Source organism: Paenibacillus aurantius, assembly GCF_032268605.1.
GTDB lineage: Bacteria > Bacillota > Bacilli > Paenibacillales > NBRC-103111 > Paenibacillus_AO > Paenibacillus_AO aurantius.
Genome location: NZ_CP130318.1, coordinates 1,943,014 through 2,000,684, shown reverse-complemented (window position 1 = coordinate 2,000,684; position 57,671 = coordinate 1,943,014). Strand labels below are relative to the sequence as shown.

At 55.1% G+C, this 57,671-nt stretch carries 36 protein-coding genes (1 of these 36 running past the window's edge); 9 read left to right on the top strand and 27 right to left on the bottom strand.

Annotation, left to right across the window (positions count from 1 at the left end):
• Positions 1-57 precede the first annotated feature (57 nt).
• Both MJA45_RS09220 and MJA45_RS09215 read right to left on the bottom strand, forming a co-directional pair.
• Positions 58-1,527, bottom strand: a complete 1,470-nt coding sequence (locus MJA45_RS09220; protein WP_315606965.1) for a glycosyl hydrolase family 28-related protein — start codon at positions 1,525-1,527, stop codon at positions 58-60.
• 378 nt (positions 1,528-1,905) lie between these two features.
• Entirely contained in the window at positions 1,906-4,398 is a 2,493-nt protein-coding gene (locus MJA45_RS09215) for a hypothetical protein (protein ID WP_315606964.1), read from the bottom strand.
• 350 nt (positions 4,399-4,748) lie between these two features.
• Between MJA45_RS09215 and MJA45_RS09210 the strand changes: the two genes are divergently transcribed.
• On the top strand, positions 4,749-6,137 hold the full coding sequence (locus tag MJA45_RS09210) for an extracellular solute-binding protein (protein ID WP_315606963.1): 1,389 nt from the start codon (positions 4,749-4,751) through the stop codon (positions 6,135-6,137).
• Between the two features lie 52 nt (positions 6,138-6,189).
• On the opposite strand, the gene MJA45_RS09205 is transcribed toward MJA45_RS09210, so the two are convergent.
• The 10 genes from MJA45_RS09205 to MJA45_RS09160 all read right to left on the bottom strand — a co-directional run bounded on the left by MJA45_RS09205 (position 6,190) and on the right by MJA45_RS09160 (position 23,770).
• Positions 6,190-11,991, bottom strand: a complete 5,802-nt coding sequence (locus tag MJA45_RS09205) for a polysaccharide lyase 8 family protein (protein WP_315606962.1) — start codon at positions 11,989-11,991, stop codon at positions 6,190-6,192.
• A gap of 116 nt (positions 11,992-12,107) precedes the next feature.
• The gene (locus MJA45_RS09200) at positions 12,108-13,325 is read right to left on the bottom strand and encodes a glycoside hydrolase family 130 protein (RefSeq protein ID WP_315606961.1); all 1,218 of its coding nucleotides are present in this window, start codon (positions 13,323-13,325) and stop codon (positions 12,108-12,110) included.
• Positions 13,326-13,360: 35 nt separating this feature from the next.
• Positions 13,361-14,455, bottom strand: coding sequence for an SGNH/GDSL hydrolase family protein (locus MJA45_RS09195; RefSeq protein WP_315606960.1), 1,095 nt, complete (start codon positions 14,453-14,455; stop codon positions 13,361-13,363).
• 205 nt (positions 14,456-14,660) lie between these two features.
• Positions 14,661-15,716, bottom strand: coding sequence for a glycoside hydrolase family 88 protein (locus MJA45_RS09190; protein ID WP_315607974.1), 1,056 nt, complete (start codon positions 15,714-15,716; stop codon positions 14,661-14,663).
• A 120-nt stretch (positions 15,717-15,836) separates the two neighbouring features.
• Positions 15,837-17,399: an extracellular solute-binding protein gene (locus tag MJA45_RS09185; protein WP_315606959.1), complete on the bottom strand. Its 1,563-nt coding sequence runs from the start codon at positions 17,397-17,399 to the stop codon at positions 15,837-15,839.
• Positions 17,400-17,477: 78 nt separating this feature from the next.
• Positions 17,478-18,395, bottom strand: coding sequence for a carbohydrate ABC transporter permease (locus tag MJA45_RS09180; protein WP_315606958.1), 918 nt, complete (start codon positions 18,393-18,395; stop codon positions 17,478-17,480).
• Positions 18,396-18,507: 112 nt separating this feature from the next.
• Positions 18,508-19,473 (bottom strand): ABC transporter permease, encoded by a 966-nt coding sequence (locus MJA45_RS09175; protein ID WP_315606957.1) that lies wholly within the window; start codon positions 19,471-19,473, stop codon positions 18,508-18,510.
• 156 nt (positions 19,474-19,629) lie between these two features.
• Positions 19,630-20,718, bottom strand: coding sequence for a response regulator (locus MJA45_RS09170; RefSeq protein ID WP_315606956.1), 1,089 nt, complete (start codon positions 20,716-20,718; stop codon positions 19,630-19,632).
• Positions 20,715-22,514, bottom strand: coding sequence for a sensor histidine kinase (locus MJA45_RS09165; RefSeq protein WP_315606955.1), 1,800 nt, complete (start codon positions 22,512-22,514; stop codon positions 20,715-20,717). The genes MJA45_RS09170 and MJA45_RS09165 overlap by 4 nt, the downstream gene beginning before the upstream one ends.
• A gap of 173 nt (positions 22,515-22,687) precedes the next feature.
• Entirely contained in the window at positions 22,688-23,770 is a 1,083-nt protein-coding gene (locus tag MJA45_RS09160) for a LacI family DNA-binding transcriptional regulator (protein WP_315606954.1), read from the bottom strand.
• A 296-nt stretch (positions 23,771-24,066) separates the two neighbouring features.
• Between MJA45_RS09160 and MJA45_RS09155 the strand changes: the two genes are divergently transcribed.
• The 6 genes from MJA45_RS09155 (at position 24,067) to MJA45_RS09130 (ending at position 33,506) form a co-directional block, all read left to right on the top strand.
• Positions 24,067-25,680, top strand: coding sequence for a type 2 periplasmic-binding domain-containing protein (locus MJA45_RS09155; RefSeq protein ID WP_315606953.1), 1,614 nt, complete (start codon positions 24,067-24,069; stop codon positions 25,678-25,680).
• A 79-nt stretch (positions 25,681-25,759) separates the two neighbouring features.
• Positions 25,760-26,710, top strand: a complete 951-nt coding sequence (locus MJA45_RS09150; protein ID WP_315606952.1) for an ABC transporter permease — start codon at positions 25,760-25,762, stop codon at positions 26,708-26,710.
• Positions 26,711-26,723: 13 nt separating this feature from the next.
• Positions 26,724-27,602, top strand: a complete 879-nt coding sequence (locus MJA45_RS09145; protein WP_315606951.1) for a carbohydrate ABC transporter permease — start codon at positions 26,724-26,726, stop codon at positions 27,600-27,602.
• Positions 27,603-27,647: 45 nt separating this feature from the next.
• Complete coding sequence (locus MJA45_RS09140; RefSeq protein WP_315606950.1) at positions 27,648-30,248, top strand: beta-mannosidase; 2,601 nt, start codon at positions 27,648-27,650, stop codon at positions 30,246-30,248.
• Positions 30,241-32,376 (top strand): beta-galactosidase, encoded by a 2,136-nt coding sequence (locus MJA45_RS09135; RefSeq protein ID WP_315606949.1) that lies wholly within the window; start codon positions 30,241-30,243, stop codon positions 32,374-32,376. Before MJA45_RS09140 ends, MJA45_RS09135 begins: the two co-directional genes overlap by 8 nt.
• Positions 32,373-33,506: a class I mannose-6-phosphate isomerase gene (locus MJA45_RS09130; protein WP_315606948.1), complete on the top strand. Its 1,134-nt coding sequence runs from the start codon at positions 32,373-32,375 to the stop codon at positions 33,504-33,506. The genes MJA45_RS09135 and MJA45_RS09130 overlap by 4 nt, the downstream gene beginning before the upstream one ends.
• Before the next feature lie 134 nt (positions 33,507-33,640).
• On the opposite strand, the gene MJA45_RS09125 is transcribed toward MJA45_RS09130, so the two are convergent.
• The 6 genes from MJA45_RS09125 to MJA45_RS09100 are packed head-to-tail and all read right to left on the bottom strand — an operon-like array spanning position 33,641 to position 40,102.
• Positions 33,641-35,044, bottom strand: a complete 1,404-nt coding sequence (locus MJA45_RS09125; RefSeq protein WP_315606947.1) for an NAD-dependent malic enzyme — start codon at positions 35,042-35,044, stop codon at positions 33,641-33,643.
• An 18-nt stretch (positions 35,045-35,062) separates the two neighbouring features.
• A complete protein-coding gene (locus MJA45_RS09120; RefSeq protein ID WP_407083150.1) occupies positions 35,063-36,199 on the bottom strand; it encodes a M20 family metallopeptidase in 1,137 nt (378 codons plus the stop codon).
• A gap of 20 nt (positions 36,200-36,219) precedes the next feature.
• The gene (locus MJA45_RS09115; RefSeq protein WP_315606945.1) at positions 36,220-37,023 is read right to left on the bottom strand and encodes an ABC transporter permease; all 804 of its coding nucleotides are present in this window, start codon (positions 37,021-37,023) and stop codon (positions 36,220-36,222) included.
• Positions 37,020-37,877 carry an ABC transporter permease gene (locus MJA45_RS09110; protein ID WP_315606944.1) on the bottom strand — a complete coding sequence of 286 codons (858 nt, stop codon included), beginning with the start codon at positions 37,875-37,877 and terminating at the stop codon, positions 37,020-37,022. Before MJA45_RS09110 ends, MJA45_RS09115 begins: the two co-directional genes overlap by 4 nt.
• Positions 37,874-38,977, bottom strand: coding sequence for an ABC transporter ATP-binding protein (locus tag MJA45_RS09105; protein ID WP_315607973.1), 1,104 nt, complete (start codon positions 38,975-38,977; stop codon positions 37,874-37,876). The genes MJA45_RS09110 and MJA45_RS09105 overlap by 4 nt, the downstream gene beginning before the upstream one ends.
• A gap of 9 nt (positions 38,978-38,986) precedes the next feature.
• On the bottom strand, positions 38,987-40,102 hold the full coding sequence (locus MJA45_RS09100) for an ABC transporter substrate-binding protein (RefSeq protein WP_315606943.1): 1,116 nt from the start codon (positions 40,100-40,102) through the stop codon (positions 38,987-38,989).
• Positions 40,103-40,287: 185 nt separating this feature from the next.
• Between MJA45_RS09100 and MJA45_RS09095 the strand changes: the two genes are divergently transcribed.
• The gene (locus tag MJA45_RS09095; protein ID WP_315607972.1) at positions 40,288-41,043 is read left to right on the top strand and encodes an IclR family transcriptional regulator; all 756 of its coding nucleotides are present in this window, start codon (positions 40,288-40,290) and stop codon (positions 41,041-41,043) included.
• Between the two features lie 93 nt (positions 41,044-41,136).
• On the opposite strand, the gene MJA45_RS09090 is transcribed toward MJA45_RS09095, so the two are convergent.
• The 6 genes from MJA45_RS09090 to MJA45_RS09065 all read right to left on the bottom strand — a co-directional run bounded on the left by MJA45_RS09090 (position 41,137) and on the right by MJA45_RS09065 (position 49,544).
• Complete coding sequence (locus tag MJA45_RS09090) at positions 41,137-47,052, bottom strand: OmpL47-type beta-barrel domain-containing protein (RefSeq protein WP_315606942.1); 5,916 nt, start codon at positions 47,050-47,052, stop codon at positions 41,137-41,139.
• Between the two features lie 90 nt (positions 47,053-47,142).
• Entirely contained in the window at positions 47,143-47,667 is a 525-nt protein-coding gene (locus MJA45_RS09085; protein WP_315606941.1) for a phage tail protein, read from the bottom strand.
• 11 nt (positions 47,668-47,678) lie between these two features.
• Positions 47,679-48,176 (bottom strand): phage tail protein, encoded by a 498-nt coding sequence (locus tag MJA45_RS09080; RefSeq protein ID WP_315606940.1) that lies wholly within the window; start codon positions 48,174-48,176, stop codon positions 47,679-47,681.
• A 37-nt stretch (positions 48,177-48,213) separates the two neighbouring features.
• On the bottom strand, positions 48,214-48,735 hold the full coding sequence (locus tag MJA45_RS09075; RefSeq protein ID WP_315606939.1) for a phage tail protein: 522 nt from the start codon (positions 48,733-48,735) through the stop codon (positions 48,214-48,216).
• Complete coding sequence (locus MJA45_RS09070; RefSeq protein WP_315606938.1) at positions 48,728-49,045, bottom strand: DUF6916 family protein; 318 nt, start codon at positions 49,043-49,045, stop codon at positions 48,728-48,730. The genes MJA45_RS09075 and MJA45_RS09070 overlap by 8 nt, the downstream gene beginning before the upstream one ends.
• A gap of 1 nt (position 49,046) precedes the next feature.
• On the bottom strand, positions 49,047-49,544 hold the full coding sequence (locus MJA45_RS09065) for a GNAT family N-acetyltransferase (protein ID WP_315606937.1): 498 nt from the start codon (positions 49,542-49,544) through the stop codon (positions 49,047-49,049).
• Between the two features lie 156 nt (positions 49,545-49,700).
• Between MJA45_RS09065 and MJA45_RS09060 the strand changes: the two genes are divergently transcribed.
• A complete protein-coding gene (locus MJA45_RS09060) occupies positions 49,701-51,356 on the top strand; it encodes a PhoX family protein (protein ID WP_315606936.1) in 1,656 nt (551 codons plus the stop codon).
• Positions 51,357-51,460: 104 nt separating this feature from the next.
• On the opposite strand, the gene MJA45_RS09055 is transcribed toward MJA45_RS09060, so the two are convergent.
• The 3 genes from MJA45_RS09055 to MJA45_RS09045 all read right to left on the bottom strand — a co-directional run.
• Complete coding sequence (locus MJA45_RS09055; RefSeq protein ID WP_315606935.1) at positions 51,461-52,522, bottom strand: Gfo/Idh/MocA family protein; 1,062 nt, start codon at positions 52,520-52,522, stop codon at positions 51,461-51,463.
• A gap of 41 nt (positions 52,523-52,563) precedes the next feature.
• The gene (locus MJA45_RS09050; protein ID WP_315606934.1) at positions 52,564-53,808 is read right to left on the bottom strand and encodes an FAD-dependent oxidoreductase; all 1,245 of its coding nucleotides are present in this window, start codon (positions 53,806-53,808) and stop codon (positions 52,564-52,566) included.
• Positions 53,809-53,954: 146 nt separating this feature from the next.
• Positions 53,955-57,671 carry the 3' portion of a COG1470 family protein gene (locus tag MJA45_RS09045; protein ID WP_315606933.1) on the bottom strand. Its footprint extends 330 nt past the window's final position, so the window shows 3,717 of its 4,047 coding nt (coding positions 331-4,047); the start codon falls outside the window, past its right edge — the gene reads right to left on this strand; its stop codon occupies positions 53,955-53,957.

Sequence of the window (57,671 nt, the reverse complement as noted above, 5' to 3'; positions counted from 1 at the left end):
CCTGGGAGCAGTCTGATTGGATAGCATCCTAACCTATAAAACAGCTGACTTGGTTGGTTAACTTGTATCACAAACCTGCCTGTAAGGACTGCCTGTTCCGGCTCCGGGATATCGCAAGTGGGATTCTTCCAGTCTTCCGTTCAGGAAGTTGCCCGCTTTATACATCTTGTCTTGAAGCCATGGCTCCGTCCAATCCTTCAAAGCACTGGCGGCTGACAAATCCGGCACCGTATAATGGTTGTTTGTCATCGTGACGGATTCCAGACACTCCTCGCTAAGTGCGATGATCCCCTCACGTTTTGCGCTCTGCTCAATAGTAATCTGATTGCCGTGAATGTTGAGTTGGCTGCACATGGGCAGATTAAAACAATACCCGGTGGCCTGCCGGATGAAGGCCTGATTGCCGGAGATGTCTAATTGGACTTCCCTTCGCTCCGTACCCGATGAATTGTGCAGATGGATCAAATGAGTAATCCTCCCCGCCGCCATCTTATTGTTCTTGATCTGAATCATTCCGCGTTTGAAATTAAAATAACAACGAATCGGATAGGCCGATCCGTGATTTAAACCAAAATCGATAATTTCGTTGCCTTCTATCAGGTAATTGTGATACTCCTCGGGAAGCAAGGCAGCGGAATACGGGCCAAAATCGATGCCGCTGATCCAGGTGTACGGGTCCGGTATGTCCAGTCGGTCCACCTTCATGCCGGATATTAGATTGCCCCGGATAATGACGTTGCCGGTCTTCGTCCCCTCCGTGTAGATTCCATAGAGGCGATTTCCATGGCATATATTCCCTTCGATGATCGCCCCGATTCCTGCATGCAGATCAATGCCTTTTCGGTAATTGAAGCAAGCCCGGTTGCCCATTATCTGAATATCGCGAGGGAGCTCCGAGCTGAATCCTGCACAGCCGTACCCCGTTCCGCCATCAGGCTGAGAGCCCTGATACTCCAAATCACAGTCCATGATGCTGATCCGCTCCACATTCCCAAATAACACCCCGGCGACCCGATTGTGGTGGAGATAGCATTTATATACTTTGAACCGCTTGGCGTACTGGGAAGCGTCTCCCGTAGTCACGGTAATGGCGCTGGCATTAAAGCCCGACGCCTCGATATTCTCGATGCTTACATCAAAGCATTGCCGGAATCGTAAGCCGTCCACCTTGCCGAGATAGCTTTGTCCATATTCGGGGTAGAAGGACCCTGTATATTCCAGCCGGAGATCTCGTATGGTTACGTAACGGATCCCTGCCCGGAAAACAAATAAGCTTGCCGTAAGAGGAGTATCGCTTTCCTGCTGTTCATAGGTGTATAGGAGGTGGGAGCCGCTGCCCTGACCACAGAGGCATACCTTGTCCGAAAGGATTTCGATGGATCGGGTAATCCGATAGGTACCAGGCGGAAAATAGACCGTGCCTCCGTCCGGAATAGAGGCCAAGGCTAGTTGTACCGACTCCGTATCGTCACCGGCACCGTCGCCCGCCGCACCGAACTGCTTCACATCGGCGAAGCTCGAATTCACATGCTGGTATGAGACCATATCGCTTCCCCTTTTCTGGAATACATAGTGGATTCAAGAAAGTAAGCGCTTTAATTTGTGTGGGTTTTGAGAGCTTGGAAGTAGACTGGACAGAGGGGGCCTTCGAAAGAAGTTGATTCTTAAGATCGTTGGAGATAAAAATGAGGTTATGTACTTTCACCTGTTCTACTGCTGTATCTTACCTATACCGACATTATAGGGGGAGGATTAATAATTGACAATCTTTTTTTAAAAATATTTTGGGTTCGCCTCCAACCAAAAGAAACGGCCCCATTATTGGAGATCAGATGGCGGCCTCTGCTCGTTTGCCTTGGTCTAATGCAAAGGGCCTGCCGGAAAGGCAAGCCCTTAACAACCAGATCAAAAGGAATATCTCCACAATTGAGTATCGTTATGTTTAAAATACAGGTTGCCGATCGGGTCGGCCGCCAGCATATCCGCACCGTCGGACCGCAGAATCGTTATCGCTTTGTCCGCTTTATTAATTTTAAATAAATACTTGCTGCCAATCGTTCCATATAGGGAGTTCGGGTCCTTCTCAACGGCAACGAGGTCGGCATCCCGATAATTCCCTTCCGGGAGCAACACATCCGGAAACTTCTCAGCGAAGTACTCGAACGCACGGGATTCCGGATCGAACACAAACAGGTAGCCTTCCGCGAAGCCCCACAATTTCCCGTCTATGGCCTTCAGTTCCGTAATCGCGGTCAGCTTCCTCCCGCCTTCTATGGCCGGCAGGCTGTATTCGGCCGTCTTCGTCTGGGTTACCGGATCATACACGAACAGCTTGGCTTCGGTCTGTGACGGCGTGCTTGAGTAGCCGCCCCGGATCGTGGATCCGCCGTACAAAAGACCTTTATAATAGGCAAGGGATATAATGCTCTGATCCTTTACGATATCCTTATGGACGGCAGCGGTGCCTGTCGTGTAATCATAGACCGACAAGGCTCCCGGTCTGGATCCGGTGGTACCGGCCGTCCCCATGAATACCCGATTGTGCCCGTAAGCGATCGCTTTCGGCCTGTCCTGCTGGTAGGTGCCCGAGTTGATCAAGAGCTTGGGATTGACCCCCGGACTCCAAGGCTGCTTAGGATCGTACTCATACAGCCCTCCTCCGGGGTAGGTGCCAAGATATAGCTTGCCGCCCGCGGATTCCATTTTATCAATTTGGCTGATCGGTGCATAAATGTGCTCCGGCTGGTTGTCGTTGGAATCCCCGCCGAACGGATGGTAGACGCCTAACCCCCCGTACAAGTAAGCGCTGGTATAGATCTGGCCGTCAGGCCCAGCCCCGATCATATTAATCGCCCCGGCTATACGCGGGGAACCTTCAACGCGCGAAACATGGAACGCCCCGTTTTGCGGGTTGTATTTGATGAGGTTCGTCTCATAGTTTCCGTCCGACAGAGCGACAAGCGTTTTTCCCGGATAATTCGCCTGATCCTGTAACGTTACCCAGCCGTAACGCTGAATCCGCCCCGGAATGGAAAGCCCCAGATCCGTTACTTGCTTCGACGCAATGTCGTAACGGGTCAATTGGTTCCCCTTGGTGAAGTACACCCTTCCGTTATTCTCCGGCGATACACGAGGAGCGGTGCCCGTCGTCGACATCTCCTCCGTCGAAGTGACCGTTCCATCCGGGCCGACATCCACCCGCAAAGCCATCATATACCCGCCGATCGCCACAAAGACACGGTCGCCTGTAAAATCCACCGTACCGGCCAGCGTAATGGATTTGTATTTAGCAGGTAAAATATCGTCCATTTGGCCGGTGGCATGGTCGTATCGAATGACGGAGGCGTTAGGTCCCATAGCCAAATAAGAAACGTTGCGCTCCTTGTCATGGGCCAAGGCCCGGAGATACTTATACGTTTGTCCCGGGGGCTGGTAGAAGGGAAAGCCCCCAATCTGTTTGGCCCCTGCAGCCGGATCATACTCAAAGAAGCCCGCTCTTCCGTAAGAACCGCCATAGACCTTACCGTTATTACCCGCCGCGAGATCGAAGACGTAAGATTCCCCTGGCAAAGGCTGGCCCAGATCCGTGATGCACGACTCTCCCTCCACGTACTTGTACAATCTGCCGTTGGGATAGGTACCTAGGTAAATCGTTCCGTCCGTAGCCGTCGTTGCTGCCCAGGCACCGGTAGGATTCACGCTCGCACCCGGTAAGGCTTCGCTTGCCGTCACCTTTTCGGTATTCGCATCGATCACTTGCATGATGGGACGATCGTTTGCATTGCCCGTAATAACCGAATAAATCAGGTTCTCATGGGCTCCCGCTCCAAAGGTGGCCCCCAGGGGTGCCGCGCTCCCCACCTGTACGCCCAGATTGGTGTAATCCTTCGCAAACCGGACATGGTCCCAATAAGCTGTTCCCTCATTAGATTTGCTGGAATGCAGCAGGATTTTCGCATAAGATACTCCTGCAGGGGCTGTCCCATTGGCCTGAATGGTTTTCCACGATTCCGAAGGAGAGGCGGTCATAGACGATTCTACAAGCATCCGGTCGCTGCCGTCATAAAACCGGACCGACAATTCGGCATCTCCGCTCTCGACCCGAACATCGGCAAAGACCACATAAGCCGTGCCCGCTTCCGCTTCCAGCTTCCCGCTCTCCAATCCGATCGCCCGGGATTTTTTGGCGTCGTAAATTCGAACGCTGTGCTCCCCCTCGCTCGCTTGACGATCTGTCACTTCGATCCTGCTGCCCTGCTCGTCCAGGTCGTTTCCATTGTCCTTGTCCACAAACTTGGTCCAGTCAGCAAGAGCTTGCTCAAAGCCGAAATTGCTGACAGGGGTATCCGATGCGGAAGCCCTGTACCCCATGCCGGAGAACGCCAATAGAACCGACATTATCGGGACGGCCCATTTTCGGAAGATCCTGTTTTCCTTTGCGCTATTTCCGTTCACCTAAACTCCTCCTTCTCTCCATAAAGAAATCACTTGCCTTTATAAGAGTAAAATCTGGATGCTTAATGGGACGGGCTGCTTACAACGGGCGCGGATGAAATCGTTAGCGTTTGCAAGATGTTGAATCTTTAGATAATTTGAGGTATAAAAGAGGTATGTATCTCGACCTATTCTTTAGCTGTATCTAACCTATACCATCATTATAGATGGAGGTTAGGTGCTTGACAATCCTTTTATCCTACCTTTCATTTAATTTGTCCGTCTTATCACATTAATCAGGGGAGTAAGCAAGGATGAAAAGAGAGAATGAGTTCGTTTATTTAAAGTTTTATAACAACCTGAAAGAGCAAATCCTGTCCGGCTTGATCGAACCCGGTTCTTTTTTGATGTCGGAATCCGACCTGTGCCGGCATTACGAGTTAAGCCGCAATTCGGTACGCAAGGCGTTGGAGCAATTGGTTAACGACAACCTGGTCATTAAGAAGAACGGTCAAGGAACGATCGTCAATCCCGAGCTTGTCATCGACCGCTCCCCGTCCCAAACGCTGCATATCTTTGCGCCTACTCCGGCCACGTTCGTGGACACCATCCTCCCTTCGCTTATCCAGGAATATAAGGTCCGTTATCCGAATGTGGAGGTCAAGGTATACAGCTTGCCTTATAATGTAAGCTTCTTGCAATCCATCAAGAAGTATATGGAGATGGGGATTATCCCCGACCTTATCTTGCTGTCGGATATGCATTTCCCCGAAATCTCCAATAATTCGGCTTATGAGGATCTTGACCTTACCTTATCGTCTTCCTTGGAGCGGCTCTATCCGAAATTAGTCGATCGCTTCACCGTCGATGGGCACATTAAGGCGGCCCCCATTATGTTTACTACCGTTCATCTGGTCTACAACCGGCCATTGTTCGAGCGCTCCGGGGTTCCCCTTCCGGGAAAGGACTGGTCTCTGGAGGTTTTCCTGGATGCCGCCCAAAGGCTAACCCTCGCGGATGATAAAGGGATCATTCGTCAATACGGGTTCGCCATTATGCCGAAAACGCTGCGCTGGCCGGTCGTTGCCCTCCAGAACGGATTAAAGCAAGTCCGGAACGAGGAGGAGCTGTCCCGGACCATTTCGTCCTCGCTGGAGTTTCTTCAGGACTTGATTCACCGGAAGCGCTGGGGTCTGCTCTACCGTCTCGCCCACGAACGAAATCCGTTCTTCTACGGCAAAGCCGCCATGGTTCTGGCAACCGGCTATGAGGTGTCCCACTGGACCCAGGATAAAATGGCCTTCGACATCGGGTATGCGCCCCTTCCGTTCGGTCCCATCAACGCGACCATCCTGCGCTCCAACGGGTTCATGATTCCCGAGGCCGCACGGAAAAAGGAGCTGGCCAGGTCCTTTATCCTAACCGCCCTGTCACCGGCCGTTCAAGCTAAAATAGCGGAAGGAACCCCTTACCTGTCGGTCATCCGGCCGGTTAACGAAGCCATTCACTCCTCTGACTACTTGTCGCAGGTGAATGCTTTGGAGCATCAGATGGAGGAAAATTATTTCGAAACGGAGCTTTTTTCCGATCTCCACCAAGCGTTTGATCTGGATGCCGACATGGATCTTTTCTGGCTCGGTCTGGAGGAGCCGGCCGAGCTGGACTCCTTGTTCCGCCAGATCTATAGGGAGGGGAAAAGCTGATTCATGAGAAAAGCCGTCCTAACGACTCAGTCGTCAGGACGGCTTTAGTATTTTAGCGCTCAATATCGGTTATAGGAATATCCATCCTATCCACCTGGATTGTCACAGGGGCGGCAGCGTGGAAACGAACCGGCTCCGCGGTCTCGAACCATCCCGTTACTTCCAGGCTTTGCAGGCCCGCCGGGAGAGTTAGGGATTCGCGTCTGATTTTTAAGGTGAGCTCCAGATGATCCGCATCCTCCTTAACCTTAACGGATTCGGGAATCACGGAACCATTCACCCGTATGCTGTCCGTCTTCACACCGGTCCCCTTATAATCGTCCGGGAGATCGACCCGGATCGTAAAGACGCCGTTGTTGATGGTGATGGTTTCCGGCGTTGCCGAAGCCGTTCCCAGCACCCATACTTCAAAAGATTTCGTTTGGGTTATCGTATGACCGGCCGCGTCGGCCGCCGTGATTCTGATTTCGTTTAGGCCAGGCTTCGTCAGCAGGACAGGTGTATCCTGCATGATGTCTCTGCCGTTCAGCTGCACGAGAACCGACTGTAAACCGGAAGTTGCATCATAGGCGGCATGGGTTACGGTTAAGGACTCTCCCTCATTGTAGCTGTCCTTTACCGAGGCAAGATCGATCACGGGAGCGGTTCTATCCATCCGAAACGCTTCCTGCCGCTCGGCTTCGACATTCCCCGCTTTGTCTATGCTGCGGTAATCGAGCGTATGTGCGCCGTCGGCTTCGATCGTCACCGCATCCTCATATCGCGTCCATTCCGATCCATCCAGGCGGTATTCCGTATAGTCCACACCCGAAGCCTCATCCTCTGCCGTGAGGCCAACCGTAATCGGAGTAACATACCAGTTGTCCGCCCCCCGCTTCCCCGTCATCTGTACCGTCGTAACCGGGGGCACCGAATCGGAGTCGAGGATAACTTGAACCGTCCAGTTGACCGAGGTTTTGTCGGCTGCCGTCACTTTGTAGATCACCGGCTTCGTAAAGTCCTGAACCGAGCCGCTGGCGGGAACAGCTGTCGTTTTCTCCGACGTGGTGAGGGCCGGGGCAAGCGACCGCACGTCCGTTCCGGCCTTGACGTGAACCGTCACGGTGCGGCTGCTGAGGTCGATCCGGGCTTCTCCGTTCTGAGCCTCTCCGAGCGAGAATCCGGTAATCCGCTTGGAAATGGCTCCGTCGCTCATGAGCTGGACCTCGGCCAGCTGCGGAGCATACACCCGAGAATCGTGATCCAGCTCGATTTTGACGTACTGGGTGCCGACCGGCAGATCGTCCTTGGGCTTTACGTTTATTTGTTTCCAGCAGGAGGTGCCGACAGGCTCCGTGGCCGTGTAGGCAACCGGTGCCCACGCCTTGCCGTCAGTAGAGATGAACAGGGCTGCCTGTTTGTCTAGCTCAAGAGGATGGGCCGGCGGCTCGACGCAAGGATAAACGGTCGCCTGGAAGTCGACCAGATTGGGAGCGCGGTAGATAACCGATTGCGCCGTATCGGAGCTTCGCTTCAGTCTTCCCGTATCGCCTCCGAATAAGGGCGCATTCGAGCTGTCGAACTGCCAGCCTGTCGTATGCGAATCGCTCTTGCTCCAGTCGTCAAGCGGATCGACGATCACGGCCGGTCCCACAACCGGGTCCGGAAGCGGACCGTCGGGATCCAGGGTCCGGTACAGCGTCAGCCGGGAGATCATCGGCGAGTAGACACGGGCGTCATTGCTGAGAACAAGCTTCAGATACGCATTCCCCGGATCAAGCTTCTGACCCCCTCGAAACGTCGTCTTGTTCCAGCCGGATGACGTCGTGGTGATCGGATCGTTCGTCAGCGCGACGGCTTTCCACTGCTTGCCATCACGCGAGGCATAGACACTCACCTTGCCGGCAAAGCCGTCTCTTGCATACGCTTGAACCGCAAAATCGCTGATGTTCGGATAGTAGTAAACCAGCTCGCCCGGAACGTCCGTCCCGCTGCGCTTCAGCAGCGACAAGTCTCCCTCGAAGGCGGAGGAGTTTCTCTCGAACATAAGATTCGCTCCGTGAGACAGCATATTATCGAACGTGTCCAGCGGATCGGTGAACGCTCCAAATTCAAGGGCGAGGGAGCCGAGCTCCACGGTTCGGGCAGCGTCGCTCTTCGCAAGCCGGACTCGAAGGAAGAGGGAGCCCTCCGGCAGCGTCCCGTCGGAAAGGACGGTGAACTTGTTCATCCCGTCCCCTGTCGGAACCGGCCCGTCAACGTTCAGGTGAACCGGTGTCCAGCTCTGTTCATCCGCTGAGACCTCCACGCTCATTAGGCCATCCAGTGAGGACGCATTGGCGAATAGCCTTGCCTTGAATCCGATAATCCCTTCCGCCTTGTACTCGAGGAACTGCCCCTCACTTGAAGCACGGAGCCTAGAAAAGTCTCCTTCAAATGAGGTTTCCGCTAGAGCCGAATCGAAATCCCAGCTGAGCGAGTGCTTGTAGGCTTTGCTCCAATCGTTCAACTCGTCCGTCAGCACATACGAAATCGGCGATTTCGTAAAGGTGACCGCGCCAAGCTGAGGCGAATACACGAGCGGATCGTTACCCAGCTCGATTTTTATATACCGGGTACCCTTCGGCAGGGGTCCCGTTGGCGAGAAATTGGCGCGGTACCAGTCGTTGTCCGTATTCTTGATGGGCGTATCCGGAGTCAGGGCGACCGCTGTCCACGTACGGTTATCCGGCGAGGCATAGGCCTTGATCTTATCGGCGAATCCGTTCCGGTAATGCAGACGGGCGGAGAACGTAACGGGATCGTTCACTTGGTAGACAAGCGATTGCGGCACGTCTGTGCCGAAACGCTTCACACGCGAGCTGTCATTGGCAAAAAACGCCGGGTTCCCGGTATCGAACAGCAGAGAGGCTTTATCGGACAGCGAGAATACCCGGGAGAAATCGTTCAGTTCGTCCGTAAAGCTCGCCGGTTCCTTCGGCGGCTCGGGAGCCGGAGGCTGCTGCGGCCATACGTCGCTGCCGAGATTGAACTTGGCCTTGAACGTCTGCCCTTTCGCTCCGTTCACGTTCACCTGGAACCGGATCGTCGGAGACGTTTGATACACGGAAATGGCCGGATCCGAGAGCCAGCCGCTGTTCGGGTTCGCGGCCTTCGCAATCTCCACGTCAATCGTCCCGCTGTTGGCCTGGGTCGGATCGGAGATCGAAACATCCAGGGTCTGATCGCCGTTTTCCTTCACCATGACGGAAGCTTTGCGGTTAACTTTCACCGTACCGACCTGCTTGATCTGGTCTTTCCAGAAGTTAATGCCCAGCAGGTTCAGGGTAGTCTCCCGGACAGCCTGCGCGTCTGCCGTATTTTCCACCACCTCGATATCGGGGGCATCCGCATAGGCTTCGACCTCGCCCGCCGTACGATTCGGCAGAATCGTATAGGCATAGCTGCCGGCGGGGCTGCCTTCTGCCCCCGGACTGCGGCCGTGGTCATACCAGAACGCGGCATAGTTACGCGTATAGGCTGTCGTATCGTCACTGCCCGAGTGGGAGATTTCAGCCGGTGAACCGGTCCGGGCTTCGCGGAGGGCTTTCAAGTCCGCCCCTCCGGGGAAGTAGTAGCCTACATCCGAGCCGCTCCCATTTCCGGCAAGGTAGATCCAGTGGGTGCCAGGCAGCGATTCCGACCAGCCGAGGGAAGCCGGCTTGACGGTGCCGTTTACGGTCAGCGCATTGTCGCCGGCCGCATTCAGCTTACGGTTCTCGACGATGGACTCGACCGTGTTGCCGTCGCCGCCCGTAATATCGGAGCCGAGCGAGACAATTTCATCGTCAAACAGAAACCAGGATTTCTTCGCCTTCAGCGTCTCGTCAACTGGATGAAGCTGCATGCCACTGATCCCATATAGGTCATCCATCTCGGTGCCGCCGACCCAGTTCTCCCCGGTGAGCCGGCTCTCGGGGCTTTCCGTGGAGGGGAACTCCAGCTTAATGAAGTTCGTGCCGGCGGGAAGCGGAGAAGCCGGACGGACGGAGACCCGGCTCCAACGGGAACCTTCTATAGGAGACGGGGAGCCGAGCACGACCGCCGCTCCTTTCCAATCCTGATTGTCGGACGAGTAAAACAGCTTGATCCCGCCGTCCAGCGGCCGGTTGTTCAGCGTGTAGACGACGGCTTCAAACGCCGAAATGTTCGGCTTGTTGTACATGACATACTCCAGCGTGTCATCCTTGCGTTTCAGCCGGTTCGTATCGCCGCCCAGCGGGTCGTTCACAAACTGCCAATTGTTCGTGTAGCGATAGAGATTATCGGCGTTTGCCAGATCGTCCGTCAGCACGCTTCCATTCGTGTTTATCGTAACCTGGCCGATTTGCGGCGAGTCGACATCATCCGGATGGACGGCCTCCACCGTAATGCCCGGCAGCCGATATTTGTCGACCGTGGCCCAGTAGTAGTCGCCGAATTGATTCGGATCGCCGGTATACAGGCTGGTGCGGCCGTCATTCACGTGCCAGCCCATCAAATTCTCGTAATTGATCGCTTCGTAGTTGTCGATCCGGGAGGAGCTCATTCCGACGCTGAACGCCGCGTTCGGCCGCAGCCAGCTGAACCGGTCCATCCGTGGAAACGGCTTATACAGCGACAGCTCCGGACGAACCGGCACGCTCGGGTCGTTCACCAATGCTTTGATCTTCGTGTTGAAGAAGAGGTCCCGCTTCGAGAAATCAAACTTGGCATCCGACGTTACCAGATACTTGATAAAGCTCTTAAGCCTTATCTCGTCGGGGGTCCCCTTCAGCATATCGGCTACCTTGTAGGCCGGGACCATAATCGAGCTGACGCCATCCGCCCCGTCGTAGCGGCTTAAATAACGGCCGGCCAGATTGTCGAACAGCCGGTTGCGGAAAATAAGCGGCTCATAGGAGCGGTAAATCCATTCCTTGATAATGGTGCTCTTCGAGCTGTCGATCGCCCACTGCGTGTTGCCGAGCAGATAGATCAAGTCCACCGACGAGCTCAAATTGGATAACCCATAGCCGGAAGTATACGGATGAGCGCCGTGCTGGATGAACGAGCCGTCCTCATAGAAGCCGTCGCCCGAAGCCACGAAGGTAAAAAGAGGTCCAAGCGCATCCCGCCCTTGGCCGATAACCGCCCCATCCTTTGTCAGAATACCGAGCTGGGACCAGATGAGCGATTTCCACGCCAGGTTGGCTCCACTGTTGCCCCAGCGCTGTCCCATGCTCGTGCCGGTATCCTTCGGGGTCACGACCCAATGCCGGATGGCGCTTGTATAGCGGCTAAGCTGATCAGGCGAGAGCCTGTCGTACAGGAGAGCCATCGTGTCTTCCAGAGCCCAAGGGGCGCCGATCTCCCAGACGAACCAGTTGTTGTCGGTGGATTGCGTCCCATACGGCGTCTTGTCGTTATACCAATTGGTATTCATCCATTCGAGCGCGCTCATCATATCGGCCAGCAGCGCCTTATTATGATAAAGCTCCGAGCCTTCCGTGGCATAAGCGACCGCCATCGAGCGAATGCGCGAGTAGGAGTCCGTGATGTGCTGGTTCGGGTACTGGGTGGCCAAATCGGAGAACAAATACGTGCGATCCGCCGCTTTGTTCATCTCGTCCCAGATCCGCTGGGCCGTGCTGGTGGTCTTGACGATGTTAGCGGCCACATCCGGATCGGCCGTGTCGATACCGGCTCCTCCCGTGAAATTGGCGGACCATTTGGCGATCAGACCGCCGAACTCGTCCTCTGCGGCGGAAACTTTCGAAGAAGGGCCGATCGGTACGTAAGAGGCAGCTACTACGAGAACGAGCATCAGATGAAGAATCATTCGCAAGCGGGGGCCTAGGCTTATGCGGCTGATCATGGACAAAATCCTCCCTTTTTGGACGGATATGATGGAATAAAGTAAAAAAGAAATGCTGCAACCCGGCTTTGTCAGAATGGCAGCATCTCTTTCTTGTTGTTACCTTAGGTGTCGGGTTATCCCGCGACTCCCTCGGCATTAAACTTACGCACGTGCTGAACCAGATCGTCAAACGATACCCAGGAGATGCCGACCTTCTGGTCCGCCGCTCCGTAAGCCATAATCAACTCGCCGCCGACAACGATTCCCGCGGTAGTAAACAGGCATGGGGTCGGGTAATCCGACGGCATTTCCCATTCCTGCTTGGCATACATAAGCCGGTCCGGGCAGCGGTGAACGACCTCCGGAAAATCGTTTTCCCGTTCTTCGACGATCATAAAGGATTGGGTATAGCCGAAATGAACATCCTTTTTGCCGTGATAGGAGACCAGCCACTGCTTATCCGACACGCGGAGCGGCGGCCAGCTGGCCCCGACCCGATTGGCTTCCCAATCGAATATTCCGGTTGCCAGAAGCTTATGTACAGCCTTAGGAGACGCGAAGTCCTCCATCCGCTCGGCGGCGGCGATATAGATGGAAGGCACCATCACCTGGTCTCCGCCCGGGAATGGGACCGGATTCATCGGGCGGTGCAGCATCACATACTGCAGCTTGCCGTCAATAAGCATCTTCTCGGGAAACAGGAACACATCCCGGTTGTCGCTGACATGGCCTTCGTTCAACGGGCATACGTAGGTGAACGCTTCTTCGTAATGGCCTTCCTTCAGCTTCTCGAGGTCCAGCTTATAAAGAACGGTGACCGTGTCGTTGGTGCGGGCCGTTACCGTAAACGGATCATCTCCATCCTGCACCCAGTCCGGCACATATTCATATTTGGTGATGACGGGCGGTTCCTGATCGGCGAGCCAGTAAGGTCCCGGCGGGAACATCCGGCAGGCTACGCTGACGTACAGCTCTCCCTCCACCGGAAAAATCCTCGGATCTTCGATGCAGCCGTTGGAATAGTCCCTCACCCGGTTGCCCTGCACATCGGTAATGTAAATATCCTCCTTCTCTAAATTCAGAGCCGGGGCCAGAGCCGGGCGGGTAAAATCCGGTGTCCAGGTTTCCCCCCGGTCGTCGCTGTGAGCATAGCCGAGAAAAATGGGGAACGGGTCGTGACGGCCTTCCAGCCGCTTCTGCGGCCACGGACCCGTGGCCCGGAACAGCATGTGCAGGCGATCCGAGTCCGGATCCTTCACAATCGCTGGATTGAGCACCATTTTGCTCGCCCAGTCGCAGCCGGCTTGCGGCTCGATGGCCGGTTTAGTTGAATAACGAAAATTCGGTTGCATGTTAATTCCTCCCATAGGTCCATCCGCTTGTTGTTTTATTCAATTACTCCTATTAAGGCCAGCGCCAGGTGCGTCCCCCGGCAATCCGGCCTGTTTCCGTGAATCACCTCGAGCTCGAACCGATGTCCGCCGGGCGGGAGGTCGTCCGCTATCGGACTCACCCGGTACCAACCCTGGTCGCCGCACCAATCCGGACGCTCTCTTTCGGATAACTCCCACGGTCCGCCGTCCAGCCGGTAACGGAACTCCGCCGACGCTTTTCCGAAATCGAAGCCGAGCAGTAGCCCCCGTCCCTGAAAGGAGAAGGCCAGCCTAGCTCCAACAGCCGACGTATGCAGCACCTGATCCATCCAGACAAGATGCGGCCACCGCCGGATTGTCCAGGGACCCTCCAGCTCGACCTGCGCGAAATCAAGCGCATAAGCGGATGCCCAGTTAGCCGGATGGTAAGCTTCCGGCAGCAAGGGCTGCTGGGGCTCGTCGCCGAGAGAAGCGTGCGCCCCCTCCAACTCCCGCTCGAGAAAGGCTATGACACTTTGAGCGTAGCTTAGACTGCCCCGATGCGTCGGATGCAGGCCGTCGGGAAGCCACTCCTCCCAGCTCATCCGGCCTTTGCAGACCTCATTCCAGGCGTGAAGCCCCATCCAAACGGAGCCCAGCCGGTAATGATCGGCCAGCTTCTCGAAGTCCGCTATGGAGGGCGGAACTCTTCCTTCCTGCATATCGGCATACATGGCCTGCGAATACGTGTACGTCAGGACGATGTCCCGCTTCCCGTCTGCGAGCAGCTTGCGCAGCAAGCCTTCCCGGGACCGCATGCGCGCGTCCGGCTTCATGTCCTGGTCGTTCACCGCGAATTCCACGAAGACCAGATCACAGTCCCGCCGGATCAAGTCCCTTTCCGCCCGGAAAACGCCCAGCTCACTGCCTGTCGCTCCGATGGCCGCGTTCTCCACGAACAACCGGACATCCGGATAACATTCCGCAAACCAGGCAATGACCGGCTCCGGCCAATTGTGACGCGGCCGGGCATCCGTAATGGAGCCACCGATGAAGCCGATCGTTAGCTGTTTTCGTTCGATTGCCCGCTTAAGCGAATACAGCTGCGAACGATGCCTGCATTCTTCCATAGGGCGGTTCCCCCTTCCACTCGTCGTGCCCTCATTCTAATGCATCCGTTCGGCTCTCTCTACATGAGCAACGTTCGATCTTACCCGGTGATGTTCACGGATTCCGCGAGGATAAACGGACGAATAACGAGCGCTCCGGCCAAAAATCCATAGCGTTCACCTAAAACGGCGGATCGTGGCCCCTTAGTGGGGAGCGTTCCTTCGCCTAATAAACTTTGCGCGCCCAGCCGCAGAGCTTAGCTACGGCTTCGGCATAGAAATAATCGCCGTAAATCAGAGAAACGTCGATGCCCCAGCCGGCCGGCTTGTTGGCGGTGCCGCCGGTCAGAATCGCTTCGTGCTCCGGATGATTCCAAGTGGCATACCGATCGGTCAACGCCCGAAGCATGCGTTCCGCTCCGCTCCGGTACAGCCCGGCCTCCTCCGCCGGCACGAGCTCCGCCAGCTCAAGCAGACCGGAAGCGGCTATGGCCGCGGCCGATGTATCGCGAGGTTCCTGCTCATGGGAAGGAAGCCGGAAATCCCAGTAGGGTACCCCATCCTCCGGAAGATTGGCCAGGAAGTAATGGGCGATTCGCTTGGACGCCTGCAAGTACCGGTCGTCCCCCGTAAACCGGTAGACATTAGCCAGCCCGTACAGCCCCCAGGCCTGGCCCCGGCTCCAGGACGAATTCGGACCGAAGCCCTGGCCGCCGATCGCCCGGTCGAACGCCCCCGTCTCCGGGTCAAACTGAACGATGTGTCTTACGGAGCCGTCCTCTCGGACGAAATGCTCAAGCACCGTGTCTGCATGCGCCCTTGCGATATGCTTGTAGCGCGGATCTCCGGTGGCGTCCGACGCCCAGAACAGAAGGGATAAGTTCATGGTGCAGTCGATGATGGCCCAGCCTTCATCTCCGTTCCACTTCCAGGCACGGATGAACCGGCCGGCCAGGTTGAACCGGCCGCACAGAAAATTCGCCATCGAAACGGCACGGCGTTTCGCTTCCGAATCTCCGGTCATCATATGTTTCATGACCGCTGTGTTCAGGAATTGAAAGCCTACATCATGAATAAGATCGTGGTCGCGGGTCATCCAGCTTTCGATTTCCTCGTCCCATCGCCAGGCCGCTCCCTTGTATTTTTCATCACCCGTTCGGTCATACAGCAGCCACAGGATGCCGGCCCAGAAGCCCGACACCCAGTTGTCGGTCCGAATGTCCTGATAAACGCCGTCTTCGCCTGCCAAGTGCGGACACCGGTCCCCCAGCTGCTCCATCATCCGGTCCGCCTTCCGTTCGACCTTCCGCCAGACCGCCTGCCAATCCAACCTCTCCACGCCATTAGCCTCCTAGGAAAAAATAGAGAGGAAGGACCTTCCCCTTCCTCTCCTTGTCCCCGCTTATTTTTTCTGCTTGTTGTTGTAGTACTCGGTGGCTTCCTTGATCATCTCGTTTCCGCCTTGAGCCTTCCAGCTTTTGACGAATTCATCGTAGGAGTCGAGCGGCTTCTTGCCTAGAATAATTTGAGCGGCCGCTTCGCGCCACAGGTTGCCCTCCTTCGTCAAATCGGGGAATTGCTTGGCCGACGGGAATACCGGGGCCCCCACCAGGTAATTTGGAATGCCTTCCTGGCGGGCCGTGTTCCAGGACAGGTCCAGCTTCTCAACAGCCGCATCGTTGCCTAGCTGCACCTTAAGCAGATCCTTGTTGTAGCTCACGATGGAGAACAGCGTTTGACGCCACAGGCTGGTTTTGTCATCGGCGTCCTTCTTAGCATCGTACGTAAGCTTGCCACCGTCCTTGTTCTGCGTAATGCCCGGCACGCCGAGGAAGACGAATTCCTGGCCTTCCTGGGAAGCCAGCCAGTCGAACATTTTGACGATCGCTTCGGGGTTTTTGGCTTTTTTGCTAATGGTAAAGACCTTCACGATCGGGTTCTGGACGTCGCCGACCGCGGAGGCCCCGGGATCCTTCGGAGTGGGGATCGCAATGACATTGGCTTTGCCGCCTGGAATCGACTTGTTCAGCTTATCCTGCCAATCCCAAGCAAGCTCGGTGACATGGTTCCAGGAGCCGGCCAGGTCGTTCTGGATTTTCTGCTCCCACACGTTGCGCTTGTTCGTCATGAATTCGCTGTCGATGAGCCCCTCGTCGACCATCGTCTTTACATAGCCCAGCGCTTTCTTGAAATTAGGGGTGATGTAGCCCGGCTGCAGTTCGTTGTTAACCAGGTTGTACGTATGCAGATTGGCCCCGAACATTCCGAACAGATTCTCGCTCCAAGAGAAGTTTTCGCGGGCGGTGAACGGAATTTCATCCTTCTTGCCGTTGCCGTTCGGGTCTTTGTCGCGGAAAGCGCGGAGCATGGTCAAGAATTCGTCCGGCGTCTTCGGAATGTCCTTGATCCCGACCTTATCCATCCAGTCCTTTCGCACATAAATGACGCGTCCGGAAGGAGCATTGCCGTTTGCGGTTTGCGGAATCCCCATGATCTTGCCGTTAAACGTTACCGCATCCCAGGCTTCCTTGTTGATGGATTTCTTCAGGTTCGGTCCGTATTTGTCGATCAGGTCGTTCAATGGAATCGCCTGATTGTTCTGCATCAGATCGGCATCCACGCCCCAATCCTGCACAACGTCCGGAATATCTCCGGCCGCATATTTGATTTTCTTCTGCGCGGCATAATCGCCGTGCGGCAGGAACGTAATGTCCAGGTTGACGTTCGCCTTCTGAGCCATGTACTTGATCGTCGGATTATCCATCACATTGCCTGTCGGGACGGGCTGGCTGTGATCGGAGATCATCAGGCGGACCTTCGCCGGTTCGGCCGGCGCATTGCTTGCTTGCGGACTTCCGGCAGCCGGGCTGGACGAGCTCTCTTTGTTGTCCGCGGACCCGCAGGCCGTAAGCGTCGCCATCGTGCCGGCCAGAAGGATGCTGACCCACTTTTTGGTGCTTTTCATACAATTTCCTCCCCTTTGGTGGTGGTAAACAAGTTCATCTATATGAGGGCCATGCCTTCATATCATAATGGATAACGCTTACTCCTTCACAGAGCCTAGGGTAGCCCCCTTGATAAAATGCTTCTGCAGAAACGGATACAGCAGCACGATCGGCGCCGTGGCCAGGACGATGGTCGCCATCTCAAGCGCTTCCGGGAGCAGCTTGATGGCCGATTCGGCGGCGGCCGCTCCGGCGATATCGTTGCTGTTTCCTTTGGCTATCAGAAAATAGATGTACAGCTGCAGCGTCTGCATCGAGCGGTCGTTGATGTACAGCAGGGGTCCCATATAATTGTTCCAGTGGCCAACCGCGTAGAAGAGCAGCAGCGTGACGATGATCGGTTTGGACAGAGGCACGACGATGCGCCAGACGATGGCATATTCGCTCATCCCGTCCACCCGGGCGGCATCGAATAAATCCTCCGGGACGGAGCGGAAGAACGTGATGCACAGCATCATATTGAAGGCGCTGATCGCGCCGGGAATGATGATCGCCCACATCGTGTTCAAGAGCCCGAAGCTTTTGACCACCAAATACATCGGAATCAGGGGAGCCTGAAAAATGATCGTAAAGATAATCCCGAGCAGGATCACCCGGCGCCCGCGCAGGTAAGATTTGGACAACGGGTAGGAGCTGAGAATCGTTAGCACCATATTGACCGCGGTCCCGATGACGACGACCTTCACGGTCATCCAGCCGGCGCTCCAGAAAGCCGGGGTTTCGGCCACATACCGGATATTTTCAAGCGTAAAGCCGACCGGCCATACCCAAACCTGGTGCTTGACGAGCGCCTCCGTTTGGCTGAAGGCGCCCGCTACCACATGCAGGATAGGAAGCATAGCGGTCAGGCTGATCAGAATCAGCAGAGTGACGTTAAGATAATCGAAGATCGTTTCGCCGGCCGATTGCCGGATCCGGGTGCGGGGCGAAGCGTTCTTGGCGGCGGCTGTTGACATAGTCCTTCCCCCTTTTAGAGCCTTATCCGTTAGTATTGTTCTATTCTGCTTTCCTATTGATTTTCGTGCGCATCCGAAGGTTTTCTTGCCAACCAAGTTACCGGATAAGGCACTAGTACAAGCTTTCGCCGGTGGTCGATCGGCTTACCCGGTTGGCGAAGACCAGCAAAGCGAAGCCAATGAAGGATTTAAAGAGACCGATCGCCGTCGTCAGGCTGAATTGCCCGCTGATGATCCCCTGCCGGTACGAGTAAGTATCGAGCACATCGCCCACCGAGAACGTAATGGGGCTGAGGAACACGTAGATTTGCTCGAAGCCTACATCCATGACATTGCCGATTTTCAGCAGCAGCAGAATCGTAATGGTCGGCAGCAGGCCGGGCATCGTGATGTAGAGAAACTGCTTCCAGCGGCCGGCCCCATCGATCTTGGCCGCTTCATAGAGGGAAGGACTGATCCCCGCAAGGCCCGCGAGAAAGATAATCGTGCTCCAGCCCATCTCTTTCCATATCCCCGCCCCTACCACCAGGGAGCGGAAATATTCCGGAGCCTGCAGCAAATTGACGGCCTTTCCTCCAAGCTCCTGCAGAAATTGATTGAACATTCCGCTCTGCGTCGAGAACATCATATAGGAAAGACCGTATACGATCGTCCAGGATAGAAAGTGCGGAAGGTAAATGACGGTCTGCACGGTGCGCTTGAACGCCATCAGCCGAAGCTCGTTCAACAGGCAGGCGAGAATGATCGGCGCCGGGAAGGCGAACACAATCGAGTAAGCGCTGATAATAAGCGTATTCTTCATCAGACGGTAAAATTGAGGATAGGTGAACAGCTGCTCAAACCACTTGAGCCCTACCCACTCGCTTTGGAGGAAACCTTCGAAAATGTTGTAATCCTTAAACGCGATAACACTGCCCAGCAGCGGGACGTATCGAAACGCCAGGAAATAGACGAGGCAAGGAATCAACATGATATACAGCGGACGATGCTTCCATACGAAGGTTAGGAAGGAATCCTTTCTTCTGCTCCCGGAGCGGAAGCGGTCGGGCTGCTGGAGGGCCGCCTCTGCTTTGGTCATTGGTGCATGCTCCTTTCTGGTTCGTATCTTTATTGTAGCGCCTTCGACCCTGCTTTCGGAACGACCCAATCTTTCGATTGTACCGGGGGATCTTTCGGAGTTCACAAAAAAAGCACGCGGTCCGGGTACGGCCGCGTGCCTCTCTATCGGTAAAGCTTAAGCCTCCAGTCTCTTCCGGTAATCCTGGGGACTTAGGCCAAACACCTTCTTGAACAGCTGGGTAAAATGGTCGACATCCTCGTACCCGACCCGGTTCGCGATCTCGTAAATCTTGAGCGAATCGCTCATGAGAAGGTCCCGGGCCTGACGCATGCGCTCCGAGATGATATAGTTCCAAATCGTCATTTGTGTTTCCTGCTTGAACAGCGTACACATGTAAGCCTTGCTGAGAGAGACCGTTTGAGCGAGCTCGGTCAGGTTAATTTTGTCGGCATAATGCTCCCCGATATAGCGCTTAATGCTGTCGACCAGCTTCCCCATGTGTTGGTCGCGTCCGCCGGCCCTGGCCTCGAACAACCGGTGGGAGCCCTCCTCCAGCCGCCGCACGGCACAGAGCCGGTAATAGAAGCGCACCGAGTCCCGGCGCAGTTCGTTCTCGCCGAGTCCGGCATCGTCCCCTTCCTCCATCGTCAGCTTCAGCTTCTCCTTCCTCAGCTCCTCCAGCACGGCGTGCGTCCAGTGATTGGCGAGCGCCGAAAGCAGATCGTGCCGGGCACCTGTCCATTCCTGGAGGGCCTCCAGCGTGTCCACAATAAGGACGGGCATCGTCTCCACGCGGCCCGTCTGGACATGATGGACCCAGCGGTCCAGCAGCACCCGGCTTTCCGGCAGCCGGCGGATAAGAAGCTGAGCGGCCTCCGCCTCCCGGTCATGGAGCAGCTTCCGTTCCGCCCTCCCAAGAGCGGACTCGAGAAGCGGCGGATCGATCGGCTTCAGAATATAATCAAGCGCTTCAAGCTGCATACTCTTCTTCGCATATTCGAATTCGTCGTAGCTCGAGATGACAAGCGTCGCCATCCAAGGATACCGTTCCTTGATGCGCTCGATCAAGACGAGACCGTCCATCGCGGGCATTTTGATATCGGTAATGCACAGATCGGCGTAGTACTCCTCTAGCCACTCAAGCGCCTTTACCCCGTTCGCTGCCGTACCGGACACGATCGAGGAATTTCCGTACCGCTCAATGGACTTCACCAGACTGTTTCGAATAAGCGGTGCGTCGTCCACAATAAGAATGCGAATCATGCGGCCCCCCCCTGCTGCAGCGGTAAAATCAATCCGATAATGGTTCCGCCCTCCTCCGAGCGCTCCACCGTAACCCCGGTATGCGCCTGCGGATAGAACATGCGGATGCGATAATGAACATTCAGGATGCCGATGCGGGACAAGCGTTTATAATCCCGGTCCGTGACCTCCTGGGCAAGCATTTGCTGAAGCTCTTCAAGCTTCGACTCCGGAATCCCCTCCCCGTTGTCCTGGATGGCAATGCGGAGGTAACGTTCGTTCCAGACGGCTGCGGTTAACCGGATGGTCATCTTCTCTCCCGTCACCTCGTACCCATGCTTGATGCTGTTCTCGACAAAAGGCTGGATGAGTGCTTTCAGACAGGTCACCCGGCGTAGTTCATCGGTCATCTCTACGTCAAGAGAAATCTCATCCCCGTACAGGATATTCAGAATGTACATATAATCCTTCAAATGGGAGAGCTCTTCCTCCAGCGTGACGACGGTATCCTGATAGTTGGACGTGTACCGGAGCATGTTGGAGAGCGCCACCGCGGTTCGCCCGATATCCTCCTGGTCATTCAAGTTAGCCATCGAGTTGATGGATTCCAGTGCATTATACAGAAAATGGGAATTGATTTGAGCCTGCAGAGCGGAGAGCACCGCCTCCTGCTGAAAGACGCGGCTTTCGGTCATTTCGCGGATCGAGCTTTCAATACGGTCCAGCAGCCGGTTATAGGTACCGGCGAGCTCCGCCACCTCGTCCGTCCCCTTCACCTCCACGCGCACGTCAAACCGGCCGGCGTCCGTTACCTTGATCGTCTTGCGAAGCTCTTTGAGCCGCTTCGTAATGGAGCCGGAGACCAGGAAGATGAGCAGAGTCGAGACGACAAGGCCGGCTATCGCGATCAGAATCGTCATGTTCTTCACCCGGTAGATGCTTTGGGCTACCTCTTCGTAGGGAACGATCACGAGCATGTGCCAATCGGTATCCGGCACTCTCTGGTCCACGACCATCTGGTTCTCGTAGAAGAAAGAGGAGGACTCGGCTCGCGACATTTCCTCCATCAGCCCGGAAGGAATCTGCTCGCCGATGCGGCCTACATTCTGGTGCACGATGATTTTGCCGTTCTGATCCACGATGACCCCTTCGCTCTCCTGACCAAGGCCGATCTCCTGCAAAATTTCCTGAGTCGGCATGAGTGATATGTCGACGGCCAAATACCCGTCTCGGTTCCCGTATTGGAACTTCTGGACGAAGGTAAGCACCGGCGTCTTAACCGGCCGGCCGATCCCATCCGTATAGTGGCTGCTCTGGTTCGTCAGACGGACCATCCGTCCGGACAGAGTAAGCTCCTTGAGCCAGCTTTCCTGGGCCATGGAATAGTCGGTGCGCAGAATCAGGTTGTATTTGACACCGGGCGATCGATAGATGCTTTCGTTCCCGTTCTCGTTGTACATCCGGACGGACAGCACTTCCGGGTGAAAGCGGACGAACGGATCGATATATTTCTGCTCCATCGCCCGGTAGCTGCGGAACAATTCGTACCGGTCTCCGACATCCGCCTTCAACCAGTCAGCAAATTCGGTGCTGCCGCCGATCGAAACGAAAAACTGCTCGTTGTCCCGGTTGTACCGGCTGAAGTTCAAATTGGCTTGCTTCATGATCTGGCTGCTGAAGCGCTCCACATCGCTCTGAATGGTGCGTGAGGTATCGACAAAGCTGAATACTCCGACCGCCGCCAGTACCAAAATAAGAATAGAAACAATAACGGTAAGGAGCTTCCAGCGCAGCGAGCTGCGGATGAGGCGGAGCATGGCGTTTCCTCGCTTTCTCTGTGACTTTCTTCTTCGCTCCGATACCTTCTATTGTAATAGGGTTGCTCCCGTCTCTCTACCCGAGAATCGTTCGAAAGTACCCGATAATCGTATACATGAATCATAAAGAGAACCCATCCGATAGAAGGAGGGTTCTTCGGCTTGACCTCATTTTATTCTCCCGCGCATGGCCCCGTCGAATCGCCCGGAATGATGCGCGAAGCAACCCGAACCGTTTCGAACGGGCGGTCGAGATGCTGGAATCGCCAAAGGAGCTGCTCGAACGCACGGGACCCGATCTCCATCCCGCTCACTTCCGCTGTTGCAAGCTGGAGAGGAATAGGGGCCATGTCCGGCTGCTGCTGCATATAGTCAAAGCCGGTGACGGAGATATCCTGAGGAACGCGAAGCCCCTTCCCTTCCAGATAGGCGATTAAATGATAGGCAATCAAGTCATTCGCGCAAACGAACGCGGACGGAAGCTCCGGCATCGAATCCAGTCTTGACGCAATCTCGGGCAGCTTGAAATAATTGTCCGGACTCGGCTCCACAAGGCAGTAATCCCGCCGAACGGCGAAACCCGCATCGGTCACCGCCCGCTTAAATCCGATCCATCTTTCCATGAACGATTTGCAGTTGGAGACATCTCCGATAAACCCAATCTCCCGGTGATTCTGTTCAATTAGGCAGGAAGTCAGCTCGAACGTGCTTTGCTCGCTCTCCATTAGCACGGAGTCGCACAGCATCTCATTGGTCCGCTCTTCATAATAGCCGTCAATCAGAACGAACGGAATCTCGAGCCGTGACAGAGCCCGGGCAAATTCCTTCCGTGTAATCCCGGCCAAGACAACCCCCTCGGGCTTAAGCGCGGTGATCGTCTCCGGGACCCGGCCCTGCTCCAAATCCTCGTCGCTTAAATAGTTAAAGAGCATCTGATAGCCGTGATGGCGCGACGCTTCCTCCACCCCGCGCAGAATATCCCCCCAGAAGCCCCTCTGAAAGATATTAATCGTCGACTTGATAAGAAAGGCGATTGTTCTCGTATCCTGCTTGTGTCTTACCATGGAGACCCGCACATTGATGTCCTTCGGCTGGGCGTTCAGAAACTTCTTGTATCCAAGATTAAGCGCCGTTTCCGTGACGAGCTTCTTGGTATGCTCAGGGATATCGGGATGATTATTGAGGGCCTTGGAGACCGTGGTTCTTGAGACGTTCAGCATATGGGCAATGTCCATAGTCGTGTACTTTTTCTTCATGAGCTTCCCCCGAATAAGAAGTGGAATCCTTCAATCGCTATTTCCCTGATCTTACTATAACACAATCTTTACATAGGTTAAAAACATTAATTCTTTTGTTCAAATCAATTCTGATGAATTTGAAGAAAGGACCAAAAATCATCCCCTTTTTCCCTGATTATAAAATAATATTCGTAAAATTTGTTCAGTTGACTTTACAATCTTAACATTTATCTGTTTTAACAGTATTTACGAATGTAAATCCTCCACCTTATAATGTGGTTAAAGAAAACGCATACAAACAAGGGAGGATTCCAGTGAAAAAGAAACCGTTGGCAGCATTGGCAATCGGACTCACTTTAACCTCAGTCGTTACCGCATGCTCCGGTACAAAATCGGCTCCATCCAAAGAAGGGCAAACAACTCCGGACAATGGGGAGAACGGCAGCCCTCTCAAAATGAGCCTAGGGGTAATGGGCGGACCGAAAACACCCAATTCCTGGGTTGAAAAACAACTGGAGGACACCCTCACCCAGAAGCTGAAGCGTCCGGTCGACATCGTCCCGGTCTTCTACCCGGATTGGTCCCAGATGAACACCAAGATCAATCTCCTCATGAGCGACGAGAAGCAGCGTCCGAATATCGTCTGGACCGGCGACACGAAGGAATACCCCAAATGGGTGCAAGCCGGGCTCGTTCAGGACCTGACCCCGTCCCTGCAGAAGTACGGCAAAGAAATCATCAACTATTATACGAAGAGCACCATGTTCTACCACTGGAGTCCGGATGGGGGCGGCAAAATTTACCGGCTCCCCGGTGACGTGCCGGAAGCCGGGACCATGACGACGCTTCTCCGCAAGGACTGGCTCGACAAGCTCGGCCTTAAACCGCCGAAGACGCTCGAGGAGTATATCACCGTCATGAAGGCGTTTACTCACAATGATCCGGACGGCAACGGAAAGAATGATACTTACGGCCTTGCCGGAGACAATTACTACCGCAGTCTCGTTCCCTTCTTCTATGCCTACGGAGTGGACCCTGACAACTTTATGAAAATGCCGGACGGTTCCGTCAAATTCGGCTCTGCGCTGCCTCAAGTGAAGACGGTGCTGGGCATTCTGCGCGATCTGTACAAGGACGGGGTGATGGATCCGCGGATGACGACGATCGCGAACAGCGACAACACGAAGGTCGACCAAATCATCGTCTCGGGCAAGGTTGGCTCGATTTACCGGTTCGTCAGCTACTTGAACCCTTCCTATCCGGCCACCCAATCCTTTAAGGCCAACAATCCTACCGGCGAGTGGATGGCCATCGATCCGGTGACCGGTCCGGACGGCTTCGGTGCCGATCAGCCCGATCCGCAGATCGGCTGGTGCTACCTGCTTGTCACCAATACCGGCAAGGTGGACGATGCCGTGAAGGTCCTGAACGAGATGGCGACACCGGATACCTTCGCATTGATCAATTACGGCAAGAAGGAGGAGCATTACAAGATCGAGAATGGCCAATTCAAGACGCTTGTCAATCCCGAAGAAGCCAATAAGCTCGGGTTTGCCAACTTCGACTGGTACATTAAACGCAAGGATGCGGCCAACCTCACGAACACCCCGGAAGTGACGAAGCTCTATGAGCATAACATCCAGACCACGAAGGCGATGCGGGACAAAATTTATTTTGCCAAAGCGATTGACCGCCCGGCTTGGGATAAGTACAGCGCGGACGTGAAGAAGCTTCGCGAAGAGACGTTCTGGGGCATCATTACGGGCAACAAGCCCCTCTCCGCCTTCGACGAATTCTTGTCGAAATACGAGCAGATCGGCGGCAAGCAAATAGACGAGGAAGCCAACAAGCTCTTCAAATCCGAAGAAGCCGAGCGCAAGGAATTCGATGCCTGGTACGACAAAAATATAGTGCCTTACAAGAAATAAAGGATCAGGCTCGAAGGAAGAGCAGCTCCGGCGGGGCTTGCTCTTCCCTCCCATTCTCATGGAAACGGAGGATTGAATCATGGCGATCAAGACCGAGACCCTTGCCCCTGCAAGCGTCCCGAACAAGCGAACCATCGTCAAGGAGCTGATAAGGGACAAATACTTGTACCTGCTGCTGTTCCCCGGAATGCTGCTCCTGCTTGTGTTCCGTTATGTTCCGATGTACGGGGTGGTCATTGCCTTTAAAGACTACAACATCTTCGCCGGGATTCAGAAGAGCCCGTGGGTCGGCTTCGATAACTTCAGCCGGCTGTTCCACTCGCCTGACTTCTTTGAGATTTTACGCAATACGATCGTGATCAGCGTCTATAAGCTCGCCGCCGATTTTATCGTGCCGGTCATCCTCTCTCTCTTGCTGAATGAGTTACGCAACCAACGGTTCAAACGAGTCACCCAGTCGATCGTCTATCTGCCCCACTTCGTGTCCTGGGTTATTTTCGCCGGGATCATCGCGACGTTCCTGAATCCCGTGGACGGGCTGGTCAATTACATCCTTCAGGCGTTTGGCGGCAAAGCGATCGATTTTCTCGGAACTCCTTCCTATTTCCGGTCCATTCTCGTGGTTTCGCATGTATACAAGGAAGTCGGCTGGAGCACCATCATCTACCTGGCTGCGATGTCCGGTGTATCGCCTGAGCTGTATGAGGCGGCCCGAATCGACGGGGCGAACCGGTTCCGCCAGGTATGGCACGTCACGCTCCCGGCCATCCGGCCGGTTATGATCATTCTCTTCATTCTGAGTCTCGCCAACATATTGGAAGCCGGCTTTCAGCAGGTGTTTCTGCTTTACAGCCCGCTTGTCTACGATGTGGCGGATATTATCGACACGTATGTTTATCGCGTCGGCCTGGTCGATGCGGATTACAGCTATGCCACGGCAACCGGGATCTTCAAATCGGTCGTTTCCATGGTGCTGATCATTTCCGCAAATGCAATCGTCAAAAAATTCGGCCAAGAAGGGCTATGGTAAAGGAGGGAGCGGCATGGTCGGGACATCAGCAGGCGAGAAAATGTTTCACTTATTTAACTACGTGTTCATGTGTCTCTTGATGGTCGTCATGATCTACCCGTTCTGGTATATGATCATGGGTTCACTGAGCGATTCGATCCAGGCGACCGGAGGAGGTTTTTTTCTTATCCCCAAAGGGTTTTCCCTGGAATCGTACAAGGCCGTGCTCACGAATGTCTCTTTGCTTTCCGGCTTCCGGGTCACCGTCTTGTCCACGATTGGCGGCGTAGCCGTCGGCACCTTCTTTACGGCAACGACAGCCTATGCCGTATCGAAGAAGAGGCTGCGCGGTCGCCTGCTTTTCTCTTTTCTCATCCTTTTTACGATGCTGTTTAGCGGCGGATTGATCCCCACTTACCTATTGATCAAAAATCTGCACATGATGGACACCTATTGGGCACTCATTCTCCCCAATGCGATCGGAGCCTGGAACATCTTCGTTATGGTCAGCTTCTTCCGAGGCATCCCGGAGGAGCTGGAGGAGGCGGCCAAAATCGATGGAGCGAACGATCTGACGGTTTTCTTCCGGATCGTGCTTCCCCTGTCGAACGCCGTTATCGCCACCATCTCCTTATTCATTGCCGTTTCCTATTGGAACGATTTCTTCTCCTCGGTCCTCTACATCAACACCAAAGAAATGTGGCAGCTGCAGATGGTGCTCCGCGATCTGATCAATAACACGAACGCCGCGCTGGAGTCTTCCGGTGTCAATGTCAGCTACCAACGAAACATCTCCGTCTTCACCGTAAAGATGGCGGCGATTATCGTCGCCTCGATCCCGATCCTGATCGTCTATCCTTTCCTGCAGAAACACTTTGTCAAAGGGGCCATGATCGGCTCGATCAAGGGCTGATGGAAGGGATGGCCCTCCCATCCCACATTCGATAAGGAGCAAGTCATGACAATTCTTAAACCATTGCTGAACGATTGGAATTTCAAAGCCGCCGGGGAGAACGAGTGGCTCCCGGCTGCCGTACCGGGCTGCGTGCATAGGGATTTGGTAAGAAACGGCGTTATTTCCGATCCGTTCTTCGGAACCAATGAATATGACCTTCAATGGATTGACAAGAAGGACTGGGAGTATGAAACATACTTTGATGTTTCCCCTGAACTGCTGAAAAGCGACCGGGTGGAGCTCGTCTTTGAAGGATTGGACACTTATGCGGAGATTACCCTCAACGGCCGGCCCCTCCTTCGAACCAACAATATGTTCCGAACCTGGAGAGCGGATGGGAAGCCGCTGCTCCAGCCAGCCGAAAATCACCTTCATCTCCTATTCCGCTCGCCTGTTCATGAAGGTCTAGCCATTCTGGAGACCAAGCCTTACGGTCTTCCCGCGATCAACGATCATTCCGAGGATGGCGGACTTGGCGAGCGTAAGGTCAGCGTATATGCCCGTAAGGCGCCTTATCACTACGGCTGGGATTGGGGGCCCCGGTTCGTAACAAGCGGCATTTGGCGGGAGCTTTACCTCGAGGCCTGGTCGGATGCCCGCATGGCGGACTTGTTTATCCGCCAGGACGGCGTCACGGCGGACCAGGCACGCCTGACCGCGTTGGTCGAGGTGGAGACGAGCCGCGGCTGGGAAGGAGAGCTGGTGCTGTCGAGCGACCGTGGCCACTCTTGGACCAGGCCGGTTTCGCTTACACCCGGACATCACCGGATCGAGCTCGAGGTGGAGATCGAGCGGCCTGATCTCTGGTGGTGCAGGGGGCTCGGTGCCCCAGCGTTATACTCCTTCACAGCGGAGCTGAAGCATTCGGAGGGGAGTACGGCAGTGCGGACGGTCCGTACCGGTCTTCGCTCCGTTCGGCTTGTCCGGGAGCCGGACGATTCCGGCACTTCCTTCTATATCGAGCTGAACGGAATTCCCGTCTTTGCAAAAGGGGCAAATCATATCCCGAACGACAGCTTCGTCACGGAAGTGACGGCTGAGCGTTACCGTCATGAAATAGCGACGGCAGCGGAGTCCCATATGAATATGCTGCGGGTCTGGGGCGGAGGAATCTATGAGCAGGACGTGTTCTATGATCTATGTGACGAATACGGACTGCTCGTCTGGCAGGATTACATGTTCGCCTGCAGCATGTATCCCGGAGACCCTGCGTTTATCGAGAACGTGCGTGCCGAAGCCCAGGACAATCTCGTCCGGCTGCGTAACCATCCCTGCCTTGCGTTATGGTGCGGCAATAATGAAATCGATGCAGCCTGGTCCCATTATTTGGAGGACGCCGGTTGGGGCTGGAAGGAGCAGTATCCTGCGGATGCCCGCCGTGAAATATGGCAGGACTACCTAGAGCTGTTTCATAAGGTACTCCCTGAAGTTACCGAGGCCTATGCACCGGGGGCCTCCTATTGGCCGTCGTCTCCTATGGCGGGTCTTAGCGAGGACGGGACCCGGCATTCCGGCTATACATCGCAGAGCGGCGACATCCACTATTGGGGCGTATGGCATGCCGAGGAGCCCTTCGAAAACTACAACGTGTATGTCGGGCGCTTCATGAGCGAATACGGCTTCCAATCGTTTCCCGAGCTGCGGACGGTCCTCTCGTACGCCCTTGAGCATGATCTGGAGCTGACCTCGGACGTCATGCTGGCTCACCAGAAGAATAACCGGGGCAATCTGCTCATCCAAAGCTATATGCGCCAAGCCATGAACGAGCCGAACGATTTCCGTTCGTTCCTCCACATGAGCCAGCTGCTTCAGGCAGATGCCATGCGAATGGCCATTGAGGCCCACCGCAGAAGGAGGCCGTTGTGCATGGGCACGCTTTACTGGCAGATGAACGATTGCTGGCCCGTCGCTTCCTGGGCGGGTATGGATTATTTCGGCAGATGGAAGGCAATGCAGTATGCCGTGCGGGAAGCCTATCAGGATCTTACCTTGTCGATGGACAATCGGCCGGAGGATTCGGTGGCGGTGTATGTTTTGTCCGATCGGCCCTATGCCATTCAGGCTTCCTTACGCCTTCGTGTATACGACCGAAGCGGGCAGTTGCGCTCGGAGCCATACAGAGAATCCATTTCAGTGGAAGCCGGTTCTTCTTTACTAGCCGTGAATCTTCCCGTCGATAGCCTCTTGCAGGATGCCGCACCGGAGGACCGTTTACTGCTTGTGGAGTTGGAGGAGGACGGAGTCCTCACTGCCCGTCGTGTTCACTATTTCGTTTCGGCCCGACAGCTTCCCCTATCCCGTCCGGCCATTCGAATTAAGGAACTTCCGGAACCCGACGGTCCCGTGTACGTGCTCGAGACGAATGTACTGGCTTCCCGTGTCTGGCTCCTTTCCGAGAAGGAGGGCTGCTTCAGCCGGAACGACTTCGAGTTGATCCCGGGACAGCCGGAGCGGATCCTTTTCTACGCCCGCGCCTCCGATCCGGAGAATCCTGCGTTCGTTCGATCCTCCGCGGGCAGGCTGAACGTCACCTCCCTATTCGATCTATGTAAAAGTCCCCCCACGCCCTCCATCGATCAGCCTCAGGAGGTGCGTCATGGATAGAAAGCCTTTTGCCTACGGGACGGTTCTTAAAATCCAGCGGGAGTATTCGCTCCCCGACATTCGCCGGTCGCTCTCGCAGATCAAGGAGCTCGGCATGAACACCGTCGTCATCTGGCCGGCGGTGTTCTGGTGGGAGGACCGCACGCTGCCATCTTATCCCTTTCACACCGGACAAGAGATCCTGAAGATGGCGGAGGAACTCGGGCTGCAGATCATCATGGAGCTGGCGGGGCAAATTACGTCGCTCGAGTATGCTCCCGACTTCCGAATGAAAGAAGAATACTTCTGCGTCGACCCAAACGGCAACCGGCCGAATCTGGGTGCGATGCCCTTCGATTGCCTGAATTACAATCATCCGGAGGTAAAGACCCTTATCTCACGTCATTATGAGGAGGCCGCCCTTGCGTACCGCGATTTCCCGGCTTTGTACGGCTACGATATTTGGAATGAGACGATGTTCTCCTCTTACGACTCTTACACACTGGACGTCTTCCGTGAATGGCTCCGGAACAAATACGGCTCGATCGGGAAGTTGAACGACGTATGGGACCGCTGCTATACCGACTGGAAGCAAGTACACTTTACCAATTGGCTGTGGGCAAGCGTGATGCCCATGGTGGATTATAACCAGTTCAAGAAGGAGAACGTCGGGATGCTCCTGAAGGAATGGGCGGCCGCCGTTAAGGCCGTCGACCCCACGCGTCCGGTCATTGCCGACAATATCGGCTCCGGGCTGGTTAACGATTGGGCGTACGACCGGCCGCAGGATGACCGCAACGTAGCGGAGAACGTGGATGAATTCGGCATCTCGCTCTACCCTAAGGTGACGCCTCCCGGTATGGGGCCGGCGCTCCGCTGGGAAGTGCTCGCCGCAACCCGCTCGTGCTCCAAAACCGGCCGCTTCTGGATCTCCGAGCTGCAAAGCCACCACCAGGCGCTGTTCAACCCGGGCAGCCTGGTTCACCCGCATGAGCTCCGCTGGTGGAATTGGGAAGCGATCATGAATGGGGCCAAAGGGATCCTCTATTGGAAATGGCACCCGTTTCCAAAAGGCCTCCAGACCTTCGGCCGCGGCCTGGTCGACAGCCGGGGCGATCTTACTCCCCGGGCGGAAGAGGCGAGGCGGATCGCCGACGTCCTAAAGAGCAAAGCCGCTGCCTTCGAAGCTTGTATGCCGGTCCGCCCAAAAGCCGCCATCCTGTATGATAAGCTGAATCATGATTTTACCAAGGCCTTCACCATGAACTATCGGAGCTACTTGTCTACGTCCATCTACACCGATTCTATCGCGGGTTTGTACCAGGCACTTTGGGACAATCAGGTGGAAGCCGACTTCGTCACCCCGAGTGACGTGGGGGACGATAGGCTGGGCAGCTACCGCGTTCTGTTCGTGACGAACCAGCTTACTGTTGATGATTCTCTCGCAGCCGCCCTGATCCGATATGCGGAGAACGGCGGAACGATCGTCTGGGACGGCAAATGCGGGGAAATTGACGATAACGGGCTTCTGCACGCTGCCCTTCCCGGCGGACCGCTGAACGATGTGCTCGGCTTGCGCTTGCATGACGTGGATATCGAAGGCCTGCAGCTCCATGCGGCCAGTCATGGCCAGGCGGCTGCCGGATTTCGTATAGCGGGCCATTATGAGCGGAAGCTGCTTTCGCTTGAGAAACCCGACGTTGAAGTACTCTTCGCCTATGAGGATGGATGGCCAGGCATTACGCATACCCCTGTCGGGCAAGGCCGTTTCCTCATGATCGGCACGTTCCTGTGGCTTGGTTATCAGCAGCATCAAGACGAGGGGGTTAAGGCGTTCGCCGGAGGACTGGCCGACCGATTCGGCCTTCGGGGGTGCCGGTCTGAATCCGATCTCTTGAAGGTCACCGTCATGCAAAGCGAAATCTCGTGGATCGTCTGCGCGTTCAACTACTCGGAACAGCCTGTGGAATCTTGGGTAGAGCTTCCGCTCGAATGGGAGTCCGGGAACGAGGGAGAACCCGCCTCCTATTGCATCACCGATTTGAATAAGAATCTCGAACAGATCGCGGAGAAGAGAAAAGGAACCCTCCGCTTCCCCTGCCGGCTGGAAGCGCGGGACGTTTCCGTCTGGAGCGTGGAACGCCGATGAACGACCTGATTGCGTATCTCCAACCGCCGCGCCCGCTTAAGCTGCGCCGAAACCGGGTGTGGCGCACCTACCGGGGCGGTGCCCTGCTTGACCGGTGGCAGGGGAAGGATGAGCCCGTCCGCGACGGTCATTTTCCGGAAGAATGGGTGGCTTCTACCGTCAGAGCGCGCAACCCTGGGCGGGAGCCGCTGCAGGACGAAGGACTCAGCCTGCTTGCAGGGACATCCGATCCCCCCCTTTCCTTGCTGTCGCTCTTGGAAGCCATGCCTGGGCAAATGCTCGGCCAAGGGCACGTGGACCGCTACGGAACGAGCGTGGGCGTTCTGGTCAAGCTCCTCGATTCGGCCGAACGGCTGGCCATTCAGGTGCATCCGGACCGAGCGGCGGCGCAGCGCTTGTTTGGTTCCGAGTACGGCAAGACAGAGGCGTGGCTGTTTCTCGGCGGAAGGCGAATCAATGGGGAAGCTCCTTACGTGCTGTGCGGCTTCAAACCGGGAATGACGCGGGAGAAATGGGAACGGTTATTTGCCGACCAAGACCGGGAGGCGATGATCCGCTCCCTGCACAAGCTGTATCCCTCTCCAGGGGACGTCATGCTGATCCGCGGTGGACTCCCTCATGCGATTGGTCCCGGCAATTGGATGGTCGAAATCCAGGAACCGACCGATATCACTATCCGGACGGAACGGGTCACCCCCTCCGGGTTCAAGCTGTCCGATTCCTCCATTCACCAAGGAATCGGGTTCGAGAGGATGTTCGAGTGCTTCGACTATCGCACGTATTCGGAGGAAGAACTGCTCCGAAAGTGCCGGCTCCGTGACCAGATCGCAGGAGCCGGTGCCGGGTGGAGGGAGCGAAAGTTGATTGGGTATGAAGACACGCCGTATTTTAGCTTGAACCGGTTGACCATTGAGGCCTGTTCGGACGGTCCCTTCTGGGAATTGGACGGCCGATTCTCCATTGTCATCGTGCTATCGGGTCAAGGGAGGGTCATGTGGGCCGGCGGGGAATTGCCGATTGAGCAAGGAGATTACCTGTTTCTGCCGGCCCATCTGGGGCAGGTTCAATTCGCAGGGGGTCAGGATGGATCTCTAGAGTTGGCCCGTTGCTTTCCACCCTCGGTGGAATGATCCGATAAGAAGAATCGCGACCTCGACGGTTAGTCTCTCCCGCAAAAAATAATATTGATGGTCGGACTGACGTCCCTGTCCCTAAACAAAAAAACCTCCGAAACCCATCTGAGATGGGATCGGAGGTTTTTTTGTTACCGGAAATCCGGCGGAATGCGCCGGGCTACGCCCGTTAGGATGGCCGCTTCTATAACGGCATGCCTTACCTTGCTGACCACCTGTTCATTGAAAATACTCGGAATGATATATTGCTCATTTAGCTCGTTGTCATAGACAACGGAAGCGATCGCTCTTGCCGCCGCCAGCTTCATCGGCTCATTGATGGTCCGCGCCCGGCAATCCAGCGTTCCGCGGAAAATCCCCGGAAAGACGAGAACATTGTTGATTTGATTCGGATAATCGCTTCTTCCAGTCGCAAACACCCGCACGTGCGGTAGAGCCTGCTGAGGGTCGATCTCGGGATGAGGGTTCGCCATGGCGAAGACGATGCTGTCCGGCGCCATTTTCTGGACGTCCTCCGCCTGAAGAAGGCCTCCGCGGGAAACCCCGATAAAGACATCCGCGCCAACGATCGCCTCCTTCAGGCTGCAGGGCTTAGCCTCGACCTGGGGCTGCTTGGACAGCCAGTCCCACATCGGAAGCTCGTAGCTTCCGCCGTACACGATGGCCCCTTCGCGGTCCACCGGCACCAGCCGGGTGACGCCGGCCGCGAGCAGCATTTTGCAGATGGACACGCCCGCCGCCCCGATGCCGTTCACCACGACCCGGATATGCTCCATCCGCTTGCCGACGACTTTGAGCGCATTGATCAGTCCGGCAATGACCACGACCGCCGTCCCGTGCTGGTCATCGTGGAATACTGGAATGTCCAGCGTTTCGGCCAGCCGCGTCTCGATTTCGAAGCAGCGGGGAGAGCTGATGTCCTCCAGGTTGATGCCGCCGAAAATCGGGCTGATCGCTTGAATGGTCCGGATGATTTCCTCCGTATCCTTCGTGTCGAGACAGATGGGAAAGGCATCGACGTCCGCCAGCTGCTTGAAGAGCATAGCTTTTCCTTCCATGACAGGTGCTGCGGCATGAGGGCCGATATCCCCTAAGCCGAGTACCGCTGTACCGTCCGAAATGACCGCGACGGTATTTCGTTTGATCGTCAGCGAGAAGGCCTTCCGCGGGTTCTCGTGGATGGCGGTGCAGACCCTCGCCACTCCGGGTGTATAGACCCGTGACAGATCGTCGCGGTTCTTGATCGAAAGAGTCGGCTGGATCGAAATCTTGCCGCCCAGGTGGGCCAGGAAGGTACGGTCGGACACATTAATCAGCTTCGTACCCGGAAGCTCCTTAAGCGCCTGGATCACTTCCGTTTCATTCGAATCCCCAACCTGCACGGTGATATCCCGGACGGAAAAATCCGGCCCGGAGCGTATCACGTCGATAGACGTGATATCCCCGCCGGCCTTCGCGATGGCCGAGGCCACCTCTCCGAAGTTAACCTCCGCGTGAATCAGTTCCATCCGGATCACTACACTATTATAGGACATGTTCTTCCCCCTAAGCAGTTAACAGCTCTCGATCAACCGCGCCAGCAGCCCGGTGCGGAACGGGATTTCCCCGATTCGAATATATTCAAGCGGCGAATGGGCATAATCCCCGCTTGCTCCTAACCCGTCCAGCGTCGGAACCCCGAGGGCGGCAATAAAATTGCCGTCGCTGACCCCACCCGTTGACGTTTCTTCCAGCACGAAGTTGTTTTCCTCTTGAGCGATCCGTCTCGCCAATTCGTACAAGGCTCCCGACGACTCGGTACGTTCCATAGGCGGACGCGTCATTCCTCCCGTCAAGGTCAAGCCGATTTCGGGATGAAAGGGACGGAGCGCCCGGAATTCTTCCTCCAGCCGTACGGCATCCTCCCTGGAGGAGACCCGGACATCGATCTGCGCCTCAGCGTAATCCGCCACTACATTGCTGCCGATTCCGCCCTGAACGACCCCCACATTGACCGATCTTCCCGTCGTGAAGTCCGTCCAGGCGTGCAGCCGCTGAATCTGCAGGGCCAGCTCTTGAATAGCGGATACCCCCTTCTGGGGATTCACCCCGGCGTGGGCGGATTTTCCTCTGAGGATCAATTTATAACGGCCGCTCCCTTTGCGTGCCGTCTTGAGAGCGCCGCTCGGCTCCATCGGAGGTTCCAAGACGAAGGCGGCATGCGAGTCCAGAGCCGTCCGTTCAATCCAGGCCCGCGAGTTCGGGCTCCCGATTTCCTCGTCGCTGTTGATCAGCAGGATCACCTGTTTGTCCGCAGGGAAGCGGCCCAGGTTCTGAAGAGCTTTTATCGCGAACATGGCCTGAAGGAGCCCGGCCTTCATATCATAGACACCGGGACCGTAGGCATTTCCGTCACGGATGGTAAAAGGACGTTTGCCGGCTTCCCCTTTCGGCCAAACCGTGTCGTAATGCCCGACAAGAACAATCTTCTTGGAGCCGCTGCCCACCCGGCCCAACAAGCGGTCGCCTGCAACGGGATGGCAATCCCTCTCCACTTGTCCGCCGGTCAGCCGAGTGAATTGGGCCGAATACCAATCGGCCATTTTATCGTTAAGGGCTTTATCCCCGGAAGGGGAATCTCTATTAACACTTTCCTCCAGAAGCCTCAGAAACTCAGGAAGATAGGATCTAATCTGTTCTTGAATGGACAAAGACATCTTTCAAAACCCCATTAGTGGGAATGCGAGTTGGATCCGAACAACCGGTCGAGACCGTAGACCCGCTCCAAAATAATAATAAAGAGCAAACTAAACAAGATGACAACCGACGATAGAGACGCCACTAAAGGATCAAGGGACTCCTGCATATGGCTGAAAATCGCCAAAGGTAAGGTGGTTGTGGAAGGAGATACCAGGAATAGGGACACCGTCACGTTGTCAAAGGAAGTCAGGAAAGCAAAGACCATGCCCGACAGGATGGCCGGCTTCAACAGCGGCATGGTGATGTCTTTAAAGACATGGTAGGGCTTCGCTCCCATAATGTAAGCCGCCCGTTCCAGCGTATAGTCGAAGGAGCTGAGCCCGGTCAGCACCAGCCGAACGACATAAGGAATGGAGATCAGAATATGGGAGAGCAATAAACCGGTAAAGGTCCCGGCCAGCCCGATCCGGGTAAAGAACAGCAGCACCGCAATGCCCACAATGAGAGCCGGCACGGTCAAGGGCATGAGCAGAAGGCTGTTGATGACGCCGCTGCCGCGAAATTTATACCGGTGCAGGGCGAGTCCCGCCAGGGTACCGAGGATACCGGAGATCACGGCCGTTAAGGCGGCGAGCTTCAGGCTGAAATAGAACGAATCGATGAATTCGGGACGATCCAAGATTTTGGTATACCATTGGAAGGAGAACCCGACCGCCGGAAACGACAAATACTTGACCGAGGTGAACGAGGTCGGAATCACGACCAGGAGCGGCGAGATGACGAACAAGACCACCAAGAACGTAACGACGCCAAGAGGCGAAGGCTTTTTGATCATGAGGAGAACACCTCTTTATAGCGCTTGGTTTCGACCAGCCGGGTAAACAGCGTGACCAAGCCGACTGTGGATAACAGCAGCAGGAACGAGATCGCCGCCCCGACCTGCCAATTTAACTGGGTCATGATCTTCTCGTAGGCAATGACCGGAAGCACCTTGACGGAAGTCCCCCCCATCAGGGCGGGGGTAACGAAGGAGCTCATGGACAGACTGAACACCAAGGTCGACCCGGCCAGCATACCCGGAAGGGTGAGCGGAACGATAACGGTAAAGAACGTGCGGACCCGGCCCGCTCCTAGAATGGAGGCGGCTTTATATAGAGAGCCGTCAATTTGATAGAGACTGGTCGCCAGGGCCAGAACCATGTACACGATAAGGGAGTCGGTCAAGCCGATCACTACGCCAAGCTCGTTATACATGAGCCGGATCGGTTTATCGATCAACCCGAGCTTAAGCAGGGAGTTGTTGATGAGCCCCTTCTCCCCCAGCATGATGACCCAGCCGAAGTTCCGGATGACCACGCTGACCAGATGGGGAGCGATAATCAGGAACGTAATGATCCCTCTCATTCGGTTCGACACCTGGGACATGTAAAGGGCAACCGGATAGCCGAGCAGAAAACAAGCTCCCACGGTCAACAGACTGAGCTTTATCGTCCGCCACAGAATCTGCAAGTAATAGGGATCCTTCACGAAAAGCCAATAGTTCTCGAACGAAAATTGCTCCTGCTTGTCTTGAAAGCTGAGGATAAGAATATAGACCATGGGCAGGAGGAACACGCCGATCAGGATGACGATAGCGGGGGCGAGCAGCAAGACGGCGGTTCGCCGTTTCCGGTTGCGGCCGTCCTTCATGCCAAGCTCTCCTTCCGCGGGAAGACGAATACGTCGTCCGGGCTCCAGTCCAGCCATACCGGCGCACCCGGCGCCAGCTGGGCGTCATGCTCGATGCTTTCTACGCGCACGACCATGGTGGTTTGCCCGATGTCAACCTCGCATTCCGTATAGGCGCCGAGGAAGGAAACCAGCTTGACCACGCCTTTGACCCGGTTGCCCTTCTCCGCCATCTCAACATTCACGTGAATGGAGATCTTCTCGGGACGGACATAGATGGATACCTTCTCCCCTGTCGTCAAGGGAAGGCCGCGTTGGACGGCCTTTAGCGAAAGTCCCCCGTCTGTCGTAAGGCCAAGATCATGACCGGAGAGCTGGCCTACCGTTCCTTCGATCCGATTCGACTTCCCGATGAACGTATGAACGAATTCCGAAGCGGGACGGTTGTAAATATCCCAGGGGGTTCCGATCTGCTCGACCTTGCCATGGTCCAGCACGACGATCCGGTTGGACATGTACAGGGCTTCTTCCTGGTCGTGGGTGACGAAGATAGTGGTGACCCCGATTTCCTGCTGCAGCCGCTTCATTTCATCGCGAAGCTCTTCCCGCAGCTTGGCGTCCAGGTTGCTGAGCGGCTCGTCCAGCAGAAGCAGAGACGGCTCCGTGACAAGGGCGCGGGCGATCGCGATCCGCTGACGCTGTCCGCCGGACAATTGCTTAGGGTACCGGTCCGCCATATGCGGAAGCCGAACCAGCTCCAGCACCTTCCCTACCCGCTCCCGAATTTCGGGCTTGGCTACCTTTCTCAGCTTAAGACCGTAGGCTACATTCTCGAACACGGTCATGTGCGGAAAGAGCGAATACGTCTGAAAAACCATCCCCAATTCGCGCTTGTTGGAGGGCACCCCGTTCATTCTCTTCCCTTTGATCAGAAGATCGCCCTGGTCGGGCTCCAGGAAGCCGGCGATCATATTCAAGGTTGTTGTTTTGCCGCACCCCGAAGGGCCGAGAAAGGAGATGCACTCTCCCCGCTCGATTTGCAAGTTAAAGCTGTCTACCACAATATTAGAGCCGAAGCGCTTCTGGATATTGATCAGTTCTACATCATAGCTTTTGCTCACGGTCTTCACCTATTTTCCGACTTTTGGAGCGACTTCTTTATTGAAACGGTCCAACCAGTCTGGGGTGCTTTTGCCAACAACCTCAAGATCAAATTTAACGACTTTCTTACGATCGAAGTTCAGCTTGCTCTCGATGTCGGCCGGCAGCTTAATATCCGTGGCCGGATGGTAGTACAGCTTCTCGCCGTAGAGCTTCTGAACCTCATCCGACAGCAGGAAATCGATAAACAGCTTGGCCGCGTTCGGGTTCTTAGCGCCTTTTACAAGAGTGGCGACATTCGGAACCAGGTTCGTCCCTTCCTTCGGTACGACGAATTCCAGGTTAAGGCCGGCATCCTTCTGGACCAGGCTTCTCGCTTGCGTCCAGGTCGTGTAAACGGCCGTTTTGTTCTGCATATCCTGCTGCAGCTGTGCGGAGCTCTTGGCGAACGTAGGCAGGTAGCCTGCGATCGTCTTGAACTTCTCAAAGCCGGGATCCATGCTCTTCTCGGAGCCGCCGTTGGCGTAAGACAGCATGATCAGGGCCGACCGGCCGAAATTGCTGGAGATTTCCGCGATGGACAAGTTCCCCTTCATCTCGGGTTTCGTCAGGTCGTTCCACGACTCGGGAATCGGCAAGCCCTTGGCTTTTACCAGCTCGGCATTGTAGGATATCCCCATCGGGGTAAAGTTGACGGCGACGCCGCTGTTATCCTTGACTTGGAGATCGGCGCCGACCTTCTTCATATTCGGAATATCTTTATCGGAAAGGGTATCCCACAGTCCTTCGACGCGGCCCCCCTCCTGCTCTCCTCCTTCAATAACCGTCAAATCGATCTGAGGGGAAGCTTTCTGGGCTTTCACCTTGGCCACGATTTCGGTGGATACACCGGAGACGTAGGACAGCTTCACATCCGGATATTTGGCGTTGAATTTCTTGAAAATCTCATCCTTCATCATTTGCTCAACCGTCGCGCCGTTGCCCGCAATCACCAGCTGTTTCTCAGGAGAGAGGGTAGCGGCAGCCGAGCCTGAATCAGCGGGCTTGGCCGATGAACTGGCGGTCTTGTCGGACGTCGAACCGCATCCAACGAGAACCGTTCCTAATACAGCTGTGATGGTTAGCAAAGCACCTAATTTTTTCATATGTACCCTCCCGTAATTCGTTCACCATATGTGAACACTGTTTTCTATTTATGAATCTCAAGTAAGTTTAGCATGCGCTTACAGCCATTCGCAATCTTTATTTTTCAGCTAGGAAATTAAATTTCCTTATGCTAAACTATGGCAAAAAGTAACGGGAGCTTCCCTAAGGAGAGAATGAAGTGAACATGGATAATCACCTTTCATCCGTCAAGAACGGCTGCCGGCTGCTCAAGATGTTTCTTGACTCCCATACGGAGATGGGCGTGACGGAACTGAGCAAGCAGCTGGAGCTTTCGAAAGGAGCGGTCCATAAGCTTCTGATGACGCTGGAAAGCGAGGGCTTCATTAAGCAGAACAAAGAGAACAAGCTATACTCTCTGGGGTATACCTTGTTAGAGCTCGGCAACCAGGTTCTCCGGAACCATAACCTCACGGATTTCGCCAAGCCTTATCTGGAGAAGCTGGCGGATAAGACGCAAGAGCTCGTTTGTCTGTGCATACGCGACGGAGATGATGCCATCTATGTGTACAAAGAGGAATCCAAACACCCGATCCGGTTTAATGTGGACGTTTTCCGCCGGTTTCCGCTCTATGCCACCTCCGCTGCCCGAGTGATCCTTGCCTTCCAGAGCGAGGCTTTGATAGACGATGTCCTCTCCAGCGAGATCCGGACTTATACTCCCTCTTCCATGAGGAATCCGGCGGAAATCAAAGAAAGATTGAGCGCTATACGCCAGGCAGGCTATGAAATCAGCTCCAATATGCGCAATGAAGGAGTGACGGGAATCGCGGCTCCGCTTAGGGATGCGAACGGATCCGTCGACGCCTCGATCAGCATCATTGGCCCTAGCGATCGCGTCCTTCCGGTTGCCGACTCCCTGGTGCGGGAAGTCGTGAACACGACAAAAGAGCTCTCCAAGCAATTCGGGTACCGTCGGTAAGCGTTTGCTTATCGGGTGACCGCCTCCAATCTCCACAAAAGTAAACACGATAAAAATCCCGATATCAAGAAGATATCGGGATTTTTATCGTGTTTAGATCAGACCGGCCTGCTGCAGCAAGCGTTCGATGACGACGGCCGTTTCCGCACGGGTGATGTTTTGAAGCGGGAAAATTCGGCCGTCATACCCCTCGATGAGATGATGGTGAATATTGGTTGAGGCCGCCTCGCGGGCCCATGGGCTGACATTGCCGTTGTCCTTAAAAGTATTCATGAGCGGAGTCTGCTGCTCCGGGGTCAGCACCGTTTCGACTCCGGCCAGCTTCATCGCCCGGGACACCATGACCATGGCTTCCTCGCGGGTGATCTTATCGTTCGGACGGAAGGTTCCGTCCTCGTACCCTGCAACAAGCCCGTAGGCGGCTCCAATGCGGACCGTTTCCTGGAACCAATCGCCCGCCTTAACATCGGCAAATGTCTGGTCTTTGTCCGTATGGTGAAGCCCTAATGCCCGGGTAAGAATAGCCGTAAATTCGCCTCGGGTAATCTCATGGTCCGGCAGGAACTCCCTTTCGCTCGAACCGGAAATCACCAGCCGCGCGGCCAGGTTCTCGACGCTTGCTTTTGCCCAGTGGGTGGAGATGTCCTCGAACGTTTTCTTGTTGGAAATAACCGAGTACGTACTGTTGGTCAGGCTGTTAAGGACCGCCATTACTTTTCCATTGGCTTTTGTCACCTTCGTCGGGACGTGACCCGCTCTTCCATCCGGCAGGATGACGACACCCGTCGTGATTTGGCTTGGATCGACGCCGCTCGGAATGACAATCGTACGCTCTACGTAGGCATCGAAGGTCTTCACTTCGATTTCTTTGCCCTGCTGGATTACCCTTATCGTGAAAGTAACCGCAGGAGCTATTCGGGTGATGCTTCCCCCCGATGGATCGTTTAATCGAACGTCCGCATCCGGAACCTTGGTGACTTCGATCAGGACCTTGCTGTCTGAAAGCCCCGCGTTCGAGCCGAGCAGTACCAAAACGGAACCGATATCGATTTGCTCCACCGGCAGCCGGTATTCGGCTGTTTCGGTTTGAATGACGAGTGTCGCGTTTTTGTCCTCCATAGCCTGGACCAGCTGGGCGGTAAGCTCAGCGGCTACCGAAGAGGAGCCGTTTCGGACGGGAATGGTGATGATCACCCCGTCTTTTTCCTTACTCAGCCGGTCGTTCAGTTTTTGAGGATCGAAGACGACCACTGTTCGTTTTCCATTAGCATCCTCTGTGACCGTACCGGAAGCGATATCCCCCTGAGACGTACCGTCCAGGATGATGGCTAGGTCGTTGCCGGAGTTCCCCGGAGGATTACCGTTGTTATCTCCATTTCCATTTCCATTTCCGTTTCCGTTGCCATTTCCAGGTCCATTTCCGTTCCCGCCGTCCGGGTCTTGACCGCGGAGGTTGGTGATGTTAATGGTCTCCACGGTCTGGTTGCCGGCGGCATCCAAAGCGTAAACGGTGTAAATTCCGTTGGCGGTAACATCAAATCGGATTTGTGGAAGAGAAAGGGCCGTTCCTCCGCCATTTTCGAAATACTCGGCTGTCCGGTCACCCGCGGCCCATCGGATAACCATCAGTTTGTTGCCGGTTTGGCTGCCTTCTATCGCATACGCGACTTCGATGGTGACTTTCGTACCGGTCGGATGGGTCGGAGAATACGTTAAGGTCAGTTGGGGAGCCGTTTTCACTATGTTCTCTACCTGGATGGACCGCAGCTCTTCATTTCCGGCTGCATCTTTCACATAAACGGTGTACACCCCGTTGGCGGCTGCTTCAAAACTAGGAATCGATCCCCCTGTCGATACCTCTGTTCCACCCTGGTGGAAATAACCGGCTTCTTGATTGCCTTCCGCCCATTTTATCGTGGCGATGGTATTGCCTGATCCGATGGCTTTCGCATCCACCAATACGGAAACGGATCCATTGGTCGGCGAAACGGGGGATGGGCTGAGTTGGATTTCCGGCTTCGTGCGGTAAATGTTGCCGATTCCGATGGTTTGCGCCGATTCATTTCCGGCCGCATCCTTCACCTTAACCGTATAGTCCCCGTTCCCTTCCGCTTGGAATTGCCCGTTGTCCAGCGGGTAGTCCCGGCCTTCCGGATCCGCCCAACGAATAGACTGAACGGTATTGCCGTTCTCACTCCCGTAAACGGATGCCGTTACGCTAACCGTCACATTTCCATTGGTCGGGGCTTGATCATAGCTAAATTGAATGGTTGGGTTAACTTTCAGAATGTTAGCGATGATAAGGTCTTTGGACGAAAGATTACCGGCTTGATCCACGACATAGACGGTATAGAGTCCGTTTTGATCAGCCGCGAATCCCGCGCCATTCGTTATCACCGACTGTCTCGTTCCGTTTACCCACCTGATTTCTTTTACGCTGTTTCCGACACTCTCTCCATATACCGTAACCGCAACGGTAACTTGGACATCCTGATTGGTCATGGAAGTGGTATCCGGTGTCAGCGTAATAACCGGTGATTGGCGAACGATGTTGCTGACGGTGACCGTAACCACCGCTTCATTGTTCGCTAGATCTTTGGCATAAATGGTATAGGTTCCGTTCTCCGCCACGTCAAAATGATAGTCATTTAACGGAATGGCCGTTCCCTCTGCGGCAAAGTCCGCGATAGTCTTAACGCCGGCCGACCATTTGGCTTCCTTGATTCCAATGTCGGTCGAAGAGAAGGTTATCTTTACGTTTCCGTTTGTAACCGAAGGATTCGCCACTTCTGCCGTAAGCGCAGGGGAAGTCTGGTGAATCCAAATCTCCACCCCTTGGGTTTCATAGAGGTTACCGGCCCGGTCCGTCACCCGGAAGTACAGCTTATGCTGGCCCTCTTGGGAGACGACGAACGGATCGTTCAGCCGATACGGTGACCAGGTTGTCCGGTCATAGGAAATCTCTGCTATTACAATATCGCTGTCTGCGCTTGTGACAGACGCCGTTACCGCCTGATTCGTCCAGGTGCCCGGCGAATAAAGCCGGCCGTCAGCCGTTGTCAATCCAACCGGCTGAAGGGTCGGATTGGTTTGATCGATGGTTACGGTACGGGACACAGAGGTTTGATTTCCCGCTTCATCGGTTGCGGTGAACCTAATGGTGCTTGTCCCTTCTCCTGCCACGATCGGAGACGTATAAGGCTTCTCCGAATCGGAGTTTAAGGTATAGGTCAACACCACTTGGCTGTTGGCATCCGCTGCCTCTGCCGTTACCTCTACCGCCTGGTTCGTCCATGTGTTGTTGGAGTATTCCGAATGATCGGCTTTCTTCATCGATACGGTGATCATCGGAGTGGTCTTGTCAATTTTAACTGTTCGGGTGGTTGCTTCGCTGCTGTTTCCTACTTGGTCGACAGCCCGCAAGAGGATGGTAAATTCCCCCGTTTCGGTGAACGGTAACGCCGCCGTGTAAGGGGTCCACGTCGCGCCCCCGTTTTGCGAAACTTCAATGGTCTTGACACCGCTGCCCCCATCCGAGGCGCTTGCGGTCACGGCCACAGCTTGCCTCGTCCACGTGTTGTCCGGGTAGACGGTGGTATCCTGCTGCACCGCCGACACGGTCAGAACAGGCTTGGTGTTGTCCAATCGGAACCGGTTGGAGTGGCGGTACGCTTCGTTTCCATTGGCATCTTGGGCGATTATATGCAAATACCAATCGCCGTCCCCGGCTTCTTGGCGAAGCTCATCGCCGCTCGCAAACGGGGTCCAGCTGCTGGGGCTGGGGCTGGAAGAATCGGTGGTCCAGGCATATTTTAAGGTTGAGGGGTCTAAGCCGCCGCTTCCCCCGGCTGTAACCGTCACTACGCTGCCGGCCGTTTTGCTCCACGCTTCCCCTCCGTTCGTACCAAATACAATTTGAGGCAGGCTGACAACAGTGGTCGAATCCGTTGCCGTATTGTTGCCTGTATTCGTCTCGCCCCCGCCGCTGACGGCCGCAGTATTGACTAAGGTTCCAGGAGCATCCCCCGCTACGTTAACCGTCAGCGTTACCGGATAGGTTCCACCGGGGGCCAGGGAATCCGACCGGGTACAGGACAGGGGGCTGAGGGAACAGGTCCATCCTGCACCGCTCATGGCCGTCGCCGTCAGACCGGGAGGCAGCGTGTCCGTTACCGTCATCACGCCGGAGGAGGGAATCTGCCCGCTATTGGAAACGACGATCGAGTACGTCGCCCCTTCCTGCCCTTGCCTGAAATCCCCCGTGTGAGACTTGGACACCCTCAAATCCGGCGCACCGGTAATGGTTAAAGCAAACGTATCCGTCATGCTGTTCGTTATCCCATTAACCGTACCGGTTGCCGTGACCGTAATCGTCACCGTACCGACCTGTCCGGCTTCCGGGGTCAGGCTCAGCGTTCTCTGCCCCCCGGTTCCCGTGATCTCTATGGAAGAATTTCTAACCTTCGTCTGATCCGACGAAGTCCCGCTAATCGTTAAGCTTCCAACGGCCGCATCCCCTATGTAGAAGGGAACATCAAGCGCCGATCCGCTTACAACGGTTTGGTTGGGAAGGTCGTCCAGGACAGGATACGCCTCAACCGCCCCTATATCCACCGTCGCCGTCTCGTTGCTGTCAGCGGAATCGGCGATCCGGTTGATTCCCCGCTGGTCCATCGCGCCGGCATGGGCATTGTTTCCCGCATCCAGAGCGGGACTGTTGTTCTTAAGTCCATGTGTCTGGGTACGGCCCCCGTTATCGGCTAGCGGAAGCAGCCCGGCGTCCGCAACCCCTGTTAGGTTTCCGTTACTCCCATTCACCAGGTTCAAGGAACCGCCTGTTCCGATCAGATTGAAGGAACTGGCGATGAGCAGGGCCCCCGACGAATCCAGATCACTAGGAGAACTGCCGTTGCGGTTACCGGCCACGATCGTATTATGCATGGTGAACGAGGGATTATGATTGAGGTAGAGTCCCCCGCCTGTTCCCGCTGCACTGGTCGTATTATTGGAGATGGTATTGCTTTTCCAAAGCGCGGCCCCAAAATTATTATCGACGTAAGCCCCCGCTCCCTGCTGGGTTGCCGTGTTGCCGCTAATGGTTGTATTCTCCACGGCGGCCGGCGCACTGGTGTACAACCCTCCGCCGTAGCCGTTCATCACCTGGTTGCCTGAAATCGTGGTTCGCTCGATTACAATCGTTCGAGCGTTTATAGTGGCCGTGACAAAGGCCATTCCTCCGCCATACCAATTATTTAGAACGGTCGAGGTCACCTTGTTATTCGAAATGTCGGTTTCGGAGACGGTGACGTTCATGTCTCCTTCCACATAGAGACCGCCGCCTTTTTCCCCAGCCTGGTTGCCCCTAATGACGGACTTCGAGGAAAGGAAGGATCCGCCTTTGAGCCCGGAAACATAAACTCCGCCCCCTTGAGCCCCTGTGGTACGGGTGGAAGCATTGTTCTCGACAATGGAATTGTACAGGGTAATTGTCCCTGCGTTCCCCGTGTCCGCCCGAATCCCTCCCCCATAGCTGTAGCTGCCTCCAGCCTCGCCGTTCCGAATCGTCAGAGCTTCAAGAGTAATGGTAAAGCCCGCATAGTCAAGATTTGCATTCAAATCAAAGACGCGGTCTATCTTCCCGCCGTCGATCACCGTTAGGGAAGCATCTCCCTCTCGGTTGCCGTTCGAACCGATAATCGTAATATCCGAGTTGATATCCAAATCCCCGCTTAACGATTCATCCTCGTCCATTCCAGCGAGCATTAACGTGTAGGTTCCGGCAGGCAAAACAATCGTATCCGGCCCCGGCAGCGCATTCGCCTGCGTGATCGCGGCCCGGAGCGTGCATTTGTTCAGGCTGGTATTCAAGCATTGATTGTCTGAGGTGGTGGTATCCGGCGCATCTATAAAACTATTCACCGTAAAAGTGGCAGCCGAGACGTGAACGGAGCCGATCACGAAGGCGGCCGCCATGAATAACAGAAGGAAGGCTGCGCGCATAAGCTCCATTCCGAGTCTGGGGGGTCTTAATCCTTTCCTGACGATACCCAACATCGTTCCCTACTTTCCATTTCTATTTTTCAATGGTTGTCAAGAGGGCTATGGCCGTGATGGAAAAATCCCCTGTAAAGCAATGATGAAGTTCAAGCCCAAGTAAGGCTGCCTATTGTTATGCGGCTGGCTCGCTCCTGCAGCCCCTATCGCCGCCGGGTGCATGCTTACGAGATCGGAAGCATCTCCGTAGGCGGGAATGCCGCGGCGTCCGGGTGTAGCGGACCAAAGAACCCCCTCCGGAATTTGAGCATTGCCCGGCCCCGGACCGGAAACGGGAACATGATTGTGAACCGGCATTTCCGTCGTGAGCAGGGTTACCATGGAAGTCCCTCCACTTGCTCCCTGAATCCGATTGGTAAGACCTTGACCCTGTCCGGCCCCCATAGGCGAGGCTCCCGACAAATTAGGAAGGGCAAACGTCGTTTTCCCGTCCCCCCCGTACATCGTACCTAATAGGGAAAAGAGCGCGGTGTTCTGTATCAGAGGGATGAGCTGTCCGTTGCAGAATGCCCATCCCTTGGGAGCAAAATTCCCCGCAAAAATGCGGATCTCCCCTATAAATGGATCCATTTCGTTCCTCCTCAGTCCCTTGTCGGGAAAATTCCGCTGATACTAATGCAGTAGTTAAGCACGGAGTAAGGCTGCATGTTCGCATGGGCCTGGCTGCTTCCCGCACTTCCCATTGCGCTTGGGGCCATCGTCGTTGTGGGGGTCGCGCCGTACATGCTGGCGGTTGGAACGGCCCAAAGCTGGCCCGCGGGATTGACTTGCGATGCGGGTTTCGTTGAGCCCACTACCCCATGGATATGGGCTGGCATCTCATTCACGGTCAGCACATGCGCTTCCTCACCGGCGGATTGTCCCAGCGTCACTCCATTTCCAACGTGAACCGGCACCCTCCCGCGCAAATCGGGAAGGGCGAAAGTCGTTACTCCATCTCCTCCGTAAGTGACTCCAAGAATGGAAAATAAGGCTTGATTCTGATTAATAGGCAGCATCTGACCGTTGCACTGCGCCCAGCCTCTTGGTGCATAAGTAAAGGCAAACGCCTGGATTTCGCCTATAAAGGGTTGTGACATAAGCCGGTTCCTCCTTAAAATGGTTCTTACCTATAGGTTAAGTCTGTGACGGATAGATCCCATAGGTGGCGATAATAAATCGGATCGGCAGGAAAGGCATCATGTTCTCGTGGGGCAGATTCCCGCCCGCAGTCGAAACCGCTCCATTGTACATATCCGCTGTTCCGCTCGTCTGCGTGGTATAGGGAGTTAAAGCAGACTGCGCCCATAGGGCATTCGCAGGGCTGCTTAACGTCCCGGCTTCCGCCTGCGCCCTAACGGGATGACTATGGGATGGCATCTGGCCCTGCAGGAGCGTAACGGTCTCCGTTCCCGCCTTTTGCCCTATCATGTAGGCCGTACCGGTACGGGGGTTTTGCCCCATATGGACCGGTACGCGGCCCTGCAGGTCCGGAAGTCCGAAGGTTGTAACTCCGTCTCCGCCGTATATCGTACCGATTAGATTAAACAGCACGTCATTTTCCGAAATCTGCAGCAATCTTCCGTCACAAAGCTCCCAGCCCACCGGAGCAAAATTCCCTGCAAACATTCGGATCTCCCCGACATAGGCCTCACTCATCACTTACTCCTCCATCCGCCGTTTTCTTCCGGTTAAAAACAATCTCATACCGATACCCGCCATGCTCTTGACCTATCGGGACCATAAACATCGGTTCTTGGCCGAAGCGTTCATGCCGGATCCAGTAAGTGCCTTGCGGAAGGAAAGGATTCCCGTCCCCCCGAAACACCAAGGAAAAATGCTCAAAGTCCTTTCCCGCTTCGGACTCTTTCACACTGACCAGCTCCAAAGGAACGATGCCGTCATCGAAGACGACCTCTACCTTGTCCTGTACCAATTGCCGGAATGTTGCCGCGGATAGTCCGTTCATGCTACGTCACCCCTTCTCTTCCTGCTGTTACCGCTTGCTCGGGATGCCATTCCATTCGATGGTAAACGTCTCCCTGCTCGATTACCCGAAAATGAAGCCTTACGTATAAGCGGACCGCCGGATTGTCGATCTGTACGCTTAATCGCAGGGGAACACCGGCTTTAGCCGCCATGGACTGCAGCTTCCGGATCAGTTCGCTGCCTATGCCTTGCCCTCTGCATTCGGGAAGGAGAGACAAATCCACCAAAATCCACTGGTCGCTGTCCCTCCAGATCAGAACCTGCCCGATCCGCTCATGATTACTGTAGAGGATGGAATGCTCCGCTTGAGGAAACTGCTGCTCATAGGAGCGCCGTTGAAAGGTATACTGCATGGCGAGAAACGCCTCCGCCTGCTCCTTCCCCCAGCCCCAAGCCGTCATTTCGTCACTGCGCGTGCTTGCGTATAATTGATACAAAAAAGGGGCGTCTTCCGGAGCTGCCTGTATCCGTCGGATCAAGTCACAACCTCCATCTTGTGGGTTTCCGATAAGATCGTTTATACTACTCTAGTAATACCATAATTAGGCATTAGTCTCTAGTATATTTTAGTAGAAACTCGAATTTCATGATTTAACTAATCTTTCTAAATACCTTATAGGGCAGGCGATTCATGGATGGATTACAACAGACCAATTTCCCGTCGCAAATTTCTCACTTACGTCGGTACCGGAGCCGCAACCGTGGCGGGCGCTTCCACAGGCTTTGGCCTTATTTGGAAACCATCTCCAACCGCAGCTGCCGCAGACCGTTTGTACGATAAGAAATCTGCATCCATTCCCTCAACCTTCAACCCGATTTCCCCCTCCTCCCAGGATGAACTCCTGCTCCCCAAAGGCTTCCAATATGACATGGTCGCTTCCTATGGCGACAAAATAAATTCAAGCGGGGATACCTTTGGCTTTAACCCGGCGTTCACCGCTTTCTTTCCAATGGATAATTCGGAAAACCATGGCCTGCTTTATGTCAATCACGATGGTTCTTCCGCGGCCGTCCACGGAGCTCCTTCGAACGGCCACTTTTCGGCCGGCCAAATCCGCCAGATGCTCTACAGCCAGGGCGGCAGCGTCGTGGAAGTTTACCGCAGCAAGAAGGGAAAGTGGACGTTAGATCCTAATTCTGCTTATGCCCGAAGGATCACCGGTCTGGAACGGGCGGAACTGACAGGCCCTGCCCGCGGCACCGCGTCGGTGCGTACGGCGGGGACCGTTCAAGGGACACTCGCCAATCATTCCGGAACGGTCACCTTATGGGGCAGCGTCCTGTCCGGAGAAGGATTGTACGATGAAGCATGCCGTGTCGCCGGGCTGAATCCGACTCATTATGGGTGGGTTGTCGAAGTGGATCCGTTCGAACCAAAGTCCGCAATCAAGAAGCACAGCGCACTCGGCCGTTTCCGCCATGGAGGAATGGCGATGGGACTGGGCAAAAAAGGCCGCCTTGTCGTCTATATGGGCGACAGGTCCGACCATGCCTGTCTCTACAAATTTGTCAGCAAAGAAGCTTATCAGCCGGCCTTGGGCAAGGAAAATGCCAAGCTGTTGAACGACGGAACGTTATATGCCGCAGACCTGGTTAATGGCACTTGGATCAAGCTTTCAACCGCTGCTGTCCAACAAACGCTGAGGGACCACGCTTACCAGCCGCCTGCTGTGCTGCAGCGATCGAAGGAGAACCTGCTGGAGCTGTTCCGTGATGAGGCCGACGTCTATGTCTACGCTTACGAGGCAGCCCTCATCCTCGGGGCAACACGCACCGACCGCCAGGAGGGGGTAGCGCTGCATCCGGATACTGGGGATCTCTATGTGGCCATAGGCCAAAATGTTGCGAACGGCAACATTCACGGCTATTTGGCCCATCTCTCCGAGAAAGATGGCGACGCCGAAGCGCCAGCCTTTCATTATGATATTTTCACGGCAGGCGGCCCGCAGAACGGATTCAGCTCCCCGGGCAGCTTAAGCTTCGAGCCTAACGGAAACGTCTGGGCTTGCTCCGCCATCGATGCCGATAAAGTGAACAAAGGAAGCTTCGCCGCTTTGCAAAATAGCGGGCTGTATGTCTTCTCCACCGCAAGCCATACCGTGAATACCCCGGTCCAGTTTGCTTCCGCTCCGGTCGGAGCGCAATTCACCGGTACAGCTTTCACCCCGGGGGAATGTACCCTGTTTACCTCTCTGCAGGTTGCGGATACGGGAAACGGCAAGACACCCCAAGGCTGGAATGCCGATGCCGGGGGTTCTCGTTCCGCTCTGGTTGCCATAACCGGATTTTAAGCCATTAACGATGGAAAGAGGCGCAGCTAAGCAGCTGCGCCTTTTTCACGAGAAGCCTCCGTATTTATCCGCTTAAGCCGTCAGGCTGCCCCTCGGCCCCGATCTTACATCCTCACTTCTTTACCCGATTCGGCCGACTGATAAAGGGCGGACAATATTTTGATCATATCCACTCCTTGCTCGGGAGTCAGAATGGGCGCGGTGCGACCTTTTACGACATCGATGAAATGCTTCAAATGCTCCCCATGCGGTGCCTCGTTCTGTTTTAAAACCGGTACCAGATCGGTAAGCTCACCCATTGTTTCCGTGAAAATTTTGAGCTGCCCATTTTGAATGCGGGATCCTGCCTTCGTGCCTCTCAGCTCAACATAATTGGTTCCTTCTTCAATATTGGACGCCCAGCTGAACTCAATCTGCAGGGTTGCCCCGTTATCGAAACGGATAAAGCCGGTGGCCAGGTCCTCTACATCGAACATTCCATCTTCTTTCTTCTCCCCGAAATCGCTGTCGATAGAATCGGACATGTCGTTATTCGCGAATTTCGTATAGGTGGCCCCGGTCACCGCAATCGGTTTAGGATTGCCCATGAGCCAGACGGCCAGATCAATCATATGCACACCAAGGTCGATCAGGGGGCCGCCGCCTGACAGCTCCTTCGTTGTAAACCAGCCTCCTTTGCCCGGAATGCCTCTGCGGCGGATCCAACCACAGCGTCCGGTATAGATTTCCCCCATTCCGCCGCCATCGATAAAGAGCTTTAAATAACGGGAGGCTGCCGTAAACCGATTGTTGCGCATGGCCATCAATATTTTTCCGCTTTCCTTTGCCGCGTCCGCCATCTTCTGTGCTTCTTCAGGGTTGACGGCATCCGGCTTCTCCACAAAAACATGCTTGCCGGCCTTCAGACCGGCAATAGCTATTTCCGAATGGAAAAGATTCGGTGTGCAGATATCGATAGCGTCAATTTCCTCATGCTTCAGCAGATCCTGATAATTCGTATAGGCGTAAGGAATCTTATAGTGGCCCGCGTACTCCTCCACCCGCTCCTTGTTTACGTCACAGACGGCTGCAATCTCCACTTCAGGGTGCTCTAAAAGCGGTTTAAGATGGGCTGCTTTAAAAATATTTCCCGTACCGATAATGCCCAGCTTTATCTTGTGTTCCATCGACTTACCCCCTATTTAGTTTTCCAATCCATACCAAAACCTTATTTCAAAAAGACAACGCCTTGCGCATTCAGGACCTCATGCAGCCTGTGGATATCAATATCCGCCATATCACAGCCTTTATCGATGGCTTGGGAGGCGGCAACACCCGCGGATTGCCCCATCGCATAGCATGTTGCCTGCACCCGCATGGAAGACATCGCCACATGGGTAGCGGAGATGGATCTTCCTGCAACAATTACATTTCGCAGCCCCTTAGGCAACAAGCTCCGGTAGGGAATATCGTATCCGCTTAGTGTGCGCTCGTCGGTTCCCGGTTTGCCGTCCGGACTGTGAACATCGATTTCGTAGTTCGTCTGCGCCACTACGTCGTCGAACCGGCGCCCGGCAAGCAAATCCGCTTCGGTCAGGGTGTAATGGCCAACGATCTGATTCGTTTCCCGGACGCCGACCTGTCCGGGGATATGCGTAAGCGCATAGGTCTCGAATCCGTTACGCTGCAGGTAGTGCGCCACAGAAAATACCTGGCGGAGCGACTCCTTCTCGGCATAATTGATATCATCGATTTTGGCGCCGTTGCCCTTGACCCGGGTCATATTCACCAGCAGAGTGCCGTCGGTTCCTTGTTCCCAAAACAAATGCCTGCCCTGAGGAAGTTCCGCCTTATCCTTATAATAGTAGCAGTCCTCCGGAAGATATGGCTCTACCTTCTTTCCCGTATTGGTCATCATGAACATCAGGGTCATCGGCTGAGTCAGCCCGTCTTCCTCGCGTCCCGAAGTATAGTCGGCCCCGGCATCGATCGCGACGCGGCCATCCCCCGTGCAATCGATCACACCCTTTGCTTCCACAGCCACAAGTCCCTCGCGGGTATTCACGATAACGGCGGTCACCGTATCCTCTTCCTTGACGACACCAATAAAGCTGGCGTGATAGAGGACCTTAACCCCCTCTTTTTCAAGCTTAGTGTTGAGGTAATGCCGGACCAGAAAGGGGTTGTACTGAGGCCATATCGATTCGGTATGGCTTTTCGGCAGCTGATCCGGCAGCGTCTCGGCAATGATCTCCCGATAAATGCCGGTTACATTTCCGACCCCCATAAAAATACTTACATTGCCTAGCGTGCCCATCCCCCCCAACTGGCCGGAATGTTCCAGCAGGATGACCTTCTTTCCGGTGCGTGTTGCTGCAATCGCTGCGGCGCAGCCGGCCGGTCCACCCCCAGCCACGATAATATCCGCTTGATCGTATACCCTAACCTTTCGCGTAAAACTGTACTCCTTCAATGGGGTCGCCTCCTGACTTAATGCAAACCTTTCGTACGGTTCCGTGTTGGAATGGATTCTAAAGCTAGAAGAAAAAAGTGGAAAACGGTCGTCCCTCCGGCAATGCTGTATCGTCTTATGGGAGCAGCCGCTTTCCGCTCTTCTTGTTAATAATGAATCATGACTTGATCCTGCCCGGAATGTGGGACCTTCAGCAGCAAATACCGGCTATCTTCCTGATAGGCCCATCCCTCAGGGGAGCCGTTCAAGTCATCGGTTTCGTTCACCACGACGTCGTTGATCGTTATTTTTCGCGGTTTCTCCCTCATGGCTATCAGTACATGACTTGTTTCGCCGGCTGGATAAGTCAGCTCAAAGGATAGGAGATGCTTCGTGTCGGCGGGAGAAGTATTCCTGATATCCGCCAGAGAAGTTACGCGAGCTTCGGCGCATTCCCGTGTATCGAGAACAGGCTCAGGACAGCCGGGAATGGAAACAGATTGGACGTCGGGATTAGGCCCCTCTCCTTCCACGAACCGTTTCATAAAGATTGTCTTTACAATTTCCTCGGGATTCAGCATAACGGTGTCCGAACGGCTGTTGGAGATCAATCTCCAGTTATCCGGATAGCCGCCTCTCCACACTTCATCCTTACCGGACGCCTGCTGCTTCTCCGCGCTGGCCAATATTCCGTCCGCTATCTGCTTCCAAGGCCCGGAGCTGTCGTAGCGGGCGAGATCCAGCACTTCATAAGCATAAACAAGACCGTTCCACTGCACGGGTGAAGCCAGCCAGGAGTTAATGTAAGCGGAAGCACCGAAGATGGGGATGGTGCCATATTCCATCATAGGCCGCTCCTGCACTCCCCAGGTGTAGACAAAGGGCAGGCCGGCTTGCGCCCATTGGGCGGATTTTCGCAGATAACGGTCCTCACCGGTCATTTTATAGGCCTGAAGGTAAGCTCCTGCGGCATTTCCTGCGGCAAGGATATCAGGCGCATGCAGAGGGACCTCCCACGGCTGACCGGCACGCGGCACTTCCCCCATAGAACCCAGGGCGGCAAGTCCCTTAAAGCCCGCCTCTTCCGCTTGCTTATTGCCCGTCATGGCCGCATATTTCAACAACTGCTTTGCGTTCAGAGCCGTCTGTCCGAAAAGAGGAGTGCCGTTTTTGCCGAGAGGAGGATTAAATGCCTTCTCCTTGTCGTATACCCAGGCGCCTGTAGCATCCTGAGTGTCCATAAGAGCCTGCATCTCCCCTTTCAACCCTGCCAGCATCTCCTCCATGTATCCGACATGGAAAGCAGCCTGAAACTGCGGGATATGGTAATCCGGATCGCCCAGCTTCTTCTTGTCTGCCATGGCGCCGAGCGCCTGCGAGATGACCTGCTCCACTTCCGGTTTCCGGTCCGGCTCAGACATGCCCAAAAGCTTAAGGCTTACCATGTCGGCAGGATACTGATTCGTTCCCCAAGACAAGATGTTGACATGGCGCCAACCGCTCGTTGCCGAATCCCAGTAGGTTCGCAGATACGCATCTAAACCAAGGTCTACTTGTTGTTTAAAATCATAGACCTGCGGAGCAGCAGGCAGTGCGCCTTCCTGCTTCATATACAAGTCCACCGCTTTGGCAACGGAATCCGCTTTCGAGACCGTGATTCCGGCTTTAAGTTCGATGGGCTGGCCAGCCTTCAAAGGATACGCCGTTTTGGCAAGCTCCTGATTTTCCTTTACCCAGGTCGGCACGCTTAACGCGGACAGCCCCATCACGTGGTTGCTTTGGTTCTCGACCCAGTTGGGCGAAGCGAATTTAGCTGCTGGAAGCTCATGGACTCCATCCCATTTCTGATGAGGGTCCCAGCTCAAGCTGACGAGCTGCCCGCCTTGGCGGACCGCCATTAACGGAACCGTAATCTTGTACGGATGAGGAACGAGACGCAAAGAGTCCGGTGTGTGAATATCCAGCTTGCTGGAGGATACTTCGTCTCCAACCAGCCATTCGAGCCCCGGGAATAAGGCTTCCTCTTTCGCGCTGCCGAAGCTTCCTTCCCCTACTGTAAGGACCGGTCCAGTCATATTCAGCAGTTCGGCATCTTTATCTGATTGAATATGCTGCTTGGCCCGAATTTGTACATCGCCGTTCTTCAAAGCAAACCCAAATTCGTAGCTCCAACTTCTGCCTGCGGAATCCGTTGTCTCTCCCTGGAACGTAAGCCTCTGCTCGCCTGCCTCACCTCCGGCTTCGGCCCGGGTTGGGTGGAAAGCGACAGTTTCCGCGCTGTTATCCCCTTGACGCACAACGGCACCGGCAAACGGCTGCGTACTTGCCATCAGCTTCCAGCCCTGTTCGTCCTCCCATCCATAGACCTGATACTGCCCGTACCCGAAGCCCGATTTGGGGGCCACGAAGCGGATACTCGGATTCTCCAGCACAGCATCACCGGTCACAGGGTCCACATAGGCCCGCGTACCGTCCGGCCTGCCGCCCGGCAGCGCCTTGTTTTCCTTTAGGACGGGAAGGGCAACGGAATAGCCTTGTTCGTATCCTGCGGCATGGAGACGGACCTCGACTCCCGATGCACTTTCCGATGCCGCTTTTATTTTCCACGTGACGGTCTTCGTATCCCCGGGGTGCAGATCCGGAAGAGGCTGAACTCCTTCCCCTCCATAGATTCCCAGGCCTCCGGAAAGAACAAGCTCCGCCTGCGGGCTGAAGAACGCTTTACCGCCTGTGTTGGAGATATCGACCGTAATTTCCGCATCCTCCCCGGCATGCAGAGCCGGCTTGGAGCGCTTAACGGACAAGTTTGCACCAGCCGGACTGGATTCAAACCGTACTTCATCCAGTGTCAGGACAGCATTCGTACGATCCCCGCCCTCCAGGTCAAGGCGCAGCTTCGTGATCTTCCCTTTCCACAACGGGTGGTCGCCAACGGGAATCACATATTCCCTCATCGCCCCGTCCGCCGTAATGGTAAAGTCGAACCGGCGCGTTTCTGCATAACCGGACGCGGTGTCCGTCGCAAAGAAAACGGATACGAAATTGCCCGCTGTTGCAGCCATCCGGATCTTTAGGGTTTTGTCCCTCTCCCCAATCACGCCTTTCAGGTTATCGATTCCTAAGTTAGGATCCGAGCCGGTGACCGTTGTCCGCAGCAACCCGTTCGCAATGCTGAGAGGAGTGAGATGATGGATAGGAATCCACCCTTGGGAGTCGCCGTTTTTGTTCCAGTCGTACACCGGCAGAGCAACGCTTTGGAACCGGACATAGTCGGTTTCCCACGACGCTCCTCCCACAGGCCCCGTATAATGCAGATGGAGACGAACGGTCCGGATCGTGCCCTTCCAAGACGGATGCTCCCACATTTTGACTAAGTATTCCTGGTAGTTCCCATCAGGAGAGATGGGAATACGGATTTCATTGTCATCCGTATAATCCGGAAATTCATCCGTCGTGAATGATATCCGCAGAGCATCCGCGGTCCCGCCGGACACCCGGGTTCTGATTTTGATTTCGCCCAGTTTGTCTGCCGGCTCTCCAATGAAGCCGGACTCCATGGCAGGGGCGGATCCATATACCGCAGCTGAAACACTTCCGGACTGCGCTTTAAGTTCGCTTAAATCCAGGACAGAGCGCCAGCCATCCGTTCCGCTGAAGAATTCAAAGCTGAAATCCGAATGGTCCGCGATCCTAATGTAATCGATGCTGACTTCGGAAGGCACGCTCGCGGCCGGCTCCAAGTCCATTCTCAGCCTCCGTACGGTTCCTTTCCAGTTCGGATGAGTACCCGCACTCACGGTATACTCGTGAAACTCCCCGTCGGATTTAATCGGAATCAGGATTCTCTTGCTTTCGGAGAGTCCCGGGTAAAGATCGGTATCGAA

What these genes read in the sequence shown, in the direction of transcription:
- MJA45_RS09100 (WP_315606943.1), bottom strand. Translation starts at nt 40,102, where the DNA reads ATGAAAAAATTAGGTGCTTTGCTAACCATCACAGCTGTATTAGGAACG.
- MJA45_RS09090 (WP_315606942.1), bottom strand. Translation starts at nt 47,052, where the DNA reads ATGGAGCTTATGCGCGCAGCCTTCCTTCTGTTATTCATGGCGGCCGCC.
- MJA45_RS09180 (WP_315606958.1), bottom strand. Translation starts at nt 18,395, where the DNA reads ATGTCAACAGCCGCCGCCAAGAACGCTTCGCCCCGCACCCGGATCCGG.
- MJA45_RS09150 (WP_315606952.1), top strand. Translation starts at nt 25,760, where the DNA reads ATGGCGATCAAGACCGAGACCCTTGCCCCTGCAAGCGTCCCGAACAAG.
- MJA45_RS09200 (WP_315606961.1), bottom strand. Translation starts at nt 13,325, where the DNA reads ATGCAACCGAATTTTCGTTATTCAACTAAACCGGCCATCGAGCCGCAA.
- MJA45_RS09185 (WP_315606959.1), bottom strand. Translation starts at nt 17,399, where the DNA reads ATGAAAAGCACCAAAAAGTGGGTCAGCATCCTTCTGGCCGGCACGATG.
- MJA45_RS09210 (WP_315606963.1), top strand. Translation starts at nt 4,749, where the DNA reads ATGAAAAGAGAGAATGAGTTCGTTTATTTAAAGTTTTATAACAACCTG.
- MJA45_RS09140 (WP_315606950.1), top strand. Translation starts at nt 27,648, where the DNA reads ATGACAATTCTTAAACCATTGCTGAACGATTGGAATTTCAAAGCCGCC.
- MJA45_RS09130 (WP_315606948.1), top strand. Translation starts at nt 32,373, where the DNA reads ATGAACGACCTGATTGCGTATCTCCAACCGCCGCGCCCGCTTAAGCTG.
- MJA45_RS09060 (WP_315606936.1), top strand. Translation starts at nt 49,701, where the DNA reads ATGGATTACAACAGACCAATTTCCCGTCGCAAATTTCTCACTTACGTC.
- MJA45_RS09160 (WP_315606954.1), bottom strand. Translation starts at nt 23,770, where the DNA reads ATGAAGAAAAAGTACACGACTATGGACATTGCCCATATGCTGAACGTC.
- MJA45_RS09170 (WP_315606956.1), bottom strand. Translation starts at nt 20,718, where the DNA reads ATGATTCGCATTCTTATTGTGGACGACGCACCGCTTATTCGAAACAGT.
- MJA45_RS09215 (WP_315606964.1), bottom strand. Translation starts at nt 4,398, where the DNA reads ATGTCGGTTCTATTGGCGTTCTCCGGCATGGGGTACAGGGCTTCCGCA.
- MJA45_RS09080 (WP_315606940.1), bottom strand. Translation starts at nt 48,176, where the DNA reads ATGTCACAACCCTTTATAGGCGAAATCCAGGCGTTTGCCTTTACTTAT.
- MJA45_RS09145 (WP_315606951.1), top strand. Translation starts at nt 26,724, where the DNA reads ATGGTCGGGACATCAGCAGGCGAGAAAATGTTTCACTTATTTAACTAC.
- MJA45_RS09110 (WP_315606944.1), bottom strand. Translation starts at nt 37,877, where the DNA reads ATGAAGGACGGCCGCAACCGGAAACGGCGAACCGCCGTCTTGCTGCTC.
- MJA45_RS09085 (WP_315606941.1), bottom strand. Translation starts at nt 47,667, where the DNA reads ATGGATCCATTTATAGGGGAGATCCGCATTTTTGCGGGGAATTTTGCT.
- MJA45_RS09055 (WP_315606935.1), bottom strand. Translation starts at nt 52,522, where the DNA reads ATGGAACACAAGATAAAGCTGGGCATTATCGGTACGGGAAATATTTTT.
- MJA45_RS09095 (WP_315607972.1), top strand. Translation starts at nt 40,288, where the DNA reads ATGGATAATCACCTTTCATCCGTCAAGAACGGCTGCCGGCTGCTCAAG.
- MJA45_RS09165 (WP_315606955.1), bottom strand. Translation starts at nt 22,514, where the DNA reads ATGCTCCGCCTCATCCGCAGCTCGCTGCGCTGGAAGCTCCTTACCGTT.
- MJA45_RS09190 (WP_315607974.1), bottom strand. Translation starts at nt 15,716, where the DNA reads ATGATGGAGCAGCTGGGGGACCGGTGTCCGCACTTGGCAGGCGAAGAC.
- MJA45_RS09175 (WP_315606957.1), bottom strand. Translation starts at nt 19,473, where the DNA reads ATGACCAAAGCAGAGGCGGCCCTCCAGCAGCCCGACCGCTTCCGCTCC.
- MJA45_RS09135 (WP_315606949.1), top strand. Translation starts at nt 30,241, where the DNA reads ATGGATAGAAAGCCTTTTGCCTACGGGACGGTTCTTAAAATCCAGCGG.
- MJA45_RS09195 (WP_315606960.1), bottom strand. Translation starts at nt 14,455, where the DNA reads ATGGAAGAATGCAGGCATCGTTCGCAGCTGTATTCGCTTAAGCGGGCA.
- MJA45_RS09075 (WP_315606939.1), bottom strand. Translation starts at nt 48,735, where the DNA reads ATGAGTGAGGCCTATGTCGGGGAGATCCGAATGTTTGCAGGGAATTTT.
- MJA45_RS09125 (WP_315606947.1), bottom strand. Translation starts at nt 35,044, where the DNA reads ATGTCCTATAATAGTGTAGTGATCCGGATGGAACTGATTCACGCGGAG.
- MJA45_RS09205 (WP_315606962.1), bottom strand. Translation starts at nt 11,991, where the DNA reads ATGATCAGCCGCATAAGCCTAGGCCCCCGCTTGCGAATGATTCTTCAT.
- MJA45_RS09115 (WP_315606945.1), bottom strand. Translation starts at nt 37,023, where the DNA reads ATGATCAAAAAGCCTTCGCCTCTTGGCGTCGTTACGTTCTTGGTGGTC.
- MJA45_RS09070 (WP_315606938.1), bottom strand. Translation starts at nt 49,045, where the DNA reads ATGAACGGACTATCCGCGGCAACATTCCGGCAATTGGTACAGGACAAG.